Below are 57,671 nucleotides of genomic sequence, written 5' to 3'. Positions count from 1 at the left end.
ATTATTGCATCTGAAGAGTTATAAGCAGTTGGAAGATTACATTCTCAAAACAGCCAATAACTATCAGGAAGAGATTGGCTCTCTGCTGGGTAAGATCAAATCTCCGGTTATCGCTGGTTTTTTAATCAGCAAGATTAACCGCGCGACCGATTTAGGCCATACGCTGATTTTAAACAGTGAAAGCCAACTGCCAGACAGCGGCAGTGAGGACCAGGTCGCGACGCTGATTACCACATTGGGAAATCTGATAGAAAACGCGCTGGAAGCATTAGGGCCGGAACCCGGAGGCGAAATTAGCGTAACATTGCACTACCGTCACGGCTGGCTGCACTGTGAAGTTAACGATGATGGACCGGGGATCGCACCCGACAAAATCGATCACATTTTTGACAAAGGTGTCTCGACAAAAGGAAGCGAGCGAGGCGTCGGTTTAGCACTTGTCAAACAACAGGTAGAAAATCTCGGCGGCAGCATCGCCGTGGAATCGGAACCCGGGATTTTCACACAATTTTTTGTCCAGATACCCTGGGACGGGGAGAGGTCGAACAGATGATCAATGTATTAATTATCGATGACGACGCAATGGTCGCGGAGCTGAATCGCCGATACGTAGCACAAATCCCAGGCTTTCAATGCTGTGGAACAGCCTCGACGCTGGAGAAAGCCAAAGAGATTATCTTCAATAGCGATACGCCTATCGACCTGATATTGCTCGATATCTATATGCAAAAAGAGAACGGGCTCGATTTACTGCCTGTCCTGCATAACGCGCGTTGCAAAAGTGATGTGATTGTCATCTCCTCCGCAGCCGATGCGGCAACCATTAAAGATTCCCTGCATTACGGTGTTGTGGATTACCTGATCAAACCCTTCCAGGCTTCCCGCTTTGAAGAGGCGCTCACCGGCTGGCGGCAAAAGAAAATGGCGCTGGAAAAACATCAGTATTATGACCAGGCCGAGCTTGATCAGCTAATCCACGGCAGCAGCTCCAACGAGCAGGATCCTCGTCGCTTGCCAAAAGGCTTAACGCCGCAGACGTTACGCACGCTGTGCCAGTGGATTGACGCGCATCAGGACTATGAGTTTTCAACCGACGAGCTGGCTAACGAGGTTAACATCTCGCGTGTTTCCTGCCGAAAATACCTCATCTGGCTGGTCAACTGCCACATCTTGTTCACCAGTATCCATTATGGCGTCACAGGGCGTCCGGTTTACCGTTACCGTATTCAGGCAGAACACTACTCACTGCTGAAACAATATTGCCAATAACGGATCGCTGGTTATCTGTAAGTAATAATTATTACCGTAATGCAAAATACCCCTGGCACAAGTTACATTCTTCATCAGTAAAACTTGTGCCAGATCAAATATAATTATCCCTCCATCATCGTTAAAAATTAATATCTCTTCAGATGAACGGTGTTTTTAATTTCAAAACGCTAACAAAAGTTAATTAACTATTATGTCACCCGCATTATGTGTATTTTTACCCACAAATGGGTAGATCAGATTAATCTATAAACCTAATGATATCTGCCCTGAGAACAAAAAATAGACCGATAAATATCAATAAGATAACAGCAAACAAAACATTAACATCTGCGCAGTACAAACTATAAACCCATCGCCAGAGAGTTTTTCTCTCTGAAAAAGCCGCTTATCACAGTGCATAAATTTGCCGCTGCTTTAATCAGCCAATATTCACTGTGAGGTATTTGCTAAAGCCGGTAACGACCAAACGGATATTTAGTCAGGCTCTGAAAACAGTTCATACAAAACAGAACGTGACTGTGATCTATTCAGCAAAAATTTAAATAGGATTATCGCGAGGGTTCACACATGTTATTTACTATCCAACTTATCATAATACTGATATGTCTGTTTTATGGTGCCAGAAAGGGTGGTATCGCGCTGGGTTTATTAGGCGGTATCGGTCTGGTCATTCTGGTCTTCGTCTTCCACCTTCAGCCAGGTAAACCACCGGTTGATGTCATGCTGGTTATCATTGCGGTGGTGGCGGCATCGGCGACCTTGCAAGCTTCGGGCGGTCTTGATGTCATGCTGCAAATTGCCGAGAAGCTGCTGCGCCGCAACCCGAAATATGTCTCAATTGTCGCGCCGTTTGTGACCTGTACGCTGACCATTCTTTGCGGTACGGGTCATGTGGTTTACACCATTCTGCCGATCATCTACGACGTCGCCATTAAGAACAACATCCGTCCGGAACGCCCGATGGCGGCAAGTTCTATCGGTGCACAGATGGGGATTATCGCCAGTCCGGTGTCGGTTGCGGTCGTGTCTCTGGTTGCAATGCTGGGTAATGTCACCTTTGATGGTCGCCATCTTGAGTTCCTCGACCTGCTGGCAATCACCATTCCATCGACGTTAATCGGTATCCTGGCGATCGGTATCTTCAGCTGGTTCCGCGGTAAAGATCTGGATAAAGACGAAGAGTTCCAGAAATTCATCTCCGTACCGGAAAACCGTGAGTATGTTTACGGTGATACCGCGACGCTGCTCGATAAAAAACTGCCGAAAAGCAACTGGCTTGCAATGTGGATCTTCCTCGGGGCAATCGCTGTAGTCGCACTTCTTGGTGCTGATTCGGACCTGCGTCCATCCTTCGGTGGCAAACCGCTGTCGATGGTACTGGTTATTCAGATGTTTATGCTGCTTACCGGGGCGCTGATTATTATCCTGACCAAAACCAATCCCGCGTCTATCTCAAAAAACGAAGTCTTCCGTTCCGGTATGATCGCCATCGTGGCGGTGTACGGTATCGCATGGATGGCAGAAACCATGTTCGGTGCGCATATGTCTGAAATTCAGGGCGTACTGGGTGAAATGGTGAAAGAGTATCCGTGGGCCTATGCCATTGTTCTGCTGCTGGTTTCTAAGTTTGTAAACTCTCAGGCTGCGGCGCTGGCGGCGATTGTTCCGGTCGCGCTGGCGATCGGCGTTGATCCAGCATACATCGTGGCTTCAGCACCGGCTTGCTACGGTTATTACATCCTGCCGACTTATCCGAGCGATCTGGCAGCGATTCAGTTTGACCGTTCCGGCACCACCCACATCGGTCGCTTCGTCATCAACCACAGCTTTATTCTGCCGGGGTTGATTGGTGTGAGCGTATCGTGCGTCTTCGGCTGGATCTTCGCCGCGATGTACGGGTTCTTATAAATGCACTTTGCGTGCCGCCCGTGACTACGCGGCACGCCATTTTCGAATAACAAATACAGAGTTACAGGCTGGAAGCTATGTCAAACAAACCCTTTATCTACCAGGCACCTTTCCCGATGGGGAAAGACAATACCGAATACTATCTACTCACTTCCGATTACGTTAGCGTTGCCGACTTCGACGGCGAAACCATTCTGAAAGTGGAACCAGAAGCCCTGACCCTGCTGGCGCAGCAAGCCTTTCACGACGCTTCTTTCATGCTCCGTCCGGCACACCAGAAACAGGTTGCGGCTATTCTTCACGATCCAGAAGCCAGCGAAAACGACAAGTACGTGGCGCTGCAATTCTTAAGAAACTCCGAAATCGCCGCCAAAGGCGTGCTGCCGACCTGCCAGGATACCGGCACCGCGATCATCGTCGGTAAAAAAGGCCAGCGCGTGTGGACCGGTGGCGGTGATGAAGAAGCGCTGTCGAAAGGCGTCTATAACACCTATATCGAGGATAACCTGCGCTACTCGCAAAACGCGGCGCTGGACATGTACAAAGAGGTCAACACCGGCACTAACCTGCCTGCGCAAATCGACCTGTACGCGGTAGATGGCGATGAGTACAAATTCCTCTGTGTTGCTAAAGGCGGCGGCTCTGCCAACAAAACCTATCTCTACCAGGAAACCAAAGCCCTGCTGACTCCCGGCAAACTGAAAAACTTCCTCGTTGAGAAAATGCGTACCCTCGGTACGGCAGCCTGCCCGCCGTACCATATCGCGTTTGTGATTGGCGGTACGTCTGCGGAAACCAACCTGAAAACCGTCAAGTTAGCAAGCGCTCACTATTATGATGAACTGCCGACGGAAGGGAACGAACATGGTCAGGCGTTCCGCGATGTCCAGCTGGAACAGGAACTGCTGGAAGAGGCCCAGAAACTCGGTCTTGGCGCGCAGTTTGGTGGTAAATACTTCGCGCACGACATTCGCGTTATCCGTCTGCCACGTCACGGCGCATCCTGCCCGGTAGGCATGGGCGTCTCCTGCTCCGCTGACCGTAACATTAAAGCGAAAATCAACCGCGAAGGTATCTGGATCGAAAAACTGGAACGCAATCCAGGCCAGTACATTCCACAAGAACTGCGCCAGGCCGGTGAAGGCGAAGCGGTGAAGGTCGACCTTAACCGCCCGATGAAAGAGATCCTCGCCCAGCTTTCGCAATATCCGGTATCCACTCGTTTGTCGCTCACCGGCACCATTATCGTGGGCCGAGATATTGCACACGCCAAGCTGAAAGAGCTGATTGACGCCGGTAAAGAACTGCCGCAGTACATCAAAGATCACCCGATCTACTACGCGGGTCCGGCGAAAACCCCTGCCGGTTATCCATCAGGTTCACTTGGCCCAACCACCGCAGGTCGTATGGACTCCTACGTGGATCTGCTGCAATCCCACGGCGGCAGCATGATCATGCTGGCGAAAGGTAACCGCAGTCAGCAGGTTACCGACGCGTGTCATAAACACGGCGGCTTCTACCTCGGTAGCATCGGCGGTCCGGCGGCGGTACTGGCGCAGCAGAGCATCAAGCATCTGGAATGCGTCGCTTATCCGGAGCTGGGTATGGAAGCTATCTGGAAAATCGAAGTAGAAGATTTCCCGGCGTTTATCCTGGTCGATGACAAAGGCAACGACTTCTTCCAGCAAATCGTCAACAAACAGTGCGCGAACTGCACTAAGTAACCTCTTCGGCCCAGCGCCTGGCAGCATGCTGCCAGGTGATCCCCCTGGGCCACCTCTTTTGCGATTGTAATTTCACGCTTGCTGGTGAATAGTCAGTATTTTCCCTGACTTGCGAACTCACCATGACCCGCACACTCAAGCCGTTAATTCTTAACACCAGCGCACTGACGCTAACGTTAATCCTGATTTATACCGGCATTTCGGCCCATGACAAACTCACCTGGCTGATGGAAGTGACACCGGTGATTATTGTCGTGCCGCTACTGCTTGCCACCGCCAGACGTTATCCGTTAACGCCGCTGCTCTATACGCTCATTTTCTTTCACGCCATCATCCTGATGGTCGGCGGACAATACACCTACGCGAAAGTCCCCGTTGGTTTTGAGGTGCAGGAATGGCTGGGGTTGAGCCGTAATCCGTATGACAAACTGGGGCATTTTTTCCAGGGGCTGGTGCCTGCACTGGTGGCACGAGAGATCCTTGTGCGCGGGATGTACGTTCGCGGACATAAGATGGTGGCGTTTCTGGTCTGCTGCGTGGCGCTGGCGATAAGCGCGATGTATGAATTAATCGAGTGGTGGGCGGCGCTGGCAATGGGCCAGGGAGCGGATGATTTTCTCGGCACCCAGGGCGACCAGTGGGACACGCAATCCGATATGTTCTGCGCGCTGCTTGGCGCATTAACGACGGTGATATTTCTCGCTCGCTTTCATTGCCGCCAGCTACGGCGCTTTGGCTTGATAACCGGATAACAACGTGCGCTTTGTTGACGCCGGATGCGGCGTGAATTCCTTATCCGGTCTACAAAATTTGCAAATCCAAAGCATTACATTAAGACATGGCCTGATAAACATATCGCATCAGGCCATTTTCGTTAGCTATTGTCCACGTCAGGCTTTCACATCACTCACTGCACCGACCGGAATATCAGCATGAACAGGCTCGGGCGGTACTTTGCGATATTTATCCAGCAGATGGATCTGGATCCTGCGCAGCGTGTCACCATTGAGGCGATAGAAACGGAAGTAGAGAATCAGCGTTACCATGAAAAACAGAGTCGGTAGAGCAATCATAATAAACTGCATACCTAATAGGGCTTGCGTAGACTGTTCAACATTCGGTACATAGCCAATCATCCCTAACACAACCGCAATGAAAAAAGCCGCAAAGGCTGAACCGCCCTTCACCACCATAGTCTGCACGGAGTAAGCGATGCTTTCACAGCGTACGTGCAGTTTATATTCACCGTAATCAACGGTATCTGCCACCATGATGACCTGTAATACCCAGAAAAGCGCCGTTCCCACATTCAGCAAGATACCCGCAATCACAATGAGGACGACGTTGTGATAGCTCATTAATGCCATTAACAGGAGAACACCACAGCTTAACACCGGAAGAATAGATGCTCCGGCCCATAAAATGCGTCGGGATAATGATTTAACTAAGCGTGGGAAGAATACTAACGTCACCAGGTTAGCAGCTCCCGCATACGACAGATAATAGGGGAACAAATCCGCATCACCGATAACATATGAGAAATAATAGATAGCAAAGCCGGTAATAATATTGCTGGCTACATTATAAGCAAGAGCCATACCCAAGAGGCATGAAAGCTGATCGTTTTTATAAATAAGCGCAACGATGGCTTTAAGTGTCAGATGGCTTCCTTCAGCAGACGGTTGATTGTCTGACGAAAAGACTTCATGCACATTGCGCAGAGTGATGATGGTTGAAACAATAAAAAAGGCGATCAGTACCAGAGTGAACATCTGAAAGCCAAATCCCCGATCGCCACCGCCGACATAATTAACAAATGGTAGCGTCACACCTGCCGTAACAAAGCCCGCCAGACTGGCAAAAAAACGCGGATAAGGAACCAGTTGTTCGCGCTCACGTTTATCGAGCGTTATGGTTGGAACCAGCGACCAGAAGGGAATATCCATAATGGTGTAAGTCATGCCCCAGAGGATGTAGGTCACGCAAACAAAGACAATCTGAGTAGTACCTTCAAACAGATGCGCACTAAAGAGGAGAAATAAGATTACAGAGTTTGCCAACGTACCGATCAGGATCCAGGGTTTGAACTTACCCCATCGCGATCGCGTAGCATTTACAATCCATCCCATAATCGGATCGTTAATAGCATCCCAGATCCTCGCCACCAGAAACAAAGTACCGACCAAACCCACAGACAGCCCGACGACATCGGTGTAGTAATACATGAGGTACATATACACAATGCCGATCGCAAAATCCTTCCCGAACGCTCCAAATCCATAACTGAGTTTTGTAGTCATTGAAATGCTCATAGGGTATCGGGTCGTTGTTACCAACGCCCGCCTTCTGTTATTGGTATCGTCAGAGGTGTGCGCCGGAATAAATCCCCCGGCGCAGTAGCGTTTAGTCGCGTTTTAACGGTGCAACCAGCCTGGCAGCCAGTCGCCGTGGGCGGCAATCAGGTCGTCAACAAGAGCATATATTTCGTCAATGCCCAGCACGGCGGCAGTATGCGGGTCCATCATCGCGGCGTGGTAAACACGGTCGCGGTTTTCCGTAAGAATGGCTTCGGTCAGCAGCGTCTGTACGTTGATGTTGGTTTGCATCAGAGCGGCCAGATGCGAAGGTAGCGTACCGACTTTGGTCGGCTGAATGCCATTAGCATCAACCAGACAGGCTACTTCCACGCAACATCCTTGTGGCAGGTTATCAATCAAATCATCGTTACGGACGTTGCCGTAAATCACACTCGGCTCGCCAGTCCAGATAGCGTTCATGATTGTGCTGGCATATTCCCGTGACGGTTTAATATCAATCCGGGAGGCGTTTTTATACTCCTCCAGCTCTTTATGCCAGTTCGCCAACTGCTCGACGCAGCGTTTCGGGTACTCATCCAGCGGTACTTTATAACGCTCAATCAAATCCTCACGACCTGGCTTAATAAACCACGGTGTGTACTCAGCAAAATGTTCTGACGATTCCGTGACGAAGTAGCCCAGCTTTTTGAACATTTCATAGCGCACAATATTCTGGCAGCGAGTATTGCCATGAATATTCGGCTTCGGTGCCTGCCCTGCTTCATAAGCCGCCAGCAGTTCCGGGTAGAGATTCACGTAACTGCCGTCGGCGGTTTTGCGCTCCAGTTCCAGGTAAAACGCCATATGGTTGATACCTGCGCAACGGTAACGCAGCGTAGCCGGGTCGATATTGAGGTCACGCGCCAGCTCTTCCGCCGTTCCCTGCACCGAATGGCACAGCCCTACCTGTTTGATATGCGGATAGCGGGCATACATCGCCCAGGTATTCATCGCCATTGGGTTAACGTAGTTGAGCATGGTGGCATCGGGGCAGACTTCCGTCATGTCCTCGCAAATTTGCCACAGATGCGGAATGGTACGTAGCGCGCGCATAATACCGCCCGGCCCCAACGTATCGGCAATGGTTTGTTCCAGACCATGCCGCTTACAGACCTCGAAATCAGTCACCGTGCAAGGTTCATAACCGCCAATCTGAAATGCCACCACGACAAAATCGGCATCCTGTAAGGCTTCTTTCTGTTGGGTGTGGCAGGTGATTTTGCCGCTGGCCCCTGCTGAATCCATCAGCTTGCGCACCACAATATGCGACTCTTCCAGGCGGGTGGGATCAATGTCCATCAGGGCAATATGCGCCGTTTTCAGCGCCTCGCGATGGAACACATCACCAAGAATATTTTTAACGAAAATCGTCGAACCAGCGCCGATAAATGTAATTTTGGGTGCAGACATCATGCAGATCTCCTGGCTTGCTTGAATAACTTCATCATGGCAGGCGAATCTGCAGAAAACCTCCGGCTTCCAGGTTGAGCATTCCCATAAACTCAGATCCTACGTGAAGCATCAATAAATCTGAGTTTATGGGAATAAATTACCTGAAAAGCAGAGTTTTCGGCCTCATGATGCTCGGACGCTCCCCTCGCCGCTGTGGGAAGAGGGTGAAAACCGTGCTCCCACTCGCAGTCATCCTCCCTCACTCCTGCCATAATTCTGATATTCCAGGAAAGAGAGCCATCCATGAATACAGATACGTTTATGTGCAGCAGCGACGAAAAACAGACCCGCAGCCCGCTGTCGCTGTATTCGGAATACCAGCGGATGGAGATTGAGTTTCGCGCACCGCATATCATGCCCACCAGCCACTGGCATGGCCAGGTCGAAGTGAATGTGCCTTTCGATGGCGATGTGGAATACCTGATCAACAATGAAAAAGTGAATATCAATCAGGGTCATATCACGCTGTTCTGGGCCTGTACACCGCACCAACTAACAGATACCGGAACCTGTCAGAGCATGGCGATTTTTAATCTGCCGATGCATCTGTTTCTCTCCTGGCCGCTGGATAAAGACCTGATTAACCACGTCACTCACGGTATGGTGATCAAATCACTGGCGACACAGCAACTTAGCCCGTTTGAAGTGCGCCGCTGGCAGCAGGAATTGAACAGTCCGAACGAGCAAATTCGCCAGCTCGCCATTGATGAAATTGGCCTGATGCTCAAGCGATTTAGCCTCTCTGGCTGGGAACCGATTCTGGTCAATAAAACCTCGCGCACACACAAAAACAGCGTCTCGCGCCATGCGCAATTTTATGTTAGCCAGATGCTGGGCTTTATTGCCGAAAACTATGATCAGGCGCTGACCATCAACGATGTGGCTGAGCACGTCAAACTTAACGCCAACTATGCAATGGGGATATTCCAGCGGGTCATGCAATTGACGATGAAACAGTACATAACCGCGATGCGCATCAACCACGTTCGCGCGTTACTGAGCGATACCGATAAAAGTATTCTCGATATTGCCCTGACGGCAGGCTTTCGTTCGAGTAGCCGTTTTTACAGCACTTTCGGCAAATATGTCGGCATGTCACCGCAACAATACCGCAAACTTAGCCAACAGCGCCGCCAGACGTTTCCCGGCTAAAGACGATATCAGTATCAGCCAAAAAAATAGTTTAGCCGTCGATAATAAGCAGTGAAAATAATTTAAAATAATCACATAACGTATTGTTTATAAAAATAAACATTTCAAAAATGTTTGTTTTTCACGCGCTTTACAGCCCGAAAAGGCCGGAAGATACTTGCCCGCAACGAAGATTCCTTCATAACCGGGTAAGCAATGATGAAAGTATTAATTGTTGAAAGCGAGTTTCTCCATCAAGACACCTGGGTCGGTAACGCCGTTGAGCGTCTGGCAGATGCTTTAAGCCAGCAAAATGTTACCGTGATTAAATCCACCTCCTTTGATGATGGTTTTGCCATTCTCTCTTCAAACGAAGCCATTGACTGCCTGATGTTCAGCTATCAAATGGAACATCCGGACGAACATCAAAACGTCAGACAATTGATCGGTAAGCTTCATGAGCGCCAACAAAACGTGCCGGTCTTCCTGTTGGGCGATCGGGAAAAAGCCCTCGCCGCAATGGACCGGGATCTGCTGGAGCTTGTCGATGAATTCGCCTGGATTCTGGAAGATACCGCCGACTTTATCGCCGGACGCGCCGTTGCCGCGATGACCCGCTACCGCCAGCAGCTGTTGCCGCCACTGTTCAGCGCGCTGATGAAATATAGCGACATCCATGAATATTCCTGGGCAGCACCTGGCCACCAGGGCGGCGTTGGTTTTACTAAAACACCCGCCGGACGTTTCTACCATGACTACTATGGTGAAAATCTGTTCCGCACCGACATGGGCATCGAACGCACTTCCCTCGGTTCTTTGCTTGACCATACTGGCGCATTTGGCGAAAGCGAAAAATATGCCGCACGCGTATTTGGTGCCGATCGCTCCTGGTCGGTAGTCGTCGGTACTTCCGGCTCTAACCGCACCATCATGCAGGCTTGCATGACCGATAACGATGTCGTGGTCGTTGACCGTAACTGCCATAAATCCATCGAACAAGGCTTGATGCTGACAGGCGCGAAACCGGTCTACATGGTGCCAAGCCGCAACCGCTACGGCATTATCGGGCCAATCTATCCGCAGGAAATGCAACCTGAAACCTTGCAGAAGAAAATCAGTGAAAGCCCGCTGACTAAAGACAAAGCCGGGCAAAAACCGTCTTACTGCGTGGTGACCAACTGCACCTATGACGGCGTGTGTTATAACGCTAAAGAAGCGCAGGATCTGCTGGAAAAAACCTCCGATCGTCTGCACTTTGACGAAGCCTGGTACGGCTATGCACGTTTCAACCCGATCTATGCCGATCACTATGCCATGCGCGGCGAACCTGGCGATCACAACGGTCCTACCGTTTTCGCCACCCACTCCACCCACAAACTGCTGAATGCGCTGTCACAGGCCTCTTATATTCATGTACGTGAAGGTCGTGGGGCGATTAACTTCTCCCGCTTCAACCAGGCCTACATGATGCATGCCACCACCTCCCCGCTGTATGCCATCTGCGCATCCAACGACGTGGCGGTGTCCATGATGGACGGCAACAGCGGCCTGTCACTGACGCAGGAAGTGATCGACGAAGCGGTTGATTTCCGTCAGGCGATGGCGCGGCTGTATAAAGAGTTCACCGCTGACGGTAGCTGGTTCTTCAAACCGTGGAACAAAGAAGTCGTCACCGACCCACAAACCGGCAAAACCTATGACTTTGCTGACGCACCAACCAAACTGCTGACCACCGTTCAGGACTGCTGGGTCATGCATCCGGGCGAAAGCTGGCACGGCTTCAAAGATATTCCGGATAACTGGAGTATGCTCGACCCGATTAAAGTCAGCATCCTTGCTCCGGGAATGGGTGAAGATGGTGAACTGGAAGAAACCGGTGTTCCGGCGGCGCTGGTCACAGCCTGGCTTGGTCGCCACGGCATTGTGCCTACCCGTACCACTGACTTCCAGATTATGTTCCTGTTCTCTATGGGCGTGACCCGTGGGAAATGGGGGACTCTGGTTAACACCCTTTGCTCCTTCAAACGCCACTATGACGCCAACACCCCGCTGGCGCAGGTGATGCCGGAACTTGTTGAACAATATCCTGACACTTACGCGAACATGGGGATTCACGATCTGGGTGACACCATGTTTGCCTGGCTGAAAGAAAACAACCCTGGCGCACGGTTGAACGAAGCCTATTCCGGCCTGCCGGTGGCGGAAATCACCCCACGTGAAGCGTACAACGCGATTGTCGACAACAATGTCGAACTGGTATCCATTGAAAATCTGCCAGGACGCATCGCGGCAAACTCAGTTATCCCGTATCCGCCAGGAATCCCGATGCTGCTGTCTGGTGAAAACTTCGGCGATAAAAACAGTCCGCAAGTAAGTTATTTACGCTCGCTGCAATCCTGGGACCATCATTTCCCTGGGTTTGAACACGAAACAGAAGGGACAGAAATTATTGACGGTATTTACCACGTTATGTGTGTGAAAGCGTAACCACTATTCCGCTGAAGGCGTAATTGTTAAATAACATTACGCCGCCTGGCTTGAGGCCTTTTAAGTATGGCAACGTTTTCATAAAAATTGCTGCAAACAAAAAATGTCATGCTTTTTGCGCGGTCCCACCCCGCGCTTTTTTTTGCCTGTTATTTATCCTTTTTTTAGCCTGTAAAAAAATATGTACATGAGAAATTACTATAAAAATTTGTAATATTAGTAAAACTCGTTATTTTTATGCATGTTTATATTCATCATACAATTATATAACCATTTCCCGGTATCGCTTCGCTTTAGCGAGAACTGGTCTTTTATTCGCACTCAGGAGTACATGTATGAGGATTTGCAGCGACCAACCTTGTATTGTTTTATTGACTGAAAAAGATGTCTGGATAAGGGTGAATGGGAAAGAACCTATTAGCCTTAAAGCTAACCATATGGCGTTATTAAATTGTGAAAATAATATTATCGACGTCTCCTCTCTTAATAACACTTTGGTTGCTCATATTAGTCACGACATCATCAAAGATTACCTCCGGTTTCTGAATAAAGATCTCTCGCAAATACCAGTATGGCAACGTAGCGCTACGCCCATCCTCACTCTGCCATGCCTGACGCCAGACGTCTTTCGCGTTGCCGCGCAACACAGCATGATGCCCGCTGAAACTGAGTCAGAAAAGGAACGAACACGTGCATTATTATTCACTGTGCTATCCCGTTTTCTCGACAGTAAAAAATTCCTTTCACTAATGATGTATATGTTACGTAATTGTGTAAGTGACAGCGTTTATCAAATTATTGAAAGCGATATCCACAAAGACTGGAATCTTAGTATGGTAGCCAGTTGTTTATGTCTTAGCCCGAGTCTGTTAAAGAAAAAGCTGAAAAGCGAAAACACCAGTTATAGCCAAATAATCACCACCTGCCGCATGCGTTATGCCGTAAATGAATTAATGATGGACGGTAAAAATATCTCTCAGGTATCACAGTCCTGCGGCTACAACAGTACGTCGTACTTTATTTCTGTCTTTAAAGACTTCTACGGTATGACGCCACTGCATTATGTTAGTCAGCACAGAGAACGCACTGTCGCCTGATTTTTAACCTTAACGAAGAGCTATATTAATAACGGCATCAGCGATAACCCGGTCGATAATAATTCAACTATCGAATGCAGGCGTATGATATGACGTAATTTATTGTCACGAAGCTCGCCTTCGCAGGAGTTTAATTATGTCTTCGGATGCTGATGCTCACAAAGTGGGCTTAATCCCCGTTACCCTGATGGTGTCGGGGAATATTATGGGGTCAGGTGTTTTTCTGTTACCTGCAAACCTGGCCTCCACTGGCGGGATTGCCATTTATGGATGGTTGGTGACGATTATCGGTGCGCTGGGGCTCTCGATGGTATACGCCAAAATGTCGTTCCTCGACCCAAGTCCTGGTGGTTCTTACGCTTACGCCCGCCGCTGCTTTGGGCCGTTTCTCGGTTATCAAACCAACGTCCTCTACTGGCTGGCCTGCTGGATCGGCAATATCGCCATGGTGGTCATTGGCGTAGGTTATTTAAGTTACTTCTTCCCGATTCTGAAAGATCCACTGGTATTAACCATCACCTGCGTCGTGGTGCTGTGGATCTTCGTCCTGCTGAATATTGTCGGTCCGAAAATGATCACCCGCGTGCAGGCCGTTGCCACTGTGCTGGCGCTGATCCCCATCGTCGGGATTGCCGTATTTGGCTGGTTCTGGTTCCGTGGTGAAACCTATATGGCGGCATGGAACGTCAGCGGCCTGGGCACCTTCGGTGCAATTCAAAGTACCCTTAACGTTACGCTGTGGTCGTTCATCGGTGTGGAAAGTGCCTCCGTTGCCGCAGGTGTGGTGAAAAACCCGAAACGCAACGTCCCTATCGCCACCATTGGTGGGGTATTGATTGCCGCCGTTTGCTATGTGCTCTCCACCACCGCGATTATGGGGATGATCCCGAATGCCGCACTGCGCGTTTCTGCCTCGCCATTCGGTGATGCCGCACGGATGGCGTTGGGTGACACCGCCGGGGCCATTGTTTCCTTCTGCGCAGCTGCGGGTTGCTTAGGTTCACTGGGCGGCTGGACATTGCTGGCGGGTCAAACGGCGAAAGCCGCTGCCGATGACGGACTGTTCCCACCAATTTTTGCCCGTGTTAATAAAGCGGGCACACCAGTGGCGGGGCTGATTATCGTCGGTATTTTGATGACCATCTTCCAGCTCAGCAGCATTTCGCCAAACGCGACCAAAGAGTTCGGTCTGGTTTCTTCCGTCTCGGTCATCTTTACACTGGTGCCATATCTTTACACCTGTGCGGCATTACTGCTGCTCGGCCACGGTCACTTTGGTAAAGCACGCCCGGCATACCTGGCAGTTACTACCATTGCCTTCCTCTACTGCATCTGGGCCGTGGTCGGGTCCGGGGCGAAAGAGGTTATGTGGTCATTTGTCACCCTGATGGTCATCACCGCCATGTATGCGCTGAATTACAACCGGCTGCATAAAAACCCGTATCCCTTAGATGCACCAATAAGCAAAGATTAATTCCCCTTAATCAAGCAAACATAAAAGCCAACCTTAAGAACTTAAGGTTGGCTTAATTTTGCTTTGCGAGCATATGCGCACTTTGTTCGATGGAAACACCGTGATGTTGAAGCGCCTACTAAAAAGACCCTCTTTGAATTTACTCGCCTGGCTATTGTTGGCCGCTTTTTATATCTCTATCTGCCTGAATATTGCCTTTTTTAAACAGGTGTTGCAGGCGCTGCCGCTGGACTCGCTGCATAACGTACTGGTTTTCTTGTCGATGCCGGTCGTCGCCTTCAGCGTGATTAATATTGTCCTGACACTAAGCTCTTTCTTATGGCTTAATCGACCGCTGGCCTGCCTGTTTATTCTGGTCGGCGCAGCTGCACAATATTTCATAATGACTTACGGCATCGTCATCGACCGCTCGATGATAGCCAATATTATTGATACCACTCCGGCAGAAAGTTATGCGTTGATGACACCGCAAATGTTATTAACGCTGGGATTCAGCGGCGTGCTTGCTGCGCTGATTGCCTGCTGGATTAAAATCAAACCAGCCACCTCGCGCCTGCGCAGTGTTCTTTTCCGTGGAGCCAATATTCTGGTTTCTGTACTGCTGATTTTGCTGGTCGCCGCACTGTTTTATAAAGACTACGCCTCATTGTTCCGCAATAACAAAGAGCTGGTGAAGTCCTTAAGCCCCTCTAATAGCATTGTTGCCAGCTGGTCATGGTACTCCCATCAGCGACTGGCAAATCTGCCGCTGGTGCGAATTGGAGAAGACGCGCACCGCAATCCATTAATGCAGAACGAGACACGTAAAAATTTGACCATCCTGATTGTCGGCGAAACCTCGCGGGCGGAGAACTTCTCCCTCAACGGCTACCCGCGTGAAACTAACCCGCGGCTGGCGAAAGATAACGTGGTCTATTTCCCTAATACCGCATCTTGCGGCACGGCAACGGCAGTTTCAGTACCGTGCATGTTCTCGGATATGCCGCGTGAGCATTACAAAGAAGAGCTGGCACAGCACCAGGAAGGCGTGCTGGATATCATTCAGCGAGCGGGCATCAACGTGCTGTGGAATGACAACGATGGCGGCTGTAAAGGTGCCTGCGACCGCGTGCCTCACCAGAACGTCACCGCGCTGAATCTGCCTGGTCAGTGCATCAACGGCGAATGCTATGACGAAGTGCTGTTTCACGGGCTGGAAGAGTACATCAATAACCTACAGGGTGATGGCGTGATTGTCTTACACACCATCGGCAGCCACGGTCCGACCTATTACAACCGCTATCCGCCGCAGTTCAGGAAATTTACCCCAACCTGCGACACTAACGAGATCCAGACCTGTACCAAAGAGCAACTGGTGAACACTTACGACAACACGCTGGTTTACGTCGACTATATTGTTGATAAAGCGATTAATCTGCTGAAAGAACATCAGGATAAATTTACCACCAGCCTGGTTTATCTTTCTGACCACGGTGAATCGTTAGGTGAAAATGGCATCTATCTGCACGGTCTGCCTTATGCCATCGCCCCGGATAGCCAAAAACAGGTGCCAATGCTGCTGTGGCTGTCGGAGGATTATCAAAAACGGTATCAGGTTGACCAGAACTGCCTGCAAAAACAGGCGCAAACGCAACACTATTCACAAGATAATTTATTCTCCACGCTATTGGGATTAACTGGCGTTGAGACGAAGTATTACCAGGCTGCGGATGATATTCTGCAAACTTGCAGGAGAGTGAGTGAATGAAAATTCTGATTGTTGAAGACGATACGCTGTTATTGCAGGGATTGATTCTGGCGGCGCAAACCGAAGGCTACGCGTGCGATGGCGTGACAACCGCGCGGATGGCGGAACAAAGCCTTGAGGCCGGTCATTACAGCCTGGTGGTACTGGATTTAGGGTTACCCGACGAAGATGGACTGCATTTTCTCGCCCGTATCCGGCAGAAAAAATACACCCTGCCGGTACTGATCCTCACCGCTCGCGATACGCTGACCGACAAAATCGCCGGGCTGGATGTCGGTGCCGATGACTATCTGGTGAAGCCTTTTGCGCTGGAAGAGTTACACGCCCGTATCCGCGCCCTGCTACGACGCCATAATAATCAGGGCGAAAGTGAGCTGATTGTTGGCAATCTGACGCTGAATATGGGTCGCCGTCAGGTATGGATGGGCGGTGAAGAGTTGATTCTGACGCCCAAAGAATATGCTCTGCTGTCACGGTTAATGCTCAAAGCAGGCAGTCCGGTGCATCGGGAAATTCTCTACAACGACATCTATAACTGGGACAATGAACCCTCGACTAACACCCTGGAAGTGCATATCCACAATCTGCGCGACAAAGTGGGCAAAGCCCGTATCCGCACCGTGCGCGGATTTGGCTATATGCTGGTCGCGAATGAGGAAAACTAATTGAATCTGATGCGTTTTCTGCGCCGACCAATATCGCTGCGCCAACGGCTGATATTGACCATTGGGGCCATTTTGTTGGTGTTTGAGCTGATCAGCGTCTTCTGGCTATGGCATGAAAGTACCGAGCAGATTCAGCTGTTTGAGCAGGCGCTACGCGACAATCGCAACAACGATCGCCACATCATGCGTGAGATCCGCGAGGCGGTCGCCAGCCTGATCGTCCCCGGCGTCTTTATGGTCAGCCTGACGCTATTTATCTGCTATCAGGCGGTACGCCGCATCACCCGCCCGCTGGCGGAGCTGCAAAAAGAGCTGGAAGCGCGCACCGCCGACAACTTAACGCCCATTGCCATTCACAGCGCCACCCTCGAAATCGAAGCGGTGGTTTCGGCGTTAAACGATCTGGTCAGTCGCCTGACCAACACGCTGGATAACGAAAGGTTGTTTACCGCTGACGTCGCGCACGAACTGCGAACGCCACTGGCGGGGGTGCGTTTGCATCTGGAACTGCTGGCGAAAACGCATCACATTGATGTAGCACCGTTAGTGGCACGGCTTGATCAGATGATGGAGAGCGTCTCCCAGCTGCTGCAACTGGCGCGTGCCGGACAGTCATTTTCTTCCGGTAATTATCAACATGTAAAACTGCTGGAAGATGTCATTCTCCCCTCGTATGACGAACTCAGTACCATGCTCGACCAGCGACAGCAAACCCTGCTATTGCCAGAGAGCGCCGCCGACATCACCGTTCAGGGTGATGCAACCCTGCTGCGGATGTTATTGCGAAACCTGGTAGAAAACGCCCATCGTTACAGCCCGCAAGGCAGCAACATTATGATTAAGCTGCAAGAAGATGGCGGAGCGGTCATGGCTGTTGAAGATGAAGGACCGGGTATTGATGAGAGTAAATGCGGGGAGTTGAGTAAAGCATTTGTACGTATGGACAGCCGTTATGGCGGGATTGGTCTGGGGTTAAGTATTGTCAGCCGCATTACACAGTTGCATCACGGGCAGTTTTTCCTGCAAAACCGGCAAGAGACTTCCGGCACGCGGGCCTGGGTACGGCTGAAGAAAGATCAGTACGTGGCAAACCAGATATAAAGAAAGCTGCTGACCACCAGCACGCTGAACACGGTAGTTAAACTTTCATAAACACGGTTTTTCATTGCACTCTCCTCCGTTAACCTGGAGGAGAGTATGCGCGTCAGAGATTAAGTGAACCTTAAGACTTCAATTGGCCTGATAAGACAGCGTCACATCAGGCCATCCGTTTCAGCTTATTCATCAATTCGCGGATGTTGCTGCACCAGGCGAGTACGTTTCGCCTGCAAATCGGCAATCTCGTGGTCAATATCATCGATTTTCTGCTCGATATTATCGTAATGCTCGACGAGAATTTCCTTCGCTTCCTGTATATCTGACGCCGCCGGTGTCGCACCTTTCAACGGACGATTCGCCGTCTCTTTCATGGTTACGCCGGTGATTAAACCAACCACCGCCACTACCATCAGGTAATAGGCAGGCATCATCAAATTCTGCGAGCTTTCGACCAGCCAGGCCGCCAGCGTTGGCGTCAGACCGGCAACCAGCACCGAAATATTAAATGCCGCCGCCAGCGCGCTGTAACGGATATGCGTCGGGAACATCGCTGGCAAGGTAGAGGCCATAACGCCCGTAAAGCAGTTAAGGATCACCGCCAGCATCAGTAACCCGGCAAAAATCAGGCCGATGACGTTACTGTTAATCAGAATAAACGCCGGGATCGCCAACACAAACAGTGCAACACTACCAAGTAGCACAAACGGACGACGGCCAAAACGGTCACTCAGCAAGCCCATCACCGGCTGGACAAACAGCATACCGATCATAATGGCGATAATAATCAGCACCCCGTGGTCTTCGGAGTAATGCAGGTTATGCGACAAATAACTCGGCATATAGGTCAGCAACATGTAGTAAGTCACGTTGGTGGCAATTACCAGACCAATACATGTCAACAGGCTGCGCCAGTATTTAGTGGCAATCTCTTTAAACGAGACTTTCGGGCCATCCTGCAAACCTTCGCGGTCGCCCTGCTCCAGTTTATCAACATGCTGCTGGAACGCCGGAGTCTCTTCCAGCGCATGGCGCAGGTAAAGCCCGATAATCCCTAACGGCAGAGCAATAAAGAACGGAATACGCCAGCCCCAGTCGAGGAAGTTCGCTTCGCCGACAATGGTCGAAATTAACACCACCACGCCCGCACCCAGCACAAACCCGGCAATAGAACCGAAGTCCAGCCAGCTGCCCATAAAGCCACGTTTACGGTCAGGGGAGTATTCCGCAACAAATATCGACGCCCCGGTATATTCACCGCCGACCGAGAAACCTTGTGCCATCTTACAGATCAACAGCAGAATCGGTGCCCAAATACCAATCGTGTCGTAGGACGGTATTAAGCCAATACAGAACGTACTGATCGACATAATCACAATAGTGATAGCGAGGATCTTCTGGCGACCATATTTATCGCCCAACATACCAAAGAAGAGTCCACCAAGCGGTCGAATCAGAAAGGGAACGGAGAAAGTGGCAAGTGCAGCAACCATCTGCACGCTGGGGTCAGCCCCCGGGAAAAAAACTTTACCTAATGCGTAAGCAACAAAACCATAAACACCAAAATCGAACCATTCCATTGCATTACCCAGTGATGCTGCGGTAATGGCTTTACGCAGTTTACCGTCATCAATAATAGTGACATCACGAAGGGTAATTGGTTTTACTTTTTTCCTTTTCAGCATAGCTTTCCTCGCAGAGTTGGCCCATTTCCGCAAACGCCAGAAAAATCAGCGCGACGGCCGCAAAAGGGGAGCGGGAATTGCAGGATGCAATCTCTGTAACAAGCGTAGCGGGTTTGCTTACACCCTCCGGTTAAGGAATGTACAATCAAACCAGTTGACGCCTGAATTGGGCAGTTAATGACCTTTTTACCCTACCAGTGTTTAAATTTGTGATCAACTTCACACATGGATTTCGTTTAGGACTCATTGATGTAACTGATTATTTACACCAAATTTACAGAGAAGATTTCCTCGACCATTGCCCCCGCCAGACGCTGCGCTGAACAGAGTCGTGGCATCCCCAGCGCGACAGTTTGCCAGCGTTGGGTCACTGACCAGCAAACGGGTTGTTTATCTGCCGTGGTCCACTTTCCCAGCCAACTTAAAAAATCAGCATGATCCCCGCCCGTCGGAATGGTCGAAGAGGCAAACCACTGATGGTAATAGTGACGCGTGGTCGGTGCCGCATTGATACTCTCTGCCAGATGTTGTGTCGCTTTCTCGCGCAAATCACCCAGCAACAACGCCACCGCTTGCGGGCTTCCCAGACGGCAGGCATCGCCAAATGCCCCCCAGCGCAACTCCTCCAGAACGATAAAACAGCGCCCAGGCAACGACCAGGCGTTATACGCCCCAGCACGCCAGCGGGTAAAAATTTGCTCGCTCTGATCACCTGCCTGCACCAGTAGGCCTCGTTGCGTTAACGCCTTTTCCTTCCAGCGACAACGGGCTGAAAACCACTCATACAAGGCGGCAATTTGCTGGGGGAGCTCCGGGAAAGCAGAGTGCTGGCGGTGATCCATTTTTTGCAGCAGCGCCAGATGTTGCGCGATCTGCGTCAGCGCCAGATGACCGGGATCCAGCATCGACGCCAGTTTTTCCACCAATGTCAGACGCAGGCTAAGCGGCGCATTTAACATCCCGCCGTTCGTCCATGCCTGAAGCTGCACACGCGCAAGAAGTTCCTGCATCAGTCGTTCACGAAACTGCTGCTGATGGGCTTGTGGATGGCGGGCATCATCGCCCTGCGCCAGATCCACTAAAAAGCGCGGATGAACCGACTCCAGCACGCGACCGGGGCCGTCCAGTAACGTCTTGATCAATATCGTTCTGCCGTGAAAAGTGTTTGAATATCATCGCGTAACAGCTGAGCGTCGATGTAAATCCAGCTGTGAGTCATCACAGCCTGCTGCAATTGCTGCTGCATCAGCCTGACCACCGATTCATTTTGTTGACGCAGAGCCAGGCTTTCGCGTAAACGCGTCTGTAATTCCGTCAAACATGAAGCGAACTCAGCGAAAAAAGTATTCATGCCTGCCGTAACAGATTCATCGACCTGCTCTGCCAAAACTTTAGCCATTTGTTGGCAATAAAGATCGACTTCTGCGCTTAATGCTCGTTGCAACACACTGTAATCAACCGTCTCTGTCGGGGATTTCTCATTTCCCCGTCCCCAGTCGGGCTGATTCAACCAGCGCGAAAAAGTCTCACGCACAACGCCTAAACGCGTGCTCTGCTCGTCCGTTGCTTCCTGGCGCGAAATGACTTCACTGAACAGCTGGCGAGTGTTGAAGTGGGGAACTGCGCCGTGAAAAACAGGAAAATGAAACCCAGGACGAAACCCTGACTCGCTCAATTCCATTTTGATTTGTTGCTCAATGGGGCGAATAACATCGGTTAACACCCGGCAAAGGGTGGATTCCAGCTCGGCAAAACGCAGCGTAAAGTCGCGACTGATGGTGTTCTGCGCCGTCTGTAACAGTGTCTCACAGCGGGTACGAATCTCGCTTAACGGCTCCGAATCATCCTGAAACAAGGCGGCAAACTGGGCATTCAGCGCATCTTGCTGTTGACGCAGAAAGTGGTTGGCGGAGGTCAGGGCCAGCTCGATTTCATGTTTAATCTCGCCGCTCACCTGCGCCTGATTGAGTTGCAATAGCTGCAAACTTTCTTCGACCTGATGGATATTTTGCCGCAATTGTTCACAAGCGACGTTTAACCCGTGCGCACGAAAATCCAGGTATTCCCGCGCCTGCTGCGCGTAATTCAACAGTTTATGCGCGGCAGATCGCAGAGCATACAACGAGGCGTTAGCGTAAGCGGCATGAAGCAACGCCTGAATTGGCTGGGCGAACAGCGAATCTTCCCACAACTGATCGGCAGCATGACGAATATGTTCGAGGTCAGCCAGATCGGCATGACGCCAGCGCCTGCCGAGCGCGGCATGGGCAAAATCTTCCACCCAGCGTTGTTGCTCTGGCGGTGGTAACTTACCGTTGTTGGCTAACTCATGGCGCGCCCGATTCGCCAGGTAGCCCCACATCGACGACACCGGAAATATCTGCTGTGGCGTAATACAGCCTTTCATCAGCGTCCCGGAAATCAGTGCCCGCACCTGGTCGGCGTCGTCACTGTTACGATCCTGTTGATCGAACTTATTGACCAGCACATACAGCGGCACCGATTGCCCCACCGCCAAAATCGCCTCACGGACCTCTTCATCGGAGATCGATTTCAGTTGCGTATAATCCAGCACCGCCAGTACCGCCGAGGCGCGTGCCAGCTGCTGGTTAAGCATTTTTTGCAGATGCGGTTGCCCGGCTTCATTTGGCCCGGGGGTATCCAGTAACGTCAATTGACCGGGATAACTCTCCAGCCCCGCCAGATGGACAAACTCCACTTCAATCACGGGAATATGCTCAATGGCGGCGTAAGCAGAAAAAGGAAAATCGACGTCCAGCGCCTTCGCCAGTCGCACCAAATCATTCAAACTTTTCAGACAATGAAAAATAGGCTGGGCACCCAGATAATATTTTTCGAAAGCGACGCCATTTTCGATCCGCTGCATAAGCGCACGCATATCTTTATCTATTTCCAGCACATCGGTCAGATGCTTAATATCGCAATCACGCAGGCGCTGTTGTAATTTTTGAATTAAACAATCGATTGGCGCGACATGTGAAAAATGCAGTACCGGTTCCTTTTGCCCGGGCGTATGGCGAATAAGCGTCGGCAGCGCAGTCATTGGGCGATTACGATTAGGCAAAACCTCCGTACCAACAATGGCATTAATGGTGGTTGATTTCCCTGCTTTCATGGTACCGACAATCGCCAGCACCATTTCCAGTCGGGAAATTTTACGCAACTCATTATTCAGCATCGCGTGACGTTCGGCGATATTAGGCTGACTCCAGGGTAAAGCCAGTTGTGGCGCATCGTCTCCGGGGACAGAGAGAGGCATTTTTTCCAGTAACTGCAACTGTTGGCGAGAAAGCTGTAACAGGCGTTCAGCCTCCTGACTTAACTCATACAGGGTCTGTGTGTACATAGAAAATTCTTCCTTAAAGCAAATTTTGTTACTTTTATTTAGCCAGATTGTTTTTGAGTTCTGTTTTCGGCTTTTATAATTACTGCAAGAAATAATTTTATATTTAGAGTGTTGTTTTTTATTAGAATAAATAACGTCTTCCGATACGTTTAAAACGTCAGAAAGATAAAAATATCATTTGAATTAAAAAAAGAACAAGTAGAGCATTAACCTTATCTTAAATAATAAATGGAGGCAAAAAGATTATTTTCTTTTTGCGTTTCCTTTCAAATGAAAACGATCGTCGTCTAAAATCAGCAGTACCCCCGACAAACTCAGGGATTTTGTGTATAATTGCGGCCTTTTTCGGCAATCTGCCGTTTTTTGGCGCTTTTGCCCTGCTGACTTTTGAGGAAATCCACATGTCATTACCACACTGCCCAAAATGCAACTCCGAATACACCTACGAAGATAACGGCATGTACATCTGCCCGGAATGTGCCTACGAATGGAACGACGCAGAACCTGCACAGGAAAGCGACGAGCTGATCGTTAAAGATGCTAACGGCAATCTGCTGGCTGACGGCGACAGCGTTACCATCATTAAAGATCTGAAGGTGAAAGGTAGCTCTTCGATGCTGAAAATTGGCACCAAAGTGAAAAACATCCGCCTGGTTGAAGGCGACCATAACATCGATTGCAAAATCGACGGTTTTGGTCCGATGAAACTGAAATCTGAGTTTGTGAAAAAGAACTGATTGTATTGTGATCGGTAAGCCGGATAAGGCGCTCGCGCCGCATCCGGCAACGATGCCGACTGCCTGATGCGACGCTGACCGCGTCTTATCAGGCTTCCCTCTCATCTGTATAAATTTCGAACTACACTTAACTGGCTTCTCTTAACTGAGGTCACCATCATGCCGTTAAGTCCCTACCTCTCTTTTGCCGGTAACTGTGCCGACGCAATTGCTTATTATCAACGTACGTTGGGCGCTGAACTGATCTATAAAATCAGCTTCGGCGAAATGCCAAAATCAGCGCAGGACAGCGCCGAGAACTGCCCTTCCGGAATGCAATTTCCCGATACCGCCATCGCCCACGCCAATGTGCGCATTGCCGGAAGCGATATCATGATGAGCGATGCTATACCGTCAGGAAAAGCCAGCTACTCCGGCTTTACGTTAGTGCTCGATTCGCAACAGGTCGAAGAAGGGAAACGCTGGTTTGACAATCTTGCCGCCAACGGAAAAATCGAAATGGCCTGGCAGGAAACTTTCTGGGCGCATGGCTTCGGCAAAGTCACCGATAAATTTGGCGTACCGTGGATGATTAATGTCGTCAAACAACAACCAACGCAATAATCCGCCGGGAGGCCCGCCCTCCCGCACTGTCATCGAATTCCCGTTAACTCTTCATCTGTTAGTCACTTTTAATTAACCAAATCGTCACAATAATCCGCCACGATGGAGCCACTTTTTTAGGGAGGCTGCATCATGCAAACGATTATCCGTGTCGAGAAGCTCGCCAAAACCTTCAATCAGCATCAGGCGCTGCACGCGGTTGATCTGAACATTCATCACGGTGAAATGGTGGCTCTGCTTGGGCCGTCGGGTTCCGGCAAATCCACCCTTTTACGTCACTTAAGCGGTTTGATTACCGGCGATAAATCTGCCGGTAGCCATATCGAGCTGCTGGGCCGCACAGTCCAGCGCGAAGGCCGCCTGGCCCGCGATATCCGCAAAAGCCGCGCCAACACCGGCTACATCTTCCAACAATTCAACCTGGTGAATCGCCTGAGCGTACTGGAGAACGTGCTGATTGGCGCGCTCGGCAGCACGCCATTCTGGCGCACCTGTTTTAGCTACTTCACCCGCGAGCAGAAACAGCGCGCGTTACAGGCGCTGACCCGCGTTGGCATGGTGCATTTTGCCCATCAGCGCGTTTCCACCCTCTCCGGCGGGCAACAGCAGCGTGTGGCGATTGCCCGCGCGCTGATGCAGCAGGCGAAGGTGATTCTGGCGGACGAACCCATCGCCTCGCTGGACCCGGAATCAGCGCGCATCGTGATGGACACCCTGCGCGACATCAACCAGAACGACGGCATTACCGTGGTCGTCACGCTGCATCAGGTGGATTACGCCCTGCGCTACTGCGAACGCATCGTCGCCCTGCGCCAGGGGCACGTCTTCTACGACGGCAGCAGCCAACAGTTTGATAACGAACGCTTTGATCATCTCTATCGCAGCATCAACCGCGTCGAAGAGAACGCGAAAGCTGCCTGACATCCCCATCATTGAGGAAAACGAATGAACGCTAAGATAATTGCCTCGCTGGCCTTCACCAGCATGTTCAGCCTCAGCACCCTGTTAAGCCCGGCGCACGCCGAAGAGCAGGAAAAGGCGCTGAATTTCGGCATTATTTCAACGGAATCACAGCAAAACCTGAAACCGCAATGGACGCCGTTCTTACAGGATATGGAGAAGAAGCTGGGCGTGAAGGTCAACGCCTTCTTTGCCCCGGACTACGCGGGCATTATCCAGGGAATGCGCTTCAACAAAGTGGATATCGCCTGGTACGGCAATCTGTCGGCGATGGAAGCGGTGGATCGCGCCAACGGTCAGGTCTTCGCCCAGACGGTCGCGGCGGATGGATCGCCGGGTTACTGGAGCGTGTTGATCGTCAACAAAGATAGTCCGATCAACAACCTGAACGATCTGCTGGCGAAGCGGAAAGATCTCACCTTCGGCAATGGCGATCCTAACTCCACCTCTGGCTTCCTCGTCCCCGGTTACTACGTCTTTGCCAAAAACAATATCTCCGCCAGCGACTTCAAACGCACCGTCAACGCCGGGCATGAAACCAACGCGCTGGCCGTCGCCAACAAGCAGGTGGATGTGGCGACCAACAACACCGAAAACCTCGACAAGCTGAAAACCTCCGCGCCAGAGAAGCTGAAAGAACTGAAGGTGATCTGGAAGTCGCCGCTGATCCCAGGCGATCCGATCGTCTGGCGCAAAAATCTGTCCGAAACCACCAAAGACAAGATCTACGACTTCTTTATGAACTACGGCAAAACGCCGGAAGAGAAAGCGGTGCTGGAGCGCCTGGGCTGGGCCCCGTTCCGCGCCTCCAGCGACCTGCAACTGGTGCCGATTCGCCAGCTCGCACTGTTTAAAGAGATGCAGGGCGTGAAAAGCAATAAAGGGCTGAATGAGCAGGACAAGCTGGCAAAAACTAGCGCCATTCAGGCGCAGCTGGATGACCTGGACCGCCTGAACAACGCGTTAAGCGCGATGAGTTCGGTGAGTAAAGCGGTGCAGTAATGTGCTCGATCGGTCCCCTCTCCCACAGGGAGAGGGAGAAAACATTAAACGGAGCAATATATGCAAACCATCACCATCGCCCCACCCAAGCGCAGCTGGTTCTCGCTTCTGAGCTGGGCCATTGTTCTCGCCGTGCTGGTCGTCTCGTGGCAGGGCGCGGAAATGGCCCCGCTCACGCTGATTAAAGACGGCGGCAACATGGCGACGTTCGCTGCCGACTTCTTCCCGCCCGATTTCAGCCAGTGGCAGGATTACCTCACCGAAATGGCCGTCACGCTGCAAATCGCCGTCTGGGGCACCGCGCTGGCGGTGGTTCTCTCCATCCCCTTTGGCCTGATGAGCGCCGAAAACCTGGTGCCGTGGTGGGTTTACCAACCCGTTCGCCGCCTGATGGACGCCTGCCGCGCCATTAACGAGATGGTCTTCGCCATGCTGTTCGTGGTCGCCGTCGGTCTCGGTCCGTTCGCTGGCGTACTGGCGCTGTTTATCCACACCACCGGCGTGCTCTCCAAACTGCTTTCCGAAGCGGTAGAAGCAATTGAACCCGGCCCGGTGGAAGGTATTCGCGCCACCGGTGCCAACAAGCTCGAAGAGATCCTCTACGGCGTGCTGCCGCAGGTGATGCCGCTGCTGATCTCCTACTCCCTCTATCGCTTCGAATCCAACGTCCGTTCGGCCACCGTTGTTGGCATGGTCGGCGCGGGCGGGATCGGCGTCACCCTGTGGGAAGCGATTCGCGGTTTCCAGTTCCAGCAAACCTGCGCCCTGATGGTGCTGATTATCGTCACGGTCAGCCTGCTGGATTTCCTCTCTCAACGGTTGCGTAAGCACTTTATCTGATAAGCGAGGCATTGATATCTATGCACTTGTCTACACATCCGACCAGCTACCCAACACGCTATCAGGAGATAGCCGCAAAACTTGAGCAGGAGCTTCGTCAACACTACCGCTGCGGCGACTATCTTCCCGCCGAGCAGCAACTGGCGGCGCGCTTTGAGGTGAACCGCCACACCCTGCGCCGCGCCATCGACCAACTGGTGGAAAAAGGCTGGGTACAGCGCCGTCAGGGCGTCGGCGTGCTGGTGCTGATGCGCCCGTTCGATTACCCGCTCAACGCCCAGGCGCGTTTTAGCCAGAACCTGCTGGATCAGGGCAGCCATCCCACCAGCGAAAAACTGCTGTCTGTGCTGCGCCCGGCCTCCGGTCACGTCGCTGACGCGCTGGGGATAACCGAGGGCGAGAACGTTATCCACCTGCGCACCCTGCGCCGGGTCAACGGCGTCGCGCTCTGTTTAATCGACCACTACTTTGCGGACCTCACCCTCTGGCCGACGCTGCAACGCTTCGACAGCGGCTCGCTGCACGATTTTCTGCGCGAGCAAATGGGGATTGCGCTGCGCCGCAGCCAGACGCGGATCAGCGCCCGCCGCGCCCAGGCCAAAGAGTGCCAGCGTCTTGAAATCCCGAATATGTCGCCGCTGCTGTGCGTGCGCACCCTTAACCACCGTGACGGTGAAAGCAGCCCGGCGGAGTACTCCGTCAGCCTGACGCGCGCCGACATGATTGAATTCACTATGGAGCACTGAATGCACGCAGATACCGCGACCCGCCAGCACTGGATGTCCGTACTGGCACACAGCCAACCGGCGGAACTGGCAGCCCGCCTGAAGGCGCTGAACATCACTGCCGACTATGAAGTAATCCGCACTGCCGAAACTGGCCTGGTGCAGATTCAGGCTCGAATGGGCGGCACCGGCGAACGCTTTTTTGCTGGCGACGCCACGCTCACCCGCGCCGCCGTCCGCCTGACTGACGGCACGCTCGGCTACAGCTGGGTGCTGGGGCGCGACAAACAGCACGCCGAACGCTGCGCGCTGATCGACGCGCTGATGCAGCAATCTCGCCACTTTCAAAACTTATCAGAAACTCTTATTGCCCCGCTGGACGCTGACCGTATGGCACGCATTGCCGCACGCCAGGCCGAAGTAAACGCCAGCCGGGTCGACTTCTTTACGATGGTTCGCGGAGACAACGCATGACCCTGGAAACCGCTTTTATGCTTCCCGTGCAGGATGCCCAGCACAGTTTTCGTCGCCTGTTAAAGGCCATGAGCGAGCCGGGCGTGATTGTCGCCCTGCATCAGCTCAAACGCGGCTGGCAGCCGCTGAATATCGCCACCACCAGCGTGCTGCTGACACTGGCCGATAACGACACGCCGGTGTGGCTTTCTGCGCCATTAAGTAACGATATCGTCAGCCAGAGCCTGCGTTTTCATACCAACACGCCGCTGGTCAGCCAGCCGGAACAGGCGACCTTCGCGGTAACGGATGAGGCGATTTCCAGCGAACAGCTCAACGCTCTTTCCAGCGGCACCGCTGTTGCGCCGGAAGCGGGCGCGACGCTGATTTTACAGGTCGCCAGCCTGAGCGGCGGGCGCATGCTGCGCCTTACTGGCGCGGGTATTGCCGAAGAACGAATGATCGCCCCGCAGCTGCCGGAGTGCATTCTGCACGAACTTACCGAGCGCCCGCACCCGTTCCCGCTCGGCATCGACCTGATCCTGACCTGCGGCGAGCGGCTGCTGGCTATCCCGCGAACCACTCATGTGGAGGTGTGCTGATGTACGTTGCCGTGAAAGGGGGCGAGAAGGCGATCGACGCCGCCCACGCCCTGCAAGAGAGCCGACGCCGGGGCAATACCGATTTGCCTGAACTGAGCGTCGCCCAGATTGAACAGCAGCTTAACCTCGCGGTAGATCGCGTGATGACCGAAGGCGGCATTGCCGACCGCGAACTGGCGGCGCTGGCGCTGAAACAGGCCAGCGGCGATAACGTCGAAGCAATTTTCCTGCTGCGCGCCTACCGTACCACGCTGGCGAAGCTTGCGGTAAGCGAGCCGCTCGACACCACCGGGATGCGTCTCGAACGGCGTATTTCAGCGGTGTATAAAGATATTCCCGGCGGCCAGCTGCTTGGCCCAACCTACGACTACACCCACCGCCTGCTCGATTTCACCCTGCTGGCAAACGGCGAAGCGCCGACGCTGACCACAGCCGACAGCGAACAACAGCCGTCGCCGCACGTTTTCAGCCTGCTGGCGCGTCAGGGGCTGGCGAAGTTTGAAGAAGATAGCGGCGCACAGCCGGACGACATCACCCGCACGCCGCCGGTTTACCCCTGCTCACGCTCCTCCCGCCTGCAACAATTAATGCGCGGCGACGAAGGCTATTTGCTGGCGCTGGCCTACTCCACCCAGCGTGGTTACGGACGCAATCATCCGTTCGCAGGCGAAATCCGCAGCGGCTATATCGACGTGTCGATTGTGCCGGAAGAGCTGGGATTTGCGGTGAACGTCGGCGAACTGCTGATGACCGAATGTGAAATGGTCAACGGTTTTATCGACCCGCCGGATGAGCCGCCGCACTTCACGCGCGGCTACGGGCTGGTGTTCGGCATGAGCGAGCGCAAAGCGATGGCGATGGCGCTGGTTGACCGTGCATTGCAGGCTCCGGAGTACGGCGAGCACACGACAGGCCCGGCGCAGGATGAAGAGTTCGTGCTGGCGCATGCCGACAACGTCGAAGCCGCAGGCTTTGTCTCGCACCTTAAACTCCCGCACTACGTCGATTTCCAGGCCGAACTGGAGCTACTCAAACGTCTGCAACAGGAGCAGAACCATGGCTAATCTGAGCGGCTACAACTTTGCCTACCTCGACGAGCAGACCAAACGCATGATCCGCCGCGCCATCTTAAAAGCGGTAGCGATCCCCGGTTATCAGGTACCTTTTGGCGGGCGCGAGATGCCGATGCCGTACGGCTGGGGAACTGGTGGTATCCAGCTTACCGCCAGCGTGATTGGCGAAAGCGACGTGTTGAAGGTGATTGACCAGGGTGCGGATGACACCACCAACGCCGTGTCGATTCGCAACTTCTTTAAGCGCGTGACCGGGGTAAACACCACTGAACGTACGGACGATGCGACGCTTATCCAGACGCGTCACCGCATCCCCGAAACGCCGCTGACCGAAGATCAGATCATTATCTTCCAGGTGCCAATCCCGGAACCGCTGCGCTTTATCGAGCCGCGCGAAACGGAAACCCGCACTATGCACGCGCTGGAGGAGTACGGCGTGATGCAGGTGAAACTGTATGAAGATATCGCCCGCTTCGGTCATATCGCCACCACCTATGCCTATCCGGTGAAGGTGAACGGGCGCTACGTGATGGACCCGTCGCCGATCCCGAAATTCGATAACCCAAAAATGGACATGATGCCCGCCCTGCAGCTGTTCGGCGCAGGACGCGAGAAGCGCATCTATGCGGTGCCGCCGTTTACCCGCGTGGAAAGCCTCGATTTCGACGATCACCCGTTCACCGTTCAGCAGTGGGATGAGCCATGCGCCATCTGCGGATCGACCCACAGCTATCTCGACGAAGTGGTGCTGGATGACGCCGGAAACCGCATGTTTGTCTGCTCCGATACCGATTATTGCCGCCAACAGAGCGAGGCAAAAAACCAATGAATCAACCGTTACTTTCGGTCAATAACCTGACCCACCTTTACGCGCCGGGCAAAGGCTTTAGCGATGTCTCTTTTGATTTATGGCCGGGGGAAGTGCTGGGCATCGTCGGGGAATCCGGCTCCGGGAAGACCACGCTGCTGAAATCAATTTCCGCGCGTCTGACGCCGCAGCAAGGGGAGATTCACTATGAAAACCGTTCCCTCTATGGCATGAGCGAGGCCGACCGCCGTCGCCTGCTGCGCACCGAATGGGGCGTGGTGCATCAGCATCCACTCGACGGCCTGCGCCGCCAGGTGTCGGCAGGCGGCAATATCGGCGAGCGGCTGATGGCGACCGGGGCGCGTCATTACGGCGATATTCGCGCCACCGCGCAGAAGTGGCTGGAAGAGGTGGAGATTCCCGCTAACCGGATCGACGACCTGCCAACCACCTTTTCCGGCGGCATGCAGCAGCGTTTGCAGATTGCCCGCAACCTGGTGACGCATCCGAAGCTGGTGTTTATGGATGAACCGACCGGCGGGCTGGATGTATCGGTACAGGCGCGCCTGCTCGATCTGCTGCGCGGTCTGGTGGTGGAGCTGAATCTGGCGGTGGTGATTGTCACCCACGATCTGGGCGTCGCCCGCCTGCTGGCGGACCGTTTGCTGGTGATGAAACAGGGGCAAGTGGTGGAGAGTGGGTTAACCGACCGCGTGCTCGACGACCCGCACCACCCGTACACCCAGTTGCTGGTGTCATCGGTTTTGCAGAATTGAGCCAGTGCTGGATACGGCGTAAACGCCTTATCCGGCCGACAAATGCGCTCCCCGTAGGTCGGATAAGACGCGTCAGCGTCGCATCCGACACCCGAACCACGAGGCGAAAAATGATTAACGTACAAAACGTCAGTAAAACCTTCATCCTGCACCAACAAAACGGCGTGCGCCTGCCCGTCTTACAACGTGCCTCGCTCACCGTCAACGCAGGCGAATGCGTGGTGCTTCACGGCCACTCCGGCAGCGGAAAATCAACCCTGCTGCGCTCGCTGTACGCCAACTATCTGCCCGACGAAGGGCAAATCCAGATCAAACACGGTGAGGAATGGGTAGACCTGGTCACCGCGCCAGCCCGCAAAGTGGTGGAGATCCGCAAAACCACCATCGGCTGGGTGAGCCAGTTTCTGCGCGTCATCCCGCGTATTTCGGCACTGGAAGTGGTGATGCAGCCTCTGCTCGATACCGGCGTACCGCGTGAAGCCTGCGCCGCAAAAGCCGCCCGATTACTGACGCGCCTGAACGTGCCTGAACGCCTGTGGCACCTTGCACCATCGACCTTCTCCGGCGGCGAACAGCAGCGCGTCAACATCGCCCGTGGCTTTATCGTCGACTACCCCATTCTGCTGCTCGACGAACCTACCGCCTCGCTGGACGCCAAAAACAGCGCCGCGGTGGTGGAACTAATTCTCGAAGCTAAAGCCCGTGGCGCAGCCATCGTCGGTATCTTCCATGACGAAGCCGTACGCAATGACGTCGCCGACCGCCTGCACCCGATGGGAGCCTCTTCATGATTATCAATAACGTCAAACTGGTGCTGGAAAATGAAGTGGTGCACGGTTCACTGGAAGTACAGGATGGCGAAATTCGCGCCTTTGCCGAAAGCCAGAGCCGCCAGCCGGAAGCGATGGACGGCGAAGGTGGCTGGCTACTGCCCGGACTGATTGAGCTGCATACCGACAACCTCGATAAATTCTTCACCCCGCGCCCGAAAGTCGACTGGCCCGCCCATTCGGCGATGAGCAGCCACGACGCGCTGATGGTGGCAAGCGGCATCACCACCGTACTGGACGCCGTGGCGATTGGTGATGTGCGCGACGGCGGCGATCGGCTGGAGAATCTGGAGAAGATGATCAACGCCATCGAAGAGACGCAGAAACGCGGCGTCAACCGCGCCGAGCACCGCCTGCACCTGCGCTGCGAACTGCCGCACCACACCACGTTGCCGCTGTTTGAAAAACTGGTGCAGCGCGAACCGGTGACGCTGGTATCGCTGATGGACCACTCGCCGGGCCAGCGCCAGTTCGCCAATCGCGAGAAGTATCGCGAATATTATCAGGGCAAATATTCCCTCACCGATGCGCAGATGCAGCAGTACGAAGAAGAGCAATTGGCGCTCGCCGCACGCTGGTCGCAGCCAAATCGCGAAACCATCGCCGCAATGTGCCGCGCGCGACACATTGCGCTCGCCAGCCACGATGACGCCACGCACGCCCACGTTGCCGAATCCCACCAGCTTGGCAGCGTGATCGCCGAATTTCCCACCACGTTCGAAGCGGCACAAGCCTCGCGCAAGCATGGCATGAACGTGCTGATGGGCGCGCCGAATATCGTGCGCGGAGGTTCGCACTCCGGCAACGTGGCGGCCAGTGAACTGGCGCAGCTTGGCCTGCTGGATATCCTCTCTTCCGACTACTACCCCGCCAGCCTGCTCGATGCGGCATTTCGCGTCGCCGATGACGAGAGCAACCGCTTTACGCTGCCGCAGGCGGTGAAGCTGGTGACTAAAAATCCGGCGCAGGCGCTTAATCTTCAGGATCGCGGAGTGATTGGCGAGGGCAAACGCGCCGACCTGGTGCTGGCGCATCGCAAGGGCAACCACATTCATATCGACCACGTCTGGCGTCAGGGTAAAAGGGTGTTCTGATGACGGGAAAACTGATTTGGTTAATGGGGGCCTCTGGCTCCGGAAAAGACAGTCTGTTGACGGAACTCCGCCAGCGGGAACAAACTCAGCTACTGGTAGCGCATCGCTACATCACGCGCGCCGCCAGCGCCGGAAGTGAAAACCATATCGCCCTGAGCGAGCAGGAGTTTTTTACCCGCGCGGGGCAGAACCTTCTGGCCTTAAGCTGGCACGCCAACGGCCTGTATTATGGCATCGGCGTCGAGATTGATCTCTGGCTGCACGCTGGATTTGACGTGCTGGTCAACGGCTCACGCGCGCATTTGCCGCAGGCGCGGGCGCGCTATCAATCGGCGCTGCTGCCCATTTGCTTACAGGTTTCGCCGGAGATCCTGCGCCAGCGCCTGGAAAACCGTGGCCGTGAAAACGCCAGTGAAATTAACGCCCGGCTGGCGCGCGCCGCCCGCTATACTCCCCAGGATTGCCATACGCTCAATAATGACGGCAGCCTGCGCCAGTCGGTCGACACGCTGCTGACGCTGATTCATCAGAAGGAGAAACACCATGCCTGCTTGTGAGCTTCGCCCGGCCACGCAGTACGATACCGACGCAGTTTACGCGCTGATTTGTGAGCTAAAACAGGCGGAGTTTGACCACCATGCGTTTCGCGTGGGGTTTAACGCCAATCTGCGCGATCCGAACATGCGCTACCATCTGGCGCTGCTGGATGGCGAAGTTGTCGGCATGATCGGCCTGCATTTGCAGTTTCATCTGCATCATGTCAACTGGATCGGCGAAATTCAGGAACTGGTGGTGATGCCGCAGGCGCGCGGTCTGAACATCGGCAGTAAATTACTGGCATGGGCAGAAGAAGAAGCCCGCCAGGCCGGGGCCGAAATGACCGAGCTTTCCACCAACGTGAAGCGCCACGACGCGCACCGTTTTTACCTGCGTGAAGGCTACGAGCAGAGCCACTTCCGCTTCACCAAGGCGCTGTAATATGAGCCTGACCCTCACACTTACTGGCACCGGAGGCGCACAGGGCGTTCCGACATGGGGCTGCGAGTGCGTAGCCTGCGCCAGAGCGCGGCGCTCACCGCAGTATCGCCGCCAGCCATGCAGCGGCGTCGTGAAGTTTAACGACGCGATCACCCTGATCGACGCCGGGCTGCACGATCTCGCCGATCGCTGGTCGCCCGGATCGTTCCAGCAGTTTTTGCTGACGCACTACCATATGGATCACGTGCAGGGGCTGTTTCCGCTGCGCTGGGGCGTGGGCGATTCGATCCCGATCTACGGCCCGCCGGATGAACAGGGCTGCGACGATCTGTTTAAACATCCGGGCCTGCTTGATTTCAGCCACACGATGGAACCGTTTGTGGTGTTTGATTTACAGGGGTTACAGGTCACGCCCCTGCCGCTCAACCACTCAAAACTGACCTTCGGTTATCTGCTGGAAACGGCACACAGCCGCGTGGCGTGGTTGTCTGACACCGCTGGCTTGCCGGAAAAAACGCTGAAATTTTTACGCAATAATCAGCCACAGGTAATGGTGATTGATTGCAGCCACCCACCGCGCGAGGATGCACCGCGTAATCACTGTGATTTAAACACCGTGCTGGCGCTGAATGAGGTTATCCGCTCGCCACGGGTGATTCTGACGCATATCAGCCACCAGTTTGATGCGTGGCTGATGGAAAACGCACTGCCGTCGGGGTTTGAGGCGGGGTTTGATGGGATGGAGATTGGGGTGGCGTGATGGGTGAGGGGCGATGCCTGCTCTAAACTCAACATCAACGCCCATACTCATCTTCCATTCTCCGCTCTTCATCCTCCAGTTGCCGACGCTCCTGATCAAGCTGGCGCTGGCGATCGTCCAGCTGCCTGCGGCGATCTTCAAACTGGCGGCGGCGGTCGTCATATTGTCTGCGCCGATCGTCGTTCACTTCACGCTGCCAGCCGTCGTCGCGCGAATCTTCATAGTCTCGCCCACGGTCAGGGTTATAAGCATCGTTAATCGCCTGCTGAATATTGCCAATGGTGTCGTCGATAATATCTGCCTGGGCCGGAACGGTGGACAGCGTGAGCAGGGTGAATAAAAGAAATAGCGGAAAGCGTTTCATTAGCCAACCTCAAAAAGAAACTCTATCCACATTAGTCATTACTCATCCATGCAAGTAGTGGATGAATCTCAATTTCTCCGCTGCTCTATTGCCGTAATCGCCTCCACGCGTTGTTGATGACTACCGCCTTCGTACTGTGCGCCCAGCCACGCATCGACAATCATTTTTGCCAGTTCGAGGCCAACCACTCGTGAACCAAAAGCCAGTGCAACTTCACTGGCGTAATGCGGATAATCAGTGCGCTCTGACGACCTGGTTTCTTTATCAATCCCCTCACTCATTGACCATGAATAAAAGGCTGGCACAGCAACGCAGAATCCTGCGGTGCCAGCGACATGACCGCCCATTGCTCCGGTACGTTTTTTAATAAAAAACACCGGTTGCATTGATTAATTGTGCTCAGTATTTGCCGAAGTACAATATATATAATAAATATATAAAACACCTCATATTATTTACAGAGATAATAAATTCGCGTAATTTTCCCTCTTCAGCACAAATGCCTAATAAAATGGCGCGTTCAGCTCACACTTCTACTTATTAAAGTCGCAATTTCCCAATTATGATAACGCCAGCTTCAAATGACGTATTTTGCATGGGTTACATATTTACGACATAAATGATAAATGGAGATTTATATGAATAACTCTCGGTTATTCCGTTTGAGCAGGATTGTTATTGCGTTAACTGCCGCCAGCGGCATGATGGTAAATACCGCTTACGCAACAGATGAAGCGAAAGCCGCCACTCAATATACCCAACAGATTAATCAGAATTACGCCAAATCATTACCGTTTAGCGATCGTCAAGATTTTGACGATGCCCAGCGTGGATTTATCGCCCCGCTGCTGGATGAAGGTATTCTGCGTGATGCTAACGGCAAAGTTTACTACCGCGCGAATGATTACAAATTTGATATTAATGCCGCTGCGCCGGAAACCGTAAACCCCAGCCTGTGGCGTCAGTCGCAGATCAACGGCATTTCTGGCCTGTTCAAAGTCACCGATAAAATGTATCAGGTGCGCGGCCAGGATATCTCTAACATTACATTCGTTGAGGGCGAGAAAGGCATTATTGTTATCGACCCACTGGTGACGCCGCCTGCCGCAAAAGCCGCACTTGACCTTTACTTCCAACATCGTCCGCAAAAACCGATTGTTGCTGTTATTTACACCCACAGCCACGCCGACCATTATGGCGGTGTGAAAGGCATTATCTCTGAAGCGGATGTTAAATCCGGCAAAGTGCAGGTGATCGCTCCGGCAGGCTTTATGGACGAAGCCATCAGCGAAAACGTGCTGGCGGGTAATATTATGAGCCGCCGTGCGCTCTACTCTTACGGTCTGTTACTGCCGCACAACGCGCAAGGCAACGTGGGTAATGGCCTGGGCGTGACGCTGGCAACCGGCGACCCGAGCATTATTGCACCGACTAAAACTATCGTCAGAACTGGCGAGAAGATGATTATCGACGGCCTGGAGTTTGACTTCCTGATGACTCCGGGTAGCGAAGCGCCAGCCGAAATGCACTTCTATATTCCGGCCCTGAAAGCCCTGTGTACCGCCGAGAACGCCACGCATACCCTGCACAACTTCTACACTCTGCGCGGCGCGAAAACCCGCGATACCAGCAAGTGGACCGAGTACCTGAACGAAACGCTGGATATGTGGGGTAACGACGCGGAAGTACTGTTTATGCCGCACACCTGGCCGGTCTGGGGCAATAAGCATATCAATGATTATATTGGTAAATATCGCGATACTATCAAGTACATTCACGACCAGACCCTGCACCTGGCAAACCAGGGCTACACCATGAATGAAATCGGCGACATGATTAAGCTACCGCCTGCGCTTGCCAATAACTGGGCCAGCCGCGGCTATTACGGTTCTGTCAGCCACAACGCCCGCGCGGTGTATAACTTCTATCTTGGCTATTACGACGGTAACCCGGCTAACCTGCATCCGTATGGTCAGGTGGAGATGGGTAAACGTTACGTGCAGGCGCTGGGCGGTTCTGCCCGTGTCATCAACCTGGCGCAAGAAGCGAACAAGCAAGGTGATTACCGCTGGTCGGCAGAACTGCTGAAACAGGTGATTGCCGCCAACCCTGGTGACCAGGTCGCGAAGAATCTGCAAGCGAATAACTTTGAACAGCTGGGCTATCAGGCCGAGTCCGCCACCTGGCGCGGTTTCTACCTGACCGGCGCGAAAGAGCTGCGCGAAGGGGTGCATAAATTCAGCCACGGCACCACCGGTTCCCCGGACACCATTCGCGGAATGTCGGTCGAAATGCTGTTCGACTTTATGTCCGTTCGCCTCGATAGTGCGAAAGCCGCAGGTAAGAATATCAGCCTGAACTTCAATATGAGCAACGGCGATAACCTCAACCTGACGCTGAACGATAGCGTGCTTAACTACCGTAAAACGCTGCAACCTGAAGCCAACGCCTCTTTCTACATCAGCCGTGAAGATCTTCACGCCGTGCTGACCGGACAAGCCAAAATGGCGGATCTGGTAAAAGCGAAGAAAGCCAAAATTATTGGCAATGGTGCGAAACTGGAAGAAATTATTGCCTGTCTGGATAATTTCGATTTGTGGGTGAATATCGTAACCCCAAATTAATGCCACTCACTTTTGGGGGCCCTTAAGCCCCCAAAAGCATTTATTTAAAAAATATATACAGCAAATTAATACATAAAATATATAAGTTATGAATGCGGTGGCTGAATAAAGCTATTTTTATTCATCGAGAAAATAGCCATACTGACGCCTTCAATGGATATTGATATTCACTACAGATATTGTTCGCAGCAGACAGGATGTATTTAATATGCCAACAGTTCTCTCTCGCATGGCGATGCAACTCAAAAAAACAGCCTGGATAATTCCCGTCTTCATGGTTTCGGGATGCTCATTATCTCCGGCAATCCCGGTGATCGGCGCTTATTATCCCAGCTGGTTTTTCTGCGCCATTGCCAGCCTTATTTTGACGCTCATCACGAGGCGAATTATTCAGCGGGCAAATATCAATCTGGCATTTGTCGGAATTATTTATACCGCCCTTTTTGCTCTCTACGCCATGCTGCTCTGGCTGGCATTTTTCTAATTTATTTGAGACGCGCTCATGGAAAGTACGCCGAAAAAAGCTCCTCGCAGTAAATTCCCTGCTCTGTTAGTGGTTGCGTTGGCGCTGGTTGCCCTTGTTTTCGTTATCTGGCGCGTAGACAGTGCGCCATCAACTAATGACGCCTACGCGTCAGCAGATACCATTGATGTGGTGCCGGAAGTCAGCGGTCGCATTGTAGAACTGGCGGTCACCGACAACCAGGCGGTGAAACAGGGCGATTTGCTGTTCCGCATCGACCCGCGCCCGTACGAAGCCAATCTGGCGAAAGCCGAAGCCTCCCTCGCGGCGCTGGATAAGCAAATTATGCTCACCCAGCGTAGCGTTGACGCGCAACAGTTTGGTGCCGACTCGGTTAATGCCACGGTAGAAAAAGCCCGTGCCGCCGCGAAACAGGCCACAGATACATTACGCCGCACCGAGCCATTACTGAAAGAAGGTTTTGTCTCAGCGGAAGACGTTGACCGTGCAAGAACTGCGCAGCGCGCTGCAGAAGCGGATCTTAATGCCGTATTGTTACAGGCGCAGTCAGCCGCCAGCGCCGTCAGCGGCGTCGATGCGCTGGTGGCGCAACGTGCGGCGGTCGAAGCGGATATTGCCCTGACCAAACTGCATCTGGAAATGGCGACCGTTCGCGCGCCGTTTGATGGCCGGGTCATTTCCCTCAAAACCTCCGTCGGGCAATTTGCTTCTGCCATGCGCCCTATTTTCACCCTAATCGACACTCGTCACTGGTACGTGATCGCCAATTTCCGCGAAACTGATCTGAAAAATATTCGCTCAGGTACACCCGCAACGATTCGCCTGATGAGCGACAGCGGCAAAACCTTCGAGGGTAAAGTGGATTCGATTGGCTACGGCGTGCTACCGGATGACGGCGGCCTGGTGCTGGGCGGCCTGCCGAAAGTGTCTCGTTCTATTAACTGGGTCCGCGTTGCCCAGCGTTTTCCGGTCAAAATCATGGTTGATAAACCTGACCCGGAAATGTTCCGCATCGGCGCTTCGGCAGTCGCTAATCTTGAGCCGCAATAATGAGCGCGCTCAACTCCCTGCCATTACCGGTGGTCAGGCTGCTGGCGTTCTTTCATGAAGAGTTAAGCGAGCGGCGACCAGGCCGCGTGCCGCAGACTATGCAACTCTGGGTAGGCTGCCTGCTGGTGATTCTGATCTCGATGACTTTTGAGATCCCTTTTGTGGCGTTATCACTGGCAGTGCTGTTTTACGGTATTCAGTCGAACGCGTTTTACACCAAATTTGTGGCGATCTTGTTTGTGGTCGCCACGATGCTGGAAATCGCCAGCCTGTTTTTGATCTACAAATGGTCATATGGCGAACCGTTGATCCGATTGATCATTGCCGGACCGATCCTGATGGGCTGTATGTTTTTGATGCGCACCCATCGGTTGGGGCTGGTCTTTTTCGCCGTCGCCATTGTCGCTATTTACGGGCAAACCTTCCCCGCCATGCTCGACTATCCGGAAGTGGTCGTGCGCTTAACCCTGTGGTGTATCGTTGTTGGCCTCTATCCAACCTTGCTGATGACGTTAATCGGCGTGCTGTGGTTTCCCAGCCGCACCATTACGCAAATGCATCAAGCGCTTAATGATCGGCTTGATGATGCCATTAGTCACCTGACGGACAGCCTCGCACCGCTACCCGAAACGCGGATTGAAAGAGAGGCGCTGGCGCTGCAAAAACTCAATGTCTTTTGCCTCGCGGACGATGCCAACTGGCGAACTCAGAGCGCATGGTGGCAAAGCTGCGTGGCAACGGTAACCTACATTTACTCGACGCTGAATCGCTACGATCCCACCTCTTTTGCTGATTCTCAGGCAATTATTGAATTTCGGCAAAAATTAGCCACAGAAATCAACAAACTGCAGCATGCCATTGCCGAAGGTCAGTGCTGGCAAAGCGACTGGCGGATCACTGAAAGTGAAGCGATGGCGGCACGGGAATGTAACCTGGAGAATATCTGCCAGACATTGTTGCAACTGGGTCAGATGGACCCGAATACACCGCCAACGCCCGCCACCAAACCGCCATCAATGGTCGCCGATGCTTTTACCAATCCAGACTATATGCGCTACGCGGTAAAAACGCTGCTCGCCTGTTTGATCTGTTACACCTTCTACAGCGGCGCGGACTGGGAAGGCATTCACACCTGTATGCTGACCTGCGTGATCGTCGCTAACCCGAATGTTGGTTCGTCGTATCAGAAAATGGCGCTGCGTTTTGGCGGTGCCTTCTGCGGTGCAATTCTGGCGCTGTTATTCACGCTACTGGTCATGCCCTGGCTGGACAATATTGTCGAATTGCTGTTTGTGCTGGCACCGATTTTCCTGTTGGGCGCATGGATTGCCACCAGCTCTGAACGCTCTTCTTATATCGGCACACAGATGGTGGTTACCTTCGCGCTCGCCACGCTCGAAAATGTTTTTGGCCCGGTGTACGACCTGGTGGAAATTCGCGATCGCGCCCTGGGTATCATCATTGGTACCGTGGTGTCCGCGGTGATTTACACCTTTGTCTGGCCTGAAAGTGAAGCGCGCACCCTGCCGCAAAAACTGGCTGGCGCGCTGGGTATGTTAAGTAAAGTAATGCGGATCCCACGCCAGCAGGAAGTCACAGCTCTGCGCACTTATTTGCAAATTCGTATAGGTCTGCATGCGGCGTTTAATGCCTGTGAAGAGATGTGCCAACGCGTGGCGTTGGAGCGTCAACTGGACAGCGAAGAACGCGCTTTACTGATTGAACGTTCGCAAACGGTTATTCGTCAGGGCCGCGATATTCTTCACGCCTGGGATGCAACCTGGAACTCGGCGCAGGCGCTGGATAACGCACTACAGCCGGACAGAGCAGGTCAGTTTGCCGACGCACTGGAGAAATACGCCGCCGGTCTGGCAACCGCACTCAGCCGTTCTCCTCAAATAACGCTTGAAGAAACACCCGCCTCGCAGGCCATCCTGCCCACCTTATTAAAACAGGAGCAACACGTCTGCCAGCTTTTCGCCCGCTTGCCAGACTGGACAGCCCCGGCATTAACGCCCGCCACGGAACAGGCACAAGGAGCCACGCAATGATCAATCGTCAACTTTCACGTCTGCTGTTGTGCAGCATTCTCGGCAGCACGACGCTGATTTCCGGCTGTGCCCTGGTACGCAAGGATTCTGCGCCTCATCAACAGCTCAAACCTGAACAAATCAAACTGGCAGATGATATTCATCTTGCCAGCTCCGGCTGGCCGCAGGCGCAGTGGTGGAAACAACTCAATGACCCGCAGTTGGATGCCCTGATCCAACGGACGCTAAGTGGTTCACACACCCTCGCCGAAGCGAAACTGCGGGAAGAAAAAGCGCAGTCCCAGGCCGATTTGTTAGATACCGGTTCACAGTTGCAGGTGGCAGCGTTAGGGATGCTTAACCGCCAACGCGTCTCGGCGAACGGCTTTTTAAGCCCTTATGCGATGGATGCGCCCGCACTGGGGATGGACGGGCCGTACTATACGGAAGCCACAGTCGGTTTGTTTGCCGGACTGGATCTTGATTTGTGGGGTGTGCATCGCTCAGCGGTTGCCGCCGCCATTGGCGCGCATAATGCCGCGCTGGCAGAAACCGCAGCAGTAGAGCTATCGCTGACCACTGGCGTAGCGCAGCTTTATTACAGTATGCAGGCCAGCTATCAGATGCTCGATCTGTTAGAACAAACTCGCGATGTGATTGATTACGCGGTAAAAGCGCACCAGAGTAAAGTGGCGCACGGTCTGGAAGCGCAAGTGCCTTTCCACGGCGCGCGGGCACAGATTCTGGCGGTCGATAAACAAATTGCTGCCGTCAAAGGGCAAATCACCGAAACGAGAGAATCTCTGCGCGCATTGATTGGCGCGGGAGCCAGCGATATGCCGGAGATCAAACCGGTGGCATTACCACGAGTCCAGACCGGTATTCCGGCGACACTCTCTTATGAGTTGCTCGCCAGACGCCCGGATCTGCAAGCTATGCGCTGGTATGTTCAGGCGTCATTAGATCAGGTGGATTCCGCGCGGGCGCTGTTCTATCCGAGCTTTGATATCAAAGCGTTTTTCGGCCTGGATTCTATCCACCTGGATACCTTATTCAAAAAAACCAGTCGCCAGTTCAACTTTATCCCGGGTCTGAAATTGCCGCTGTTTGACGGTGGACGGTTGAATGCCAATCTCGAAGGCACTCGCGCCGCCAGCAACATGATGATTGAACGTTACAACCAGTCAGTGCTGAATGCGGTGCGCGACGTTGCCGTCAACGGCACGCGTCTGCAAACGCTCAACGACGAGCGAGAGATGCAGGCTGAACGCGTGGAAGCCACGCGCTTCACCCAGCGCGCTGCCGAGGCCGCCTATCAACGCGGCTTAACCAGCCGCTTACAGGCCACCGAAGCCCGGTTGCCAGTGCTTGCCGAGGAGATGTCATTACTGATGCTGGACAGCCGCCGGGTGATCCAAAGCATTCAGTTGATGAAATCGCTGGGCGGCGGGTATCAGGCAAGTCCCGTCGTCGAGAAAAAATAAAATGTCTGCCGCGTGATGGCTGTCACGCGGTATTTCGTTTCGTCACGTCAAAACTGACGACAGCCTGTTTTTCGTCAGAGTTTTGAATAAATAGTGCCCGTAATATCAGGGAATGACCCCAAATAAAATGTGGCATAAAAGATGCATACTGTAGTCGAGAGCGCGTATGCGTGATTTGATTAACTGGAGCGAGACCGATGAAAAAAGTCGTCACGGTTTGCCCCTATTGCGCATCAGGTTGCAAAATCAACCTGGTCGTCGATAACGGCAAAATCGTCCGGGCGGAGGCAGCGCAGGGGAAAACCAACCAGGGTACCCTGTGTCTGAAGGGTTATTATGGCTGGGATTTCATTAACGATACCCAGATCCTGACCCCGCGCCTGAAAACCCCCATGATCCGTCGCCAGCGTGGCGGCAAACTCGAACCTGTTTCCTGGGATGAGGCACTGAATTACGTTGCCGAGCGCCTGAGCGCCATCAAAGAGAAGTACGGTCCGGATGCCATCCAGACGACCGGCTCCTCGCGTGGTACGGGTAACGAAACCAACTATGTAATGCAAAAATTTGCGCGCGCCGTTATTGGTACCAATAACGTTGACTGCTGCGCTCGTGTCTGACACGGCCCATCGGTTGCAGGTCTGCACCAATCGGTCGGTAATGGCGCAATGAGCAATGCTATTAACGAAATTGATAATACCGATTTAGTGTTCGTTTTCGGGTACAACCCGGCGGATTCCCACCCAATCGTGGCGAATCACGTAATTAACGCTAAACGTAACGGGGCGAAAATTATCGTCTGCGATCCGCGCAAAATTGAAACCGCGCGCATTGCGGACATGCACATTGCACTGAAAAACGGCTCGAACATCGCGCTGTTGAATGCGATGGGCCATGTCATTATTGAAGAAAATCTGTACGACAAAGCATTCGTCGCTTCCCGTACAGAAGGCTTTGAAGAGTATCGTAAAATCGTTGAAGGCTACACGCCGGAGTCGGTTGAAGATATCACCGGCGTCAGCGCCAGTGAGATTCGTCAGGCGGCACGGATGTATGCCCAGGCGAAAAGCGCCGCCATCCTGTGGGGCATGGGTGTAACCCAGTTCTACCAGGGCGTGGAAACCGTGCGTTCTCTGACCAGCCTCGCGATGCTGACCGGTAACCTCGGTAAGCCGCATGCGGGTGTAAACCCGGTTCGTGGTCAGAACAACGTGCAGGGTGCCTGCGATATGGGCGCGCTGCCGGATACGTATCCGGGATACCAGTACGTGAAAGATCCGGCTAACCGCGAGAAATTCGCCAAAGCCTGGGGCGTGGAAAGCCTGCCAGCGCATACCGGCTATCGCATCAGCGAGCTGCCGCACCGCGCAGCGCATGGCGAAGTGCGTGCCGCGTACATTATGGGCGAAGATCCGCTGCAAACTGACGCGGAGCTGTCGGCAGTACGTAAAGCCTTTGAAGATCTGGAACTGGTTATCGTTCAGGACATCTTTATGACCAAAACCGCGTCGGCGGCGGATGTTATTTTACCGTCAACGTCATGGGGCGAGCATGAAGGCGTGTTTACTGCGGCTGACCGTGGCTTCCAGCGTTTCTTCAAAGCGGTTGAACCGAAGTGGGATCTGAAAACGGACTGGCAGATTATCAGTGAAATCGCCACCCGTATGGGTTATCCGATGCACTACAACAACACCCAGGAGATCTGGGATGAGTTGCGTCATCTGTGCCCGGATTTCTACGGTGCGACTTACGAGAAAATGGGCGAACTGGGCTTCATTCAGTGGCCTTGCCGCGATACTTCAGATGCCGATCAGGGGACTTCTTATCTGTTTAAAGAGAAGTTTGATACCCCGAACGGTCTGGCGCAGTTCTTCACCTGCGACTGGGTAGCGCCAATCGACAAACTCACCGACGAGTATCCGATGGTACTGTCAACGGTGCGTGAAGTTGGTCACTACTCTTGCCGTTCGATGACCGGTAACTGTGCGGCACTGGCGGCGCTGGCTGATGAACCTGGCTACGCACAAATCAATACCGAAGACGCCAAACGTCTGGGTATTGAAGATGAGGCATTGGTTTGGGTGCACTCGCGTAAAGGCAAAATTATCACCCGTGCGCAGGTCAGCGATCGTCCGAACAAAGGGGCGATTTATATGACCTACCAGTGGTGGATTGGTGCCTGTAACGAGCTGGTTACCGAAAACTTAAGCCCGATTACGAAAACGCCGGAATACAAATACTGCGCCGTGCGCGTCGAGTCGATCGCCGATCAGCGCGCCGCCGAGCAGTACGTGATTGACGAGTACAACAAGTTGAAAACTCGCCTGCGCGAAGCGGCACTGGCGTAATACAGTCCTTTCTACAGCCTCCTTCCGGAGGCTGTTTTTTTATCCATTCGAACTCTTTATACTGGTTACTCCCTACCCAATCGTATTATCAAAATGAAAAAAATTATCGCATTGATGTTGTTTTTGACATTCTTTGCCCACGCGAACGACTCCGAGCCTGGCAGCCAGTATTTAAAGGCAGCAGAGGCCGGGGACCGACGCGCACAATATTTTCTTGCCGACAGCTGGTTTAGCTCCGGCGATTTGAGCAAAGCCGAATATTGGGCACAGAAAGCCGCCGACAGCGGTGATGCTGATGCCTGCGCGCTGTTGGCGCAGATCAAAATCACCAATCCGGTCAGTCTGGACTATCCACAAGCAAAAGTTCTTGCAGAGAAAGCAGCGCAAGCGGGGAGTAAAGAAGGTGAAGTAACGCTGGCGCATATTCTGGTAAATACGCAAGCGGGTAAACCGGATTATCCAAAGGCGATTTCGCTGTTAGAAAACGCTTCGGAAGATCTGGAGAACGACTCTGCCGTCGATGCCCAAATGCTGCTTGGTTTGATTTACGCCAACGGCGTGGGCATTAAGGCCGACGATGACAAGGCAACCTGGTATTTCAAACGCAGCTCTGCGATTTCCCGAACCGGTTATTCCGAGTACTGGGCGGGAATGATGTTCTTAAACGGTGAAGAAGGTTTTATCGAGAAGAACAAGCAAAAGGCGCTGCACTGGCTGAACCTGAGCTGTATGGAAGGGTTTGATACCGGTTGTGAAGAGTTTGAGAAATTAACCAACGGTTAAGGTAGGCCTGATAAGACGCGACAAGCGTCGCATCAGGCATTGATGTCGGATGCGGCGTAAACGCCTTATCCGACCTACAAAATCACGCTAAATCAGGCTATTGCGCAGTCTGGCGTAGGCCTGATAAGACGCGGTAAGCGTCGCATCAGATATTGATGTCGGATGCGGCGTAAACGCCTTATCCGACCTACAAAATCACCCTAAATCAAGCTATTGCGCAGTCTAGCGTAGGCCTGATAAGACGCGGCAAGCGTCGCATCAGGCATCCACACATTGCCGGGTGGATATCCCCGGCAATCTTCAATTATTGATCCGCAGTTTTATCAAATTTGCCCAGCACTTCGCGCTCATAAGCCAGCGCTTTCTTACGGTCAAATTTGTGTTCCCACTTGGCAATCACCAGCACCGCCAGCGCATTACCCACCACGTTCAGCGCAGTACGCGCCATGTCGAGGATACGGTCAACACCGGCAATAAACGCCAGACCTTCCAGCGGGATCCCTACGCTGCCCAGCGTTGCCAGCAACACCACAAACGACACGCCCGGCACGCCAGCAATCCCTTTCGAGGTCACCATCAGCGTCAGCACCAGAATGATTTCCTGCCAGATGGACAGGTCAATGCCATACAACTGCGCGATGAAAATAGCGGCAATACTTTGATACAGCGTCGAACCATCAAGGTTAAAAGAGTAACCGGTCGGCACCACGAAACTGGTGATCGACGCCGGTGCTCCGTAGGCTTCCATCTTCTCAATAATTCGCGGCAGCACGCTTTCAGAACTGGCAGTGGAGTACGCCAGAATCAGCTCATCTTTCAGAATACGAATCAGGATCCAGACGCTTAACCCGCACAGGCGCGCCACAATTCCCAGCACGACCAGCGCGAAGAACAGAATGGCGAAATGCACCAGCAGCACCAGTTTCGCCAGTGGCCACAGAGACGAGAAACCAAAGTTAGCCACCGTCACCGCAATCAGCGCAAACACACCCACCGGCGCATAACGCATCACCATGTGAGTCACTTTAAACATGGTTTCAGAGATGGAGCGGAACACGGTCACCAGCGGTTCACGATGCGTCGCGGGCAGGGAGGAAAGCCCCAGACCAAACAGCACCGAGAAGAAGATGATCGGCAGCATTTCGCCTTTCGCCATCGACGCCACAATGTTCGTCGGCACCAGCGACAAAATCGTGCCCATAATGCCGTGGGAACTGCTTTGTACCGCTTCCGTAGTGCTCTGATATTTCGAGATATCGACGGTCGCCAGCTGCGACATATCCACCCCGGCACCGGGCTGGAAGACGTTCGCCAGAGTGATCCCCAAAATGATGGCGACGGTGGTGATCACCTCGAAGTAGATAATGGTTTTCGCGCCAATACGCCCGAGCTGTTTGGCATCACCAACACCCGCGATACCCACCACCAGCGTGGAGATCACAATCGGCACAACAATCATTTTAATCAGATGGATGAAGATATCACCCGCCGGAGAGAGCAAATTGACGACCAGCCAGTCGCGGCTGTCGCTATGGTAGTGCAGGTAGCTTCCCAGGAGAATGCCCAGCACCATAGCAAACAGAATCTGCCAGGCCAGGCTGAATTTTATATTTTTCATCAGAATAACTTCCTCAATGGAGCGCCGTTCCCCGTTCAGAAACGTGAGAACGTGACATACTGCCAGGGCATGAATTGTGTTGCGTTGGTTTGTAGATTTTTTTAACGCTTATGATCAGTATCATTTGCGCGGTATGTTGCGCAACCCTTTAACAACAGAGCTTTTCGCTGCATTAATGCATAATAACGCGAGTTTATGGCAGGATTAATGAATAACCATTTGTTATAGAAAGATTTTTATTTGTTTAATCTGCAATAATACTGATTAGTGATTATTTTGGGCATATGTTCATTCGATTATTTTTTATGCAGCTCAATAACATAATCTTCATCACCAGATGATTAATCTGATCTCCGCTGCAACAATTTCGCCATATTAATCGACTCGACCAGCTGTGTCCGGTTGATCCGGGGTGAGTTGAGATCCATCACTTTTTGCCATAGTTCGATGGCTTGCGCGTAATTCGCCTGCATAAACGCATCGGAAGCCAGCAGCATCAGAGCGGTGATTTCGTTAGAGTCCAGCGCGAGGGCTTTGTCGATCATTGCGCGAGTCTGGGCGGTCATATGCTGGCTGGCCTGGTAATAAAGCACCGTCGCCAGCGCCGCATACAGTTCAGCGTTCTCACCACGTAGTTGCAACGCCTGACGGTAAGCCAGCAGCGAATTGCTGTAATCGTTTTGCCACAGATAATACTCGCCCAGTAACGCCCATTGTTCGCTGTTTTGTGGATTAGTGCGGATTTTATCCTGCAATGCCTGAAGCTGCGCTTTCGGGGTTTGCTGGCTGGCAAACTGATGTAGCGGATCGCGCTGACGCTGATACTCCGCACGTACCGCCTGCCATTTTGGACTTAACAGATAACTGCCGACACAGAGAAATACCATCAAAATCGTGAGTGTTGTCAGCATTTTCACCGGTATTTGAGGCTGTTTCATCGCTTCGCCCTTACCCGCCAGAGGATCAGTATCATCAGCAGTAACAACACCACTGGCAGCGCCCACAACACCAGCGTCTGACCCGTTAACGGTGGGTTATAGCGAACAAAATCTCCGTAGCGTTCGGTCATCCAGCCAATGATTTCGACTTCACTTTTCCCCTCTTCCACCATGCTGTAAACCTGATGGCGCATACTGACTGCCACCGGCGCATTGGATTCCAGTAAGTTCTGATTTTGGCACTGCGGACAACGTAACTGGCTGGCAATATTTAACGCCTGTTGCTGTTGTTGCGGATTGGCGAATTGCCAGGTGTCTACAACCTGAGCGCGCGCAAAACAGGTAAATAACAGCAGTAGCGTGAGAAGTCCTTTATTCATCGCGCTTCCTCCCCCGCCATCCGCTTAACAATGCGCCCGCAATCATCAACAATCCTCCCCCCCAGATCCAGCGCACACCGCTTTGTACATACAAACGAAAAGCGTAACGATCCGGCCCAGTTTTCTCCCCCATGACCGCATACCAGTCATGGATGCCGTTCCAGCGAATTGACGGTTCCATCATTTGCTGACGGCGTGCTTCATAAAAACGCCGCTCCGGCGTCAGTTCACCAATGCGTTGCTGATGGTCAAACAGTGCCACTATCGCTTTTTCGCTGGTGTAATTGCCTCTGGCTTGCAGATCGAGACGCTCAAAACGGAAGGTGTATCCTGCCAGCGTCACCTGCTGACCCGGCTGTAAATTCAGGCTGATCTCCTGACGGCTGACGCTGGAGACCACGATCCCCGCGGCAAATAACAGCACGCCCGCATGCGCCAGCAGCGCCGGAAGCTGCACGCGTTTGCCAGAGACAAACGTCGCCAGCACAATCACCACCAGCATCAACAGACCAAACGGTAACGTCGCGCGGTTAAAATACGGCGCGCCAACGGAGAGGCGTCCCCAGCCCAGCAGGCCGTAAATCATCGGATAAAGCGTTCCCACCAGCACGATCAGGAGCACTGCGCAAAACAGCAACAGCGTAGCGAGGATTAACATTTCCCGCGATAACCCCGAAAAATGCACCGCCGGGCCACCGTCCCGCGCTCGCCAGCCATACAGAGCCAGAGACGCAAGGCTAATCAGTGCAAACAGGCTGAACAACGGCACGGCGCGGACGTTATCCAGCGCGAACGCATGAACCGAAACCAGAATGCCAGAACGGACAATTAAGGTACCCAGCAGCGACAGCATCAGAGTAACTATCGCCAGTAACAGCGACCAGTGGCGGAAAATCCCCCGCTGGCGTGTCAGGGACAAACTGTGCAGCAGCGCAGTGGCAGAAAGCCAGGGTAATAAAGAGGCGTTTTCCACCGGATCCCAGAACCACCAGCCGCCCCAGCCCAGTTCGCAATAGGCCCACCAGGAACCGAGGATGATCCCCGCCGTTAATGCCCCCCAGCCTGGTAGTGCCCAGCGCCAGCAAATTCGGGCGCAGGCACCATCAAACTCGCTGCGCAGTAAACTCGCCAGCGCCACGCTCGCCGCCACCATCAAACCGCCATACCCGAGATAAAGCAGCGGCGGATGGAAGATAAGACCGGGATGTTGCAGCATCGGATTGAGATCGCGGCCTTCGATTGCTGGTGGAAATATCCGCACGAAGGGATCGGACCACAGCACTACAAACAGTAGCAGTGCGGCGAGCATGAGAGATAAAACGGCTAGCGTCAGCGGAAATAGCGGATCGGTTTGCTGCCGATAATGCCAGGCAAACAGCGCGCTCCAGGCGGAAAGCAACAGCACCCAAAGCAGCAGCGAACCTTCATGACCGCCCCACACCGCCGCCAGTTTGAGTTCCCACGACAGCAGGCTGTAGCTATGTTGGGCGACATAAATGACCGAGAAATCGCTGATGAGAAAACAATACGTCAGTACGCCAAAGGCGAGCAGCAGGAGCGCGAACTGCGCCAGAATGCCGATGCAAGTGAGTCGCATCATGGCAGGCCAGCGCAACCGCACTCCCGCGAAGGCCGTCAACGGGGTCAACACGTTGACCCCGAGACTTAACAACAACGCCAGAAAACCGACTTCAGGAAGGAATACGTCCAGAAACCACCTCTGTTCTGGCTTACGCCACCGTTAACTGCCCGGCGTAGAGAATGAAAAAACGCAGCATCAACACGCCGACCAGGCTGGCCCCACACGCCGCCAGCACAGCAGGAATGCCGGAACTGCGATTGACCCACGGTTTGAGCAACATTGGCACAATCAGCCCCAGCCCGGCGACACCAAGCCAGAACCACCACGTCCAGAAACCGCCGCCCAATGCCGCCACCAGCGCACGCACTTTACCGTCATCGCCCAGGGCCAGTCCGACAAAAAACGCCACCAGCAGGAAGATTTCGCCCCATACCACAGGGATCTCCATACGGTGTACAAAGTGCGCTTCCGTGGAATGCGGATTTTTGCGCTGACATATCGCCATGGCGATCAGCGCCACCGCCGCACCGGACGAGATGCCGGAGAAGAGGAACAGCACCGGCAGGATCGGGTTATTAAGGAACGGATACGATTTCAGCGCCGACAGCAGAAAGCCGGTATAAGCCCCCAACAACACCGCCAGCACCAGCATCAACGTTTCCAGTCCGCGATGAACGGGCGTCAGCAGGCTCAGAACCTTTTGCACGATCCCCAGCTTCGGCAACCAGCGTTGTTGCAGGGCAAGCAAATCATGTTCAAAGATTTTCGCCAGCCACAGCACCAGCACCACCATGTAAAACTGAAAAAGCATCACCCCCATCGACATCACCGAGGTACAACTGTAGTGGAACATCAGCTTCCAGAAGGTCCACGGTCTTGTCAGGTGGAAGACGAGGATCAACAGACCGAGGATCACCGCGCCCGGCCCGACAATCAGCGTGGTGCGCAGCAACGTGCTGTCTGCACCGCCCGCCTGCGGGTAGACGCGACGTAACATCACGGCCAGCGTCACCAGACCAGCAGAAATACCAATCAAAAACAGGTAGATGGCAATCGGCCAGTCCCACACCAGCGATTCAAAATGAAATGCGGAAGTCTGCGTCATTGGCTCACCTCCCCGTATTTAAACGGTACGCGGTACAGCTTCGGTTTGGTTCCCAGCGCCAGCTTGTAGCGGTAAGTGGGCTTCTGGCGCAGCAGTTGCGAAATCTCACTGTTGGGATCGTCCAGATTGCCAAACGTCAGCGCCTTCGTCGGGCAAGCCTCAACGCACGCGGGCAGCTTACCGGCCTGCAAATTGGTCTTACGGCAGAAATCGCATTTGTCCGCTGTCTTCGTGACCGGATGGATAAAGCGCACGCGGTACGGACAGGCGGCGATGCAGTACTGACAACCGACGCAGAGATCCGGATTAACATCGACAATCCCGCTGGCAGCGTCGCGAAAAGACGCACCGGTCGGGCAGACGTCAACGCACGGCGCATGATCGCAGTGCTGGCAAGACTTACGGAAAAAGCGATATTTCACATCAGGAAATTCGCCCTGCGGCTCGCTACGAATAATCGTCAGGCGCGAGACGCCTTCCGGCACCTTGTTCACTTCCCGACAAGCATCCATACAGGCGGTACAGCCGATGCATAACGACTCGTCATGCACCATGCCGTAACGCACCCCATTGATATTCAACGTTTTCGCCACCACGCGTCCTGCGGTGCCGCTGACGGCTGCCAGCACGCCGACGCCGGTGAGAAACTGGCGACGAGACCAGGTCATGGCTGCTCCTTAAGCAACGGAACAGACGCTGGGTTAAAGTTCGGATTGGTACGCTGATCGCTGTGGCAATCGACGCAAATCTTAATCCGTCCTTTGTCACTTAACGTCTGCATCGTATCTTGCTGTGGATGCAGGGAATGGCAGCTGGCGCACGCCACTTTGGTTACGTGGACATCGTGTGGCCAGAACGCTTTTTGCAACTGTTCCGGCAGATGACAGGACATACAGACGCTGTTCTGCTCTCCAACCTTGTACATCGGCTCGTTAAAGCGCATCACATCTTTCACCCCTTCGCGGTGTTGCGGTGATGGCTGGCCGTGACAGTTGGTGCAGGTGACCGGCAGTTTGTTATTCGGGTTGATAACGGAAGCATGTTTGCCATGCATACCTTCGGTATCTGGTTTATGGCAGTCCAGACAGGCGGCATCCGGGTTACGCTGCAGGGTAACTTCGTAGCGATCACCAGATGCCTGCGCCGCAGGGGTAGCGGTAATTCCGTTCAGGCTCCACAACAGGCCCGACGCCAGCACCCCGGCAGTTAATAACGAACGTAATACGCTCATATTCACTCCATTGTGTTTTCCGCCCCTTGCGAGGCGGAACGGGGTTATTGGCTTAACAGACCGTTTTTACGTTCCTGCTCTTCCCACTGCGGGATCACCGTTTTGATGAAGTCCTGCTTCTCGGCCTTGATTTGTTCCATGTTCAGGCCAATGGCCTGCTGGGCTTTCTCTTTGGTCGAGATATCCGGGATCTGGATTTCATGGGTGATGCCTTTGGTCGCCAGCAGGCGCGCCAGTTTGGTGCGTGCATCCGCCGCTTTATCCATCGCCGTACCGAGCATCCTCAGACCTTCTTCCGGCGCGTGCATATGAATGCCGTGGGAAGCGATCGCCAGATCCCAACGCCACTGGGCATGACGGATATCGTCCTGAATCGGCTTCATTTCGGCTTCCGTCGCGCCTGCATCCAGCGCCGCTTTCGCTTCGAAGTGAGCGTGAACCAGTTGATCTTCAACCTTGATTTTCAGGTCGTTAATCGACTGCTTACGTTCCGCGACCACTTTTTGCAAGGCAGCTTTGTCCTGGGTATGGCAGTTCGCACAAGTCTGGGCGAAGTTATCAAACGGATTACCAATTTTATGGTCGGTGTAGAGTTTGCCTTCGGCGTTCTGCACTTTTGGCATATGGCAATCGATACAGGTCACGTTGTTTTTGCCATGAATGCCCGCTGTCCAGGTTTCATATTCCGGGTGCTGCGCTTTCAGCATTGGCGTTTTCGACAGGGAGTTAGTCCAGTCAGAGAAGGCAATTTTGTCGTAATACTGCTCCATATTTTCGACTTTCATGCCGTCATCCCACGGGAATTTAACCGCTTTGTTTTTGCCGTCGAAGTAATACTCCACATGGCACTGACCGCAAACCATCGATTGCTGGTCGAAACGTCCGGCTTTCTCAAAAGGTTTACCAATGGCTTCCATCGCGCGAGCCGCATACGGACGGGAAAGGGTTAACTCCGGTTTGCCTTTGGCGAACTCTGGTGAGGCGGTGTTATGGCAATCGGCACAACCTAAGTTGTTGACGATTTCCGGGCCGCCGCGCGCCCATTTTCCGTGGAAGTAGCCATCTTCGCCGTCTTTCTGGATCAGACGCGCCACATCCGGGCTTTTACAACTCCAGCATGCCATCGGTAGCGGACCATCTTCAGCGTTTTTCGGCGCACCGGTACGCAGGGTTTCACGCACATCGGTCACAGCAAAGGCATGTCCACGCGGCTTGTTGTAATCGCGCGAGAAGGGATACCCCGCCCACAGGATCACCAGCCGTGGATCTTCCGCCAGGGCGTCAACACGCTCTGACTGTTCCGAGGTGGCTTTCCAGGAGAGATATTGATCGGGATGTTGCGGGGCAAAGGTTTCATTCTTCGCTTCCACAGTTACAGGTTTTGCGGGAGTAGCCGTTTGTTCAGCGTGAACAGAAGTGAAAAAGAAAAAAGGAATCAATAAGCTGAAGATACGGCGTGCGTTTATTTTTATCCTTGTCATAGGGCTTCATCCGAATTGCGCCATTGTTGCAATGGCGGTTTTTATTGTTTTTCACGACAGTAACCGCACCTACACTGTCATGACATTGCTCGCCCCTATGTGTAACAAATAACCACACTGTGAATGTTGTCTTTAATCAATTGTAAGTGCATGTAAAATACCACTTTAGAGTTAGTCAGTATCTTCCTCTTTTTCAACAGCATGCATAACTGCATGTTCCTCAAAGAATTAATCAACTTTTGTTGCTGACCTTCAAAAATTACCCTGCCGTTTATTTGCACAATTCTACTTTTGCGTGATCTGTCGCCCAAATACTAAACAAAACTGCCAATACCCCTACATTTAACGCTTATGCCACATATTATTAACATCCTACAAGGAGAACAAAAGCATGAGTCAAATTCACAAACACACCATTCCTGCCAACATCGCAGACCGTTGCCTGATAAACCCTCAGCAGTACGAGGCGATGTATCAACAATCTATTAACGCACCAGATACCTTCTGGGGCGAACAGGGAAAAATTCTCGACTGGATCAAACCTTACCAGAAGGTGAAAAACACCTCCTTTGCCCCCGGTAATGTGTCCATTAAATGGTACGAGGACGGCACGCTGAATCTGGCGGCAAACTGCCTTGACCGCCATCTGCAAGAAAACGGCGATCGTACCGCCATCATCTGGGAAGGCGACGACGCCAGCCAGAGCAAACATATCAGCTATAAAGAGCTGCACCGCGACGTCTGCCGCTTCGCCAATACCCTGCTCGAGCTGGGCATTAAAAAAGGTGATGTGGTGGCGATTTATATGCCGATGGTGCCGGAAGCCGCGGTCGCGATGCTGGCCTGCGCCCGCATTGGCGCGGTGCATTCGGTAATTTTCGGCGGCTTCTCGCCGGAAGCCGTTGCCGGACGCATTATCGATTCTAACTCACGACTGGTGATCACTTCCGACGAAGGCGTGCGTGCCGGGCGTAGTATTCCGCTGAAGAAAAACGTTGATGACGCGCTGAAAAACCCGAACGTCCCCAGCATTGAACATGTGGTGGTACTGAAGCGTACTGGCGGGAAAATTGACTGGCAGGAAGGGCGCGATCTGTGGTGGCACGACCTGATTGAGCAAGCCAGCGATCAGCACCAGGCGGAAGAGATGAACGCCGAAGATCCGCTGTTTATTCTCTACACCTCCGGTTCTACCGGGAAGCCGAAAGGCGTGCTGCACACTACCGGCGGTTATCTGGTGTATGCGGCGCTGACCTTTAAATATGTCTTTGATTATCATCCGGGCGATATCTACTGGTGCACCGCTGATGTGGGTTGGGTTACCGGACACAGTTATTTGCTGTACGGCCCGTTGGCCTGCGGCGCGACCACGCTGATGTTTGAAGGCGTACCGAACTGGCCGACGCCTGCCCGTATGGCGCAGGTGGTGGACAAGCATCAGGTCAATATTCTCTATACCGCGCCCACGGCGATTCGCGCGCTGATGGCGGAAGGCGATAAAGCGATTGAAGGCACCGACCGTTCGTCACTGCGCATTCTCGGTTCCGTGGGCGAGCCAATTAACCCGGAAGCGTGGGAGTGGTACTGGAAAAAAATCGGTAATGAGAAATGCCCGGTGGTCGACACCTGGTGGCAGACCGAAACTGGCGGTTTCATGATCACGCCGCTGCCTGGCGCTACCGAGCTAAAAGCCGGTTCGGCAACACGTCCGTTCTTCGGCGTGCAACCGGCGCTGGTCGATAACGAAGGTAACCCGCTGGAAGGCGCTACCGAAGGCAGTCTGGTGATCACCGACTCCTGGCCGGGTCAGGCGCGTACGCTGTTTGGCGATCACGAACGTTTTGAGCAGACCTACTTCTCCACCTTCAAAAATATGTATTTCAGCGGCGACGGCGCGCGTCGCGATGAAGATGGCTATTACTGGATCACCGGGCGCGTGGACGACGTGCTGAACGTCTCGGGTCACCGTCTGGGAACGGCGGAGATTGAGTCGGCGCTGGTGGCGCATCCGAAAATCGCCGAAGCCGCTGTCGTCGGTATTCCGCACAATATTAAAGGTCAGGCGATCTACGCCTACGTCACGCTTAATCATGGGGAGGAACCGTCACCAGAACTGTACGCAGAAGTCCGCAACTGGGTGCGTAAAGAGATTGGCCCGCTGGCGACGCCAGACGTGCTGCACTGGACCGACTCCCTGCCTAAAACCCGCTCCGGCAAAATTATGCGCCGTATTCTGCGCAAAATTGCGGCGGGCGATACCAGCAACCTGGGCGATACCTCGACGCTTGCCGATCCTGGCGTAGTCGAGAAGCTGCTTGAAGAGAAGCAGGCTATCGCGATGCCATCGTAACCCACAATTGCCGGATGCGAGTCGGTAACGGTTTGTAGGCCTGATAAGACGCGACAGCGTCGCATCAGGCATTAATTGCCGGATGCGGCGTAAACGCCTTATCCGGCCTACATTCGGCAA

At 53.2% G+C, this 57,671-nt stretch carries 52 protein-coding genes (1 of these 52 running past the window's edge); 36 read left to right on the top strand and 16 right to left on the bottom strand.

Annotation, left to right across the window (positions count from 1 at the left end):
* From G434_RS07670 to G434_RS07690, 5 genes are all read left to right on the top strand, one after another.
* A protein-coding gene (locus G434_RS07670) for a sensor histidine kinase (protein ID WP_001216477.1) crosses the window boundary here: on the top strand, positions 1–553 show its 3' portion. 1,079 nt of this gene lie to the left of the window's left edge; 553 of the gene's 1,632 nt are visible here — the last part of the coding sequence; its start codon lies beyond the left edge, outside the window; its stop codon occupies positions 551–553.
* The gene (dcuR, locus tag G434_RS07675) at positions 550–1,269 is read left to right on the top strand and encodes a two-component system response regulator DcuR (RefSeq protein WP_000611288.1); all 720 of its coding nucleotides are present in this window, start codon (positions 550–552) and stop codon (positions 1,267–1,269) included. The genes G434_RS07670 and dcuR overlap by 4 nt, the downstream gene beginning before the upstream one ends.
* Before the next feature lie 570 nt (positions 1,270–1,839).
* On the top strand, positions 1,840–3,180 hold the full coding sequence (gene dcuB, locus G434_RS07680; RefSeq protein WP_000899522.1) for an anaerobic C4-dicarboxylate transporter DcuB: 1,341 nt from the start codon (positions 1,840–1,842) through the stop codon (positions 3,178–3,180).
* Positions 3,181–3,257: 77 nt separating this feature from the next.
* Entirely contained in the window at positions 3,258–4,904 is a 1,647-nt protein-coding gene (gene fumB, locus G434_RS07685) for a class I fumarate hydratase (RefSeq protein WP_000066687.1), read from the top strand.
* A gap of 122 nt (positions 4,905–5,026) precedes the next feature.
* Positions 5,027–5,656, top strand: a complete 630-nt coding sequence (locus G434_RS07690; RefSeq protein ID WP_000198772.1) for a DUF2238 domain-containing protein — start codon at positions 5,027–5,029, stop codon at positions 5,654–5,656.
* A gap of 138 nt (positions 5,657–5,794) precedes the next feature.
* Here G434_RS07690 and melB read toward each other — a convergent pair whose 3' ends face one another.
* Together melB and melA are read right to left on the bottom strand one after the other, a co-directional pair.
* A complete protein-coding gene (gene melB, locus G434_RS07695) occupies positions 5,795–7,216 on the bottom strand; it encodes a melibiose:sodium transporter MelB (RefSeq protein ID WP_000028114.1) in 1,422 nt (473 codons plus the stop codon).
* 102 nt (positions 7,217–7,318) lie between these two features.
* Positions 7,319–8,674 (bottom strand): alpha-galactosidase, encoded by a 1,356-nt coding sequence (melA, locus tag G434_RS07700; protein ID WP_000986619.1) that lies wholly within the window; start codon positions 8,672–8,674, stop codon positions 7,319–7,321.
* A 282-nt stretch (positions 8,675–8,956) separates the two neighbouring features.
* Here melA and melR point away from each other — a divergent pair, with 282 nt between their 5' ends.
* The 7 genes from melR to pmrB all read left to right on the top strand — a co-directional run bounded on the left by melR (position 8,957) and on the right by pmrB (position 18,415).
* Positions 8,957–9,865: a transcriptional regulator MelR gene (gene melR, locus G434_RS07705; protein WP_001090758.1), complete on the top strand. Its 909-nt coding sequence runs from the start codon at positions 8,957–8,959 to the stop codon at positions 9,863–9,865.
* Positions 9,866–10,063: 198 nt separating this feature from the next.
* Complete coding sequence (gene adiA, locus G434_RS07710; RefSeq protein ID WP_001308282.1) at positions 10,064–12,331, top strand: arginine decarboxylase; 2,268 nt, start codon at positions 10,064–10,066, stop codon at positions 12,329–12,331.
* A gap of 335 nt (positions 12,332–12,666) precedes the next feature.
* Complete coding sequence (gene adiY, locus G434_RS07715; protein WP_001217059.1) at positions 12,667–13,428, top strand: DNA-binding transcriptional activator AdiY; 762 nt, start codon at positions 12,667–12,669, stop codon at positions 13,426–13,428.
* A 136-nt stretch (positions 13,429–13,564) separates the two neighbouring features.
* Entirely contained in the window at positions 13,565–14,902 is a 1,338-nt protein-coding gene (gene adiC, locus G434_RS07720) for an arginine/agmatine antiporter (protein WP_000093154.1), read from the top strand.
* Positions 14,903–15,005: 103 nt separating this feature from the next.
* Positions 15,006–16,649: a phosphoethanolamine transferase EptA gene (gene eptA, locus G434_RS07725; RefSeq protein ID WP_001309144.1), complete on the top strand. Its 1,644-nt coding sequence runs from the start codon at positions 15,006–15,008 to the stop codon at positions 16,647–16,649.
* Positions 16,646–17,314 (top strand): two-component system response regulator BasR, encoded by a 669-nt coding sequence (basR, locus tag G434_RS07730; RefSeq protein ID WP_000697915.1) that lies wholly within the window; start codon positions 16,646–16,648, stop codon positions 17,312–17,314. The genes eptA and basR overlap by 4 nt, the downstream gene beginning before the upstream one ends.
* Positions 17,315–18,415, top strand: coding sequence for a two-component system sensor histidine kinase PmrB (pmrB, locus tag G434_RS07735; RefSeq protein WP_001052128.1), 1,101 nt, complete (start codon positions 17,315–17,317; stop codon positions 18,413–18,415).
* Here the strand turns inward: pmrB and pmrR are convergent.
* The 4 genes from pmrR to crfC all read right to left on the bottom strand — a co-directional run bounded on the left by pmrR (position 18,391) and on the right by crfC (position 23,461).
* Complete coding sequence (pmrR, locus tag G434_RS07740; protein WP_000797657.1) at positions 18,391–18,480, bottom strand: LpxT activity modulator PmrR; 90 nt, start codon at positions 18,478–18,480, stop codon at positions 18,391–18,393. The genes pmrB and pmrR overlap by 25 nt on opposite strands.
* 111 nt (positions 18,481–18,591) lie before the next feature.
* Positions 18,592–20,094, bottom strand: coding sequence for a glycine betaine/L-proline transporter ProP (gene proP / locus G434_RS07745; protein WP_001298520.1), 1,503 nt, complete (start codon positions 20,092–20,094; stop codon positions 18,592–18,594).
* A gap of 263 nt (positions 20,095–20,357) precedes the next feature.
* Positions 20,358–21,236 (bottom strand): diguanylate cyclase regulator RdcB family protein, encoded by an 879-nt coding sequence (locus tag G434_RS07750; RefSeq protein ID WP_000598103.1) that lies wholly within the window; start codon positions 21,234–21,236, stop codon positions 20,358–20,360.
* Positions 21,233–23,461, bottom strand: a complete 2,229-nt coding sequence (crfC, locus tag G434_RS07755) for a clamp-binding protein CrfC (RefSeq protein ID WP_000288570.1) — start codon at positions 23,459–23,461, stop codon at positions 21,233–21,235. Before crfC ends, G434_RS07750 begins: the two co-directional genes overlap by 4 nt.
* Before the next feature lie 401 nt (positions 23,462–23,862).
* Between crfC and G434_RS07760 the strand changes: the two genes are divergently transcribed.
* The 16 genes from G434_RS07760 to phnP all read left to right on the top strand — a co-directional run bounded on the left by G434_RS07760 (position 23,863) and on the right by phnP (position 35,702).
* Positions 23,863–24,198 (top strand): zinc ribbon domain-containing protein YjdM, encoded by a 336-nt coding sequence (locus G434_RS07760; protein WP_001300891.1) that lies wholly within the window; start codon positions 23,863–23,865, stop codon positions 24,196–24,198.
* Positions 24,199–24,357: 159 nt separating this feature from the next.
* Positions 24,358–24,801, top strand: coding sequence for a VOC family metalloprotein YjdN (gene yjdN, locus G434_RS07765; protein WP_001131311.1), 444 nt, complete (start codon positions 24,358–24,360; stop codon positions 24,799–24,801).
* Positions 24,802–24,933: 132 nt separating this feature from the next.
* Positions 24,934–25,722, top strand: a complete 789-nt coding sequence (phnC, locus tag G434_RS07770) for a phosphonate ABC transporter ATP-binding protein (RefSeq protein WP_001193403.1) — start codon at positions 24,934–24,936, stop codon at positions 25,720–25,722.
* 24 nt (positions 25,723–25,746) lie between these two features.
* On the top strand, positions 25,747–26,763 hold the full coding sequence (gene phnD / locus G434_RS07775; RefSeq protein WP_000991999.1) for a phosphonate ABC transporter substrate-binding protein: 1,017 nt from the start codon (positions 25,747–25,749) through the stop codon (positions 26,761–26,763).
* Positions 26,764–26,823: 60 nt separating this feature from the next.
* A complete protein-coding gene (phnE, locus tag G434_RS07780; protein ID WP_001193496.1) occupies positions 26,824–27,603 on the top strand; it encodes a phosphonate ABC transporter, permease protein PhnE in 780 nt (259 codons plus the stop codon).
* Between the two features lie 20 nt (positions 27,604–27,623).
* A complete protein-coding gene (phnF, locus tag G434_RS07785) occupies positions 27,624–28,349 on the top strand; it encodes a phosphonate metabolism transcriptional regulator PhnF (RefSeq protein WP_001309142.1) in 726 nt (241 codons plus the stop codon).
* Entirely contained in the window at positions 28,350–28,802 is a 453-nt protein-coding gene (gene phnG / locus G434_RS07790; RefSeq protein ID WP_000542776.1) for a phosphonate C-P lyase system protein PhnG, read from the top strand.
* On the top strand, positions 28,799–29,383 hold the full coding sequence (phnH, locus tag G434_RS07795) for a phosphonate C-P lyase system protein PhnH (protein WP_000171627.1): 585 nt from the start codon (positions 28,799–28,801) through the stop codon (positions 29,381–29,383). Before phnG ends, phnH begins: the two co-directional genes overlap by 4 nt.
* A complete protein-coding gene (phnI, locus tag G434_RS07800; RefSeq protein WP_001309141.1) occupies positions 29,383–30,447 on the top strand; it encodes an alpha-D-ribose 1-methylphosphonate 5-triphosphate synthase subunit PhnI in 1,065 nt (354 codons plus the stop codon). The genes phnH and phnI overlap by 1 nt, the downstream gene beginning before the upstream one ends.
* A complete protein-coding gene (gene phnJ / locus G434_RS07805; RefSeq protein WP_000002283.1) occupies positions 30,440–31,285 on the top strand; it encodes an alpha-D-ribose 1-methylphosphonate 5-phosphate C-P-lyase PhnJ in 846 nt (281 codons plus the stop codon). The genes phnI and phnJ overlap by 8 nt, the downstream gene beginning before the upstream one ends.
* The gene (gene phnK, locus G434_RS07810) at positions 31,282–32,040 is read left to right on the top strand and encodes a phosphonate C-P lyase system protein PhnK (RefSeq protein WP_001075518.1); all 759 of its coding nucleotides are present in this window, start codon (positions 31,282–31,284) and stop codon (positions 32,038–32,040) included. The genes phnJ and phnK overlap by 4 nt, the downstream gene beginning before the upstream one ends.
* 110 nt (positions 32,041–32,150) lie before the next feature.
* A complete protein-coding gene (phnL, locus tag G434_RS07815) occupies positions 32,151–32,831 on the top strand; it encodes a phosphonate C-P lyase system protein PhnL (protein WP_000611434.1) in 681 nt (226 codons plus the stop codon).
* Positions 32,828–33,964 (top strand): alpha-D-ribose 1-methylphosphonate 5-triphosphate diphosphatase, encoded by a 1,137-nt coding sequence (gene phnM, locus G434_RS07820; RefSeq protein WP_000586311.1) that lies wholly within the window; start codon positions 32,828–32,830, stop codon positions 33,962–33,964. The genes phnL and phnM overlap by 4 nt, the downstream gene beginning before the upstream one ends.
* Entirely contained in the window at positions 33,964–34,521 is a 558-nt protein-coding gene (gene phnN / locus G434_RS07825; protein WP_000145982.1) for a ribose 1,5-bisphosphokinase, read from the top strand. The genes phnM and phnN overlap by 1 nt, the downstream gene beginning before the upstream one ends.
* On the top strand, positions 34,508–34,942 hold the full coding sequence (gene phnO, locus G434_RS07830) for an aminoalkylphosphonate N-acetyltransferase (protein WP_001110486.1): 435 nt from the start codon (positions 34,508–34,510) through the stop codon (positions 34,940–34,942). Before phnN ends, phnO begins: the two co-directional genes overlap by 14 nt.
* A gap of 1 nt (position 34,943) precedes the next feature.
* Entirely contained in the window at positions 34,944–35,702 is a 759-nt protein-coding gene (phnP, locus tag G434_RS07835) for a phosphonate metabolism protein PhnP (RefSeq protein ID WP_000059960.1), read from the top strand.
* A gap of 34 nt (positions 35,703–35,736) precedes the next feature.
* Here the strand turns inward: phnP and yjdP are convergent, their stop codons facing one another.
* Entirely contained in the window at positions 35,737–36,066 is a 330-nt protein-coding gene (yjdP, locus tag G434_RS07840; protein ID WP_000819739.1) for a DDRRRQL repeat protein YjdP, read from the bottom strand.
* A 68-nt stretch (positions 36,067–36,134) separates the two neighbouring features.
* Positions 36,135–36,452 (bottom strand): RpiB/LacA/LacB family sugar-phosphate isomerase, encoded by a 318-nt coding sequence (locus tag G434_RS07845; protein WP_001183283.1) that lies wholly within the window; start codon positions 36,450–36,452, stop codon positions 36,135–36,137.
* Positions 36,453–36,704: 252 nt separating this feature from the next.
* Between G434_RS07845 and yjcS the strand changes: the two genes are divergently transcribed.
* The 7 genes from yjcS (at position 36,705) to yjcO (ending at position 46,866) form a co-directional block, all read left to right on the top strand.
* Complete coding sequence (gene yjcS / locus G434_RS07850) at positions 36,705–38,690, top strand: alkyl sulfatase YjcS (protein WP_001309140.1); 1,986 nt, start codon at positions 36,705–36,707, stop codon at positions 38,688–38,690.
* 208 nt (positions 38,691–38,898) lie between these two features.
* Positions 38,899–39,174 (top strand): YtcA family lipoprotein, encoded by a 276-nt coding sequence (locus tag G434_RS07855; protein ID WP_001309139.1) that lies wholly within the window; start codon positions 38,899–38,901, stop codon positions 39,172–39,174.
* 18 nt (positions 39,175–39,192) lie between these two features.
* The gene (gene mdtN, locus G434_RS07860; protein WP_000446378.1) at positions 39,193–40,224 is read left to right on the top strand and encodes a multidrug efflux transporter periplasmic adaptor subunit MdtN; all 1,032 of its coding nucleotides are present in this window, start codon (positions 39,193–39,195) and stop codon (positions 40,222–40,224) included.
* Positions 40,224–42,275 carry a multidrug efflux transporter permease subunit MdtO gene (mdtO, locus tag G434_RS07865; RefSeq protein ID WP_001275164.1) on the top strand — a complete coding sequence of 684 codons (2,052 nt, stop codon included), beginning with the start codon at positions 40,224–40,226 and terminating at the stop codon, positions 42,273–42,275. Before mdtN ends, mdtO begins: the two co-directional genes overlap by 1 nt.
* Positions 42,272–43,738, top strand: coding sequence for a multidrug efflux transporter outer membrane subunit MdtP (mdtP, locus tag G434_RS07870; RefSeq protein WP_000610604.1), 1,467 nt, complete (start codon positions 42,272–42,274; stop codon positions 43,736–43,738). Before mdtO ends, mdtP begins: the two co-directional genes overlap by 4 nt.
* Before the next feature lie 197 nt (positions 43,739–43,935).
* The gene (locus G434_RS07880; protein ID WP_012602899.1) at positions 43,936–46,083 is read left to right on the top strand and encodes a formate dehydrogenase N subunit alpha, selenocysteine-containing; all 2,148 of its coding nucleotides are present in this window, start codon (positions 43,936–43,938) and stop codon (positions 46,081–46,083) included.
* 93 nt (positions 46,084–46,176) lie between these two features.
* The gene (gene yjcO, locus G434_RS07885) at positions 46,177–46,866 is read left to right on the top strand and encodes a Sel1 family TPR-like repeat protein YjcO (protein ID WP_000719886.1); all 690 of its coding nucleotides are present in this window, start codon (positions 46,177–46,179) and stop codon (positions 46,864–46,866) included.
* Positions 46,867–47,170: 304 nt separating this feature from the next.
* Here yjcO and gltP read toward each other — a convergent pair whose 3' ends face one another.
* The 8 genes from gltP to nrfA form a co-directional block, all read right to left on the bottom strand.
* Positions 47,171–48,484 carry a glutamate/aspartate:proton symporter GltP gene (gltP, locus tag G434_RS07890; protein ID WP_000789589.1) on the bottom strand — a complete coding sequence of 438 codons (1,314 nt, stop codon included), beginning with the start codon at positions 48,482–48,484 and terminating at the stop codon, positions 47,171–47,173.
* A 341-nt stretch (positions 48,485–48,825) separates the two neighbouring features.
* Positions 48,826–49,422 carry a heme lyase NrfEFG subunit NrfG gene (nrfG, locus tag G434_RS07895; RefSeq protein ID WP_000812993.1) on the bottom strand — a complete coding sequence of 199 codons (597 nt, stop codon included), beginning with the start codon at positions 49,420–49,422 and terminating at the stop codon, positions 48,826–48,828.
* Positions 49,419–49,802 carry a heme lyase NrfEFG subunit NrfF gene (gene nrfF / locus G434_RS07900; protein ID WP_001032548.1) on the bottom strand — a complete coding sequence of 128 codons (384 nt, stop codon included), beginning with the start codon at positions 49,800–49,802 and terminating at the stop codon, positions 49,419–49,421. The genes nrfG and nrfF overlap by 4 nt, the downstream gene beginning before the upstream one ends.
* Positions 49,795–51,513 carry a heme lyase CcmF/NrfE family subunit gene (locus tag G434_RS07905; protein ID WP_071528388.1) on the bottom strand — a complete coding sequence of 573 codons (1,719 nt, stop codon included), beginning with the start codon at positions 51,511–51,513 and terminating at the stop codon, positions 49,795–49,797. The genes nrfF and G434_RS07905 overlap by 8 nt, the downstream gene beginning before the upstream one ends.
* 19 nt (positions 51,514–51,532) lie before the next feature.
* Positions 51,533–52,489 (bottom strand): cytochrome c nitrite reductase subunit NrfD, encoded by a 957-nt coding sequence (nrfD, locus tag G434_RS07910; RefSeq protein ID WP_000195194.1) that lies wholly within the window; start codon positions 52,487–52,489, stop codon positions 51,533–51,535.
* Entirely contained in the window at positions 52,486–53,157 is a 672-nt protein-coding gene (gene nrfC / locus G434_RS07915; RefSeq protein ID WP_000220281.1) for a cytochrome c nitrite reductase Fe-S protein, read from the bottom strand. Before nrfC ends, nrfD begins: the two co-directional genes overlap by 4 nt.
* Entirely contained in the window at positions 53,154–53,720 is a 567-nt protein-coding gene (nrfB, locus tag G434_RS07920; RefSeq protein ID WP_001309136.1) for a cytochrome c nitrite reductase pentaheme subunit, read from the bottom strand. The genes nrfC and nrfB overlap by 4 nt, the downstream gene beginning before the upstream one ends.
* Before the next feature lie 44 nt (positions 53,721–53,764).
* Positions 53,765–55,201 carry an ammonia-forming nitrite reductase cytochrome c552 subunit gene (nrfA, locus tag G434_RS07925; protein WP_000196882.1) on the bottom strand — a complete coding sequence of 479 codons (1,437 nt, stop codon included), beginning with the start codon at positions 55,199–55,201 and terminating at the stop codon, positions 53,765–53,767.
* Positions 55,202–55,592: 391 nt separating this feature from the next.
* On the opposite strand from nrfA, the gene acs reads away from it, so the two are divergent.
* Positions 55,593–57,551, top strand: a complete 1,959-nt coding sequence (gene acs / locus G434_RS07930) for an acetate--CoA ligase (protein WP_000078200.1) — start codon at positions 55,593–55,595, stop codon at positions 57,549–57,551.
* Positions 57,552–57,671: the final 120 nt, after the last annotated feature.

The organism is Escherichia sp. KTE172 (assembly GCF_000408845.1).
GTDB classification, from domain to species: domain Bacteria; phylum Pseudomonadota; class Gammaproteobacteria; order Enterobacterales; family Enterobacteriaceae; genus Escherichia; species Escherichia coli.
This window is presented reverse-complemented; position numbering and strand designations above follow the sequence as displayed.

Bases quoted from the DNA above. Each gene is read 5' to 3' on its own strand.
- phnI (WP_001309141.1), top strand. From the start codon at position 29,383: ATGTACGTTGCCGTGAAAGGGGGCGAGAAGGCGATCGACGCCGCCCAC.
- dcuR (WP_000611288.1), top strand. From the start codon at position 550: ATGATCAATGTATTAATTATCGATGACGACGCAATGGTCGCGGAGCTG.
- phnO (WP_001110486.1), top strand. From the start codon at position 34,508: ATGCCTGCTTGTGAGCTTCGCCCGGCCACGCAGTACGATACCGACGCA.
- yjdP (WP_000819739.1), bottom strand. From the start codon at position 36,066: ATGAAACGCTTTCCGCTATTTCTTTTATTCACCCTGCTCACGCTGTCC.
- mdtO (WP_001275164.1), top strand. From the start codon at position 40,224: ATGAGCGCGCTCAACTCCCTGCCATTACCGGTGGTCAGGCTGCTGGCG.
- yjcS (WP_001309140.1), top strand. From the start codon at position 36,705: ATGAATAACTCTCGGTTATTCCGTTTGAGCAGGATTGTTATTGCGTTA.
- phnM (WP_000586311.1), top strand. From the start codon at position 32,828: ATGATTATCAATAACGTCAAACTGGTGCTGGAAAATGAAGTGGTGCAC.
- acs (WP_000078200.1), top strand. From the start codon at position 55,593: ATGAGTCAAATTCACAAACACACCATTCCTGCCAACATCGCAGACCGT.
- G434_RS07845 (WP_001183283.1), bottom strand. From the start codon at position 36,452: ATGCAACCGGTGTTTTTTATTAAAAAACGTACCGGAGCAATGGGCGGT.
- adiC (WP_000093154.1), top strand. From the start codon at position 13,565: ATGTCTTCGGATGCTGATGCTCACAAAGTGGGCTTAATCCCCGTTACC.
- phnH (WP_000171627.1), top strand. From the start codon at position 28,799: ATGACCCTGGAAACCGCTTTTATGCTTCCCGTGCAGGATGCCCAGCAC.
- nrfF (WP_001032548.1), bottom strand. From the start codon at position 49,802: ATGAATAAAGGACTTCTCACGCTACTGCTGTTATTTACCTGTTTTGCG.
- adiY (WP_001217059.1), top strand. From the start codon at position 12,667: ATGAGGATTTGCAGCGACCAACCTTGTATTGTTTTATTGACTGAAAAA.
- nrfC (WP_000220281.1), bottom strand. From the start codon at position 53,157: ATGACCTGGTCTCGTCGCCAGTTTCTCACCGGCGTCGGCGTGCTGGCA.
- phnK (WP_001075518.1), top strand. From the start codon at position 31,282: ATGAATCAACCGTTACTTTCGGTCAATAACCTGACCCACCTTTACGCG.
- proP (WP_001298520.1), bottom strand. From the start codon at position 20,094: ATGCTGAAAAGGAAAAAAGTAAAACCAATTACCCTTCGTGATGTCACT.
- phnC (WP_001193403.1), top strand. From the start codon at position 24,934: ATGCAAACGATTATCCGTGTCGAGAAGCTCGCCAAAACCTTCAATCAG.
- yjdN (WP_001131311.1), top strand. From the start codon at position 24,358: ATGCCGTTAAGTCCCTACCTCTCTTTTGCCGGTAACTGTGCCGACGCA.
- G434_RS07760 (WP_001300891.1), top strand. From the start codon at position 23,863: ATGTCATTACCACACTGCCCAAAATGCAACTCCGAATACACCTACGAA.
- mdtP (WP_000610604.1), top strand. From the start codon at position 42,272: ATGATCAATCGTCAACTTTCACGTCTGCTGTTGTGCAGCATTCTCGGC.
- G434_RS07690 (WP_000198772.1), top strand. From the start codon at position 5,027: ATGACCCGCACACTCAAGCCGTTAATTCTTAACACCAGCGCACTGACG.
- pmrR (WP_000797657.1), bottom strand. From the start codon at position 18,480: ATGAAAAACCGTGTTTATGAAAGTTTAACTACCGTGTTCAGCGTGCTG.
- phnG (WP_000542776.1), top strand. From the start codon at position 28,350: ATGCACGCAGATACCGCGACCCGCCAGCACTGGATGTCCGTACTGGCA.
- nrfA (WP_000196882.1), bottom strand. From the start codon at position 55,201: ATGACAAGGATAAAAATAAACGCACGCCGTATCTTCAGCTTATTGATT.
- dcuB (WP_000899522.1), top strand. From the start codon at position 1,840: ATGTTATTTACTATCCAACTTATCATAATACTGATATGTCTGTTTTAT.
- fumB (WP_000066687.1), top strand. From the start codon at position 3,258: ATGTCAAACAAACCCTTTATCTACCAGGCACCTTTCCCGATGGGGAAA.
- phnF (WP_001309142.1), top strand. From the start codon at position 27,624: ATGCACTTGTCTACACATCCGACCAGCTACCCAACACGCTATCAGGAG.
- phnD (WP_000991999.1), top strand. From the start codon at position 25,747: ATGAACGCTAAGATAATTGCCTCGCTGGCCTTCACCAGCATGTTCAGC.
- nrfD (WP_000195194.1), bottom strand. From the start codon at position 52,489: ATGACGCAGACTTCCGCATTTCATTTTGAATCGCTGGTGTGGGACTGG.
- G434_RS07855 (WP_001309139.1), top strand. From the start codon at position 38,899: ATGCCAACAGTTCTCTCTCGCATGGCGATGCAACTCAAAAAAACAGCC.
- phnE (WP_001193496.1), top strand. From the start codon at position 26,824: ATGCAAACCATCACCATCGCCCCACCCAAGCGCAGCTGGTTCTCGCTT.
- phnN (WP_000145982.1), top strand. From the start codon at position 33,964: ATGACGGGAAAACTGATTTGGTTAATGGGGGCCTCTGGCTCCGGAAAA.
- melA (WP_000986619.1), bottom strand. From the start codon at position 8,674: ATGATGTCTGCACCCAAAATTACATTTATCGGCGCTGGTTCGACGATT.
- nrfG (WP_000812993.1), bottom strand. From the start codon at position 49,422: ATGAAACAGCCTCAAATACCGGTGAAAATGCTGACAACACTCACGATT.
- phnJ (WP_000002283.1), top strand. From the start codon at position 30,440: ATGGCTAATCTGAGCGGCTACAACTTTGCCTACCTCGACGAGCAGACC.
- melR (WP_001090758.1), top strand. From the start codon at position 8,957: ATGAATACAGATACGTTTATGTGCAGCAGCGACGAAAAACAGACCCGC.
- phnP (WP_000059960.1), top strand. From the start codon at position 34,944: ATGAGCCTGACCCTCACACTTACTGGCACCGGAGGCGCACAGGGCGTT.
- adiA (WP_001308282.1), top strand. From the start codon at position 10,064: ATGAAAGTATTAATTGTTGAAAGCGAGTTTCTCCATCAAGACACCTGG.
- nrfB (WP_001309136.1), bottom strand. From the start codon at position 53,720: ATGAGCGTATTACGTTCGTTATTAACTGCCGGGGTGCTGGCGTCGGGC.
- gltP (WP_000789589.1), bottom strand. From the start codon at position 48,484: ATGAAAAATATAAAATTCAGCCTGGCCTGGCAGATTCTGTTTGCTATG.
- crfC (WP_000288570.1), bottom strand. From the start codon at position 23,461: ATGTACACACAGACCCTGTATGAGTTAAGTCAGGAGGCTGAACGCCTG.
- yjcO (WP_000719886.1), top strand. From the start codon at position 46,177: ATGAAAAAAATTATCGCATTGATGTTGTTTTTGACATTCTTTGCCCAC.
- basR (WP_000697915.1), top strand. From the start codon at position 16,646: ATGAAAATTCTGATTGTTGAAGACGATACGCTGTTATTGCAGGGATTG.
- eptA (WP_001309144.1), top strand. From the start codon at position 15,006: ATGTTGAAGCGCCTACTAAAAAGACCCTCTTTGAATTTACTCGCCTGG.
- phnL (WP_000611434.1), top strand. From the start codon at position 32,151: ATGATTAACGTACAAAACGTCAGTAAAACCTTCATCCTGCACCAACAA.
- mdtN (WP_000446378.1), top strand. From the start codon at position 39,193: ATGGAAAGTACGCCGAAAAAAGCTCCTCGCAGTAAATTCCCTGCTCTG.
- melB (WP_000028114.1), bottom strand. From the start codon at position 7,216: ATGAGCATTTCAATGACTACAAAACTCAGTTATGGATTTGGAGCGTTC.